General features: G+C 70.1%; 36 protein-coding genes and 1 tRNA gene. 22 read left to right on the top strand and 15 right to left on the bottom strand.

Going from position 1 to position 42,917, the window contains the following annotated elements; genetic code table 11:
- Positions 1-177 precede the first annotated feature (177 nt).
- Both serC and ABZU75_RS24540 read right to left on the bottom strand, forming a co-directional pair.
- Positions 178-1,287 carry a phosphoserine transaminase gene (serC, locus tag ABZU75_RS24535; RefSeq protein ID WP_355558445.1) on the bottom strand — a complete coding sequence of 370 codons (1,110 nt, stop codon included), beginning with the start codon at positions 1,285-1,287 and terminating at the stop codon, positions 178-180.
- A gap of 212 nt (positions 1,288-1,499) precedes the next feature.
- Positions 1,500-2,606 carry a citrate synthase 2 gene (locus ABZU75_RS24540; protein ID WP_350911291.1) on the bottom strand — a complete coding sequence of 369 codons (1,107 nt, stop codon included), beginning with the start codon at positions 2,604-2,606 and terminating at the stop codon, positions 1,500-1,502.
- A gap of 169 nt (positions 2,607-2,775) precedes the next feature.
- Between ABZU75_RS24540 and pdxH the strand changes: the two genes are divergently transcribed.
- The 5 genes from pdxH to ABZU75_RS24565 all read left to right on the top strand — a co-directional run bounded on the left by pdxH (position 2,776) and on the right by ABZU75_RS24565 (position 8,766).
- Complete coding sequence (gene pdxH, locus ABZU75_RS24545) at positions 2,776-3,429, top strand: pyridoxamine 5'-phosphate oxidase (RefSeq protein WP_355558449.1); 654 nt, start codon at positions 2,776-2,778, stop codon at positions 3,427-3,429.
- A 56-nt stretch (positions 3,430-3,485) separates the two neighbouring features.
- Positions 3,486-4,733, top strand: a complete 1,248-nt coding sequence (locus ABZU75_RS24550; protein ID WP_355558452.1) for an MFS transporter — start codon at positions 3,486-3,488, stop codon at positions 4,731-4,733.
- Between the two features lie 159 nt (positions 4,734-4,892).
- Positions 4,893-5,597 carry a metal-dependent transcriptional regulator gene (locus ABZU75_RS24555; RefSeq protein WP_355558455.1) on the top strand — a complete coding sequence of 235 codons (705 nt, stop codon included), beginning with the start codon at positions 4,893-4,895 and terminating at the stop codon, positions 5,595-5,597.
- Positions 5,598-5,714: 117 nt separating this feature from the next.
- Positions 5,715-7,940: a SpoIIE family protein phosphatase gene (locus ABZU75_RS24560; protein ID WP_355558458.1), complete on the top strand. Its 2,226-nt coding sequence runs from the start codon at positions 5,715-5,717 to the stop codon at positions 7,938-7,940.
- 52 nt (positions 7,941-7,992) lie between these two features.
- Positions 7,993-8,766 carry an alpha/beta fold hydrolase gene (locus ABZU75_RS24565; protein ID WP_355558461.1) on the top strand — a complete coding sequence of 258 codons (774 nt, stop codon included), beginning with the start codon at positions 7,993-7,995 and terminating at the stop codon, positions 8,764-8,766.
- Between the two features lie 20 nt (positions 8,767-8,786).
- On the opposite strand, the gene ABZU75_RS24570 is transcribed toward ABZU75_RS24565, so the two are convergent.
- Entirely contained in the window at positions 8,787-8,948 is a 162-nt protein-coding gene (locus ABZU75_RS24570) for a hypothetical protein (RefSeq protein WP_169750261.1), read from the bottom strand.
- Between the two features lie 100 nt (positions 8,949-9,048).
- Between ABZU75_RS24570 and ABZU75_RS24575 the strand changes: the two genes are divergently transcribed.
- Positions 9,049-9,567, top strand: coding sequence for a hypothetical protein (locus tag ABZU75_RS24575; RefSeq protein ID WP_355558465.1), 519 nt, complete (start codon positions 9,049-9,051; stop codon positions 9,565-9,567).
- 82 nt (positions 9,568-9,649) lie between these two features.
- On the opposite strand, the gene ABZU75_RS24580 is transcribed toward ABZU75_RS24575, so the two are convergent.
- Positions 9,650-10,795 (bottom strand): acyl-CoA dehydrogenase family protein, encoded by a 1,146-nt coding sequence (locus tag ABZU75_RS24580; RefSeq protein WP_355558468.1) that lies wholly within the window; start codon positions 10,793-10,795, stop codon positions 9,650-9,652.
- A gap of 308 nt (positions 10,796-11,103) precedes the next feature.
- On the opposite strand from ABZU75_RS24580, the gene ABZU75_RS24585 reads away from it, so the two are divergent.
- The 3 genes from ABZU75_RS24585 to ABZU75_RS24595 all read left to right on the top strand — a co-directional run bounded on the left by ABZU75_RS24585 (position 11,104) and on the right by ABZU75_RS24595 (position 16,044).
- Complete coding sequence (locus ABZU75_RS24585; RefSeq protein WP_355558470.1) at positions 11,104-12,465, top strand: hypothetical protein; 1,362 nt, start codon at positions 11,104-11,106, stop codon at positions 12,463-12,465.
- A 12-nt stretch (positions 12,466-12,477) separates the two neighbouring features.
- Positions 12,478-13,332: a class F sortase gene (locus ABZU75_RS24590; RefSeq protein ID WP_355558473.1), complete on the top strand. Its 855-nt coding sequence runs from the start codon at positions 12,478-12,480 to the stop codon at positions 13,330-13,332.
- A 1,485-nt stretch (positions 13,333-14,817) separates the two neighbouring features.
- Positions 14,818-16,044 carry a glycerophosphodiester phosphodiesterase family protein gene (locus tag ABZU75_RS24595; protein WP_355558476.1) on the top strand — a complete coding sequence of 409 codons (1,227 nt, stop codon included), beginning with the start codon at positions 14,818-14,820 and terminating at the stop codon, positions 16,042-16,044.
- 42 nt (positions 16,045-16,086) lie between these two features.
- On the opposite strand, the gene ABZU75_RS24600 is transcribed toward ABZU75_RS24595, so the two are convergent.
- From ABZU75_RS24600 to ABZU75_RS24630, 7 genes are all read right to left on the bottom strand, one after another.
- Positions 16,087-17,271: a PQQ-dependent sugar dehydrogenase gene (locus tag ABZU75_RS24600; RefSeq protein ID WP_355558478.1), complete on the bottom strand. Its 1,185-nt coding sequence runs from the start codon at positions 17,269-17,271 to the stop codon at positions 16,087-16,089.
- A gap of 153 nt (positions 17,272-17,424) precedes the next feature.
- Positions 17,425-19,527 (bottom strand): xanthine dehydrogenase family protein molybdopterin-binding subunit, encoded by a 2,103-nt coding sequence (locus ABZU75_RS24605; protein WP_355558481.1) that lies wholly within the window; start codon positions 19,525-19,527, stop codon positions 17,425-17,427.
- Positions 19,524-20,534, bottom strand: a complete 1,011-nt coding sequence (locus ABZU75_RS24610) for a xanthine dehydrogenase family protein subunit M (protein ID WP_355558484.1) — start codon at positions 20,532-20,534, stop codon at positions 19,524-19,526. Before ABZU75_RS24610 ends, ABZU75_RS24605 begins: the two co-directional genes overlap by 4 nt.
- Positions 20,531-21,091 carry a 2Fe-2S iron-sulfur cluster-binding protein gene (locus tag ABZU75_RS24615; RefSeq protein ID WP_355558487.1) on the bottom strand — a complete coding sequence of 187 codons (561 nt, stop codon included), beginning with the start codon at positions 21,089-21,091 and terminating at the stop codon, positions 20,531-20,533. The genes ABZU75_RS24610 and ABZU75_RS24615 overlap by 4 nt, the downstream gene beginning before the upstream one ends.
- 166 nt (positions 21,092-21,257) lie before the next feature.
- The gene (locus ABZU75_RS24620; RefSeq protein WP_355558490.1) at positions 21,258-22,370 is read right to left on the bottom strand and encodes an ABC transporter permease; all 1,113 of its coding nucleotides are present in this window, start codon (positions 22,368-22,370) and stop codon (positions 21,258-21,260) included.
- Positions 22,367-23,950, bottom strand: coding sequence for a sugar ABC transporter ATP-binding protein (locus tag ABZU75_RS24625; RefSeq protein ID WP_355558493.1), 1,584 nt, complete (start codon positions 23,948-23,950; stop codon positions 22,367-22,369). The genes ABZU75_RS24620 and ABZU75_RS24625 overlap by 4 nt, the downstream gene beginning before the upstream one ends.
- The gene (locus ABZU75_RS24630; RefSeq protein ID WP_355558496.1) at positions 23,947-24,615 is read right to left on the bottom strand and encodes a DUF2291 family protein; all 669 of its coding nucleotides are present in this window, start codon (positions 24,613-24,615) and stop codon (positions 23,947-23,949) included. Before ABZU75_RS24630 ends, ABZU75_RS24625 begins: the two co-directional genes overlap by 4 nt.
- Before the next feature lie 381 nt (positions 24,616-24,996).
- On the opposite strand from ABZU75_RS24630, the gene ABZU75_RS24635 reads away from it, so the two are divergent.
- From ABZU75_RS24635 to ABZU75_RS24645, 3 genes are all read left to right on the top strand, one after another.
- Entirely contained in the window at positions 24,997-25,911 is a 915-nt protein-coding gene (locus tag ABZU75_RS24635) for a hypothetical protein (protein ID WP_355558499.1), read from the top strand.
- Between the two features lie 13 nt (positions 25,912-25,924).
- Positions 25,925-26,797, top strand: a complete 873-nt coding sequence (locus tag ABZU75_RS24640; protein ID WP_355558501.1) for a class F sortase — start codon at positions 25,925-25,927, stop codon at positions 26,795-26,797.
- Positions 26,798-26,969: 172 nt separating this feature from the next.
- Entirely contained in the window at positions 26,970-28,115 is a 1,146-nt protein-coding gene (locus ABZU75_RS24645) for an acetyl-CoA C-acetyltransferase (RefSeq protein ID WP_355558504.1), read from the top strand.
- Positions 28,116-28,197: 82 nt separating this feature from the next.
- On the opposite strand, the gene ABZU75_RS24650 is transcribed toward ABZU75_RS24645, so the two are convergent.
- Together ABZU75_RS24650 and ABZU75_RS24655 are read right to left on the bottom strand one after the other, a co-directional pair.
- Complete coding sequence (locus ABZU75_RS24650) at positions 28,198-28,377, bottom strand: hypothetical protein (protein WP_355558507.1); 180 nt, start codon at positions 28,375-28,377, stop codon at positions 28,198-28,200.
- A gap of 277 nt (positions 28,378-28,654) precedes the next feature.
- Positions 28,655-29,386, bottom strand: a complete 732-nt coding sequence (locus ABZU75_RS24655) for a methyltransferase (protein WP_355558510.1) — start codon at positions 29,384-29,386, stop codon at positions 28,655-28,657.
- Between the two features lie 361 nt (positions 29,387-29,747).
- On the opposite strand from ABZU75_RS24655, the gene ABZU75_RS24660 reads away from it, so the two are divergent.
- Genes ABZU75_RS24660 through ABZU75_RS24670 form a run of 3 tightly spaced genes read left to right on the top strand, consistent with a single transcriptional unit; the run spans position 29,748 to position 33,158 of the window.
- Positions 29,748-31,784, top strand: coding sequence for an NB-ARC domain-containing protein (locus tag ABZU75_RS24660; protein WP_355558513.1), 2,037 nt, complete (start codon positions 29,748-29,750; stop codon positions 31,782-31,784).
- A gap of 41 nt (positions 31,785-31,825) precedes the next feature.
- A complete protein-coding gene (locus ABZU75_RS24665) occupies positions 31,826-32,398 on the top strand; it encodes a sigma-70 family RNA polymerase sigma factor (protein WP_355558516.1) in 573 nt (190 codons plus the stop codon).
- Positions 32,385-33,158: a hypothetical protein gene (locus ABZU75_RS24670; RefSeq protein WP_355558519.1), complete on the top strand. Its 774-nt coding sequence runs from the start codon at positions 32,385-32,387 to the stop codon at positions 33,156-33,158. Before ABZU75_RS24665 ends, ABZU75_RS24670 begins: the two co-directional genes overlap by 14 nt.
- On the opposite strand, the gene ABZU75_RS24675 is transcribed toward ABZU75_RS24670, so the two are convergent.
- Entirely contained in the window at positions 33,147-34,166 is a 1,020-nt protein-coding gene (locus ABZU75_RS24675; RefSeq protein ID WP_355558522.1) for an adenosine deaminase, read from the bottom strand. The two genes, ABZU75_RS24670 and ABZU75_RS24675, sit on opposite strands and share 12 nt — an antisense overlap.
- A 266-nt stretch (positions 34,167-34,432) precedes the next feature.
- Between ABZU75_RS24675 and ABZU75_RS24680 the strand changes: the two genes are divergently transcribed.
- Positions 34,433-36,538 (top strand): AAA family ATPase, encoded by a 2,106-nt coding sequence (locus ABZU75_RS24680; RefSeq protein ID WP_355558525.1) that lies wholly within the window; start codon positions 34,433-34,435, stop codon positions 36,536-36,538.
- Positions 36,535-38,577 (top strand): NB-ARC domain-containing protein, encoded by a 2,043-nt coding sequence (locus ABZU75_RS24685; protein WP_355558528.1) that lies wholly within the window; start codon positions 36,535-36,537, stop codon positions 38,575-38,577. Before ABZU75_RS24680 ends, ABZU75_RS24685 begins: the two co-directional genes overlap by 4 nt.
- 106 nt (positions 38,578-38,683) lie before the next feature.
- On the opposite strand, the gene ABZU75_RS24690 is transcribed toward ABZU75_RS24685, so the two are convergent.
- Positions 38,684-39,889, bottom strand: coding sequence for a pyridoxal phosphate-dependent aminotransferase (locus ABZU75_RS24690; protein WP_355558531.1), 1,206 nt, complete (start codon positions 39,887-39,889; stop codon positions 38,684-38,686).
- A gap of 245 nt (positions 39,890-40,134) precedes the next feature.
- Here ABZU75_RS24690 and ABZU75_RS24695 point away from each other — a divergent pair.
- The 5 genes from ABZU75_RS24695 to rplA all read left to right on the top strand — a co-directional run bounded on the left by ABZU75_RS24695 (position 40,135) and on the right by rplA (position 42,861).
- Positions 40,135-40,207, top strand: a tRNA-Trp gene (locus ABZU75_RS24695).
- 75 nt (positions 40,208-40,282) lie between these two features.
- Positions 40,283-40,531: a preprotein translocase subunit SecE gene (gene secE / locus ABZU75_RS24700; protein WP_037972396.1), complete on the top strand. Its 249-nt coding sequence runs from the start codon at positions 40,283-40,285 to the stop codon at positions 40,529-40,531.
- A 72-nt stretch (positions 40,532-40,603) separates the two neighbouring features.
- Complete coding sequence (gene nusG, locus ABZU75_RS24705; RefSeq protein ID WP_350911351.1) at positions 40,604-41,392, top strand: transcription termination/antitermination protein NusG; 789 nt, start codon at positions 40,604-40,606, stop codon at positions 41,390-41,392.
- 146 nt (positions 41,393-41,538) lie between these two features.
- Positions 41,539-41,970 carry a 50S ribosomal protein L11 gene (gene rplK, locus ABZU75_RS24710; RefSeq protein ID WP_030923985.1) on the top strand — a complete coding sequence of 144 codons (432 nt, stop codon included), beginning with the start codon at positions 41,539-41,541 and terminating at the stop codon, positions 41,968-41,970.
- A gap of 177 nt (positions 41,971-42,147) precedes the next feature.
- Positions 42,148-42,861, top strand: coding sequence for a 50S ribosomal protein L1 (gene rplA / locus ABZU75_RS24715; RefSeq protein WP_030923988.1), 714 nt, complete (start codon positions 42,148-42,150; stop codon positions 42,859-42,861).
- Positions 42,862-42,917: the final 56 nt, after the last annotated feature.

A 42,917-nucleotide genomic window follows, 5' to 3' on the forward strand; every position in this document is an offset into this window, starting at 1 on the left:
GAGGGAGCCGCAGCGTGCTGCGGTGACCGACGACAACGCGGCGAGGCGCCGCCTGACCGACCGCAGTAGGCAAAAGATCCGCAGGACAGGGCCTAGGTTCCCGCGCGGGAACGGAGGTCTCACCGGACGAATCCTGGCGGTGCCTGCTACCAGGCCCGGCACCGCCAGGGAGCGGGACTACAGGCGCTCGACCACGTAGTCGACGCAGGTGGTCAGGGCCTCGACGTCGTCGGGGTCGATGGCCGGGAACATCGCGACGCGCAACTGGTTGCGGCCGAGCTTGCGGTAGGGCTCGGTGTCGACGATGCCGTTGGCGCGCAGGACCTTGGCGATCGCGGAGGCGTCGACGTCATCGGAGAAGTCGATCGTGCCGACCACGTTGGAGCGGAACTCCGGACCCGCGAACGGGGTGGTGTAGGAGGTCTTCTCCGCCCAGGTGTAGAGGCGCCGGGCCGACTCGGCGCTGCGAGCGGTCGTCCAGGCCAGGCCACCGTTGCCGTTCATCCACTCGATCTGCTCGGCGAGCAGGAAGAGCGTGGCGACCGCCGGGGTGTTGTACGTCTGGTCCTTGGCGGAGTTGTCGACGGCCACCGGCAGGCTGAAAAAGTCGGGGACGTAGCGCCCGCTTGAGGCGATCTCGTCGACCCTGGCCAGCGCGGCCGGGGACATCAGGGCGATCCAGAGGCCGCCGTCGGAGGCGAAGCTCTTCTGCGGGGCGAAGTAGTAGACGTCGAACTCGCTCGCCTCGACCGGCAGGCCGCCGGCGCCGGAGGTGGCGTCGACGAGCACGAGCGAGCCATCCTCGCCCACCCGCCTGATCGGCATCGCGACGCCGGTCGAGGTCTCGTTGTGGGTGAGCGCGTAGACGTCGACGCCCTCCTCCAGCCTGGCCTCGGGGTGGCTGCCGACCTCCGACTTGATCACGGTCGGGTCGCCCAGCCACGGGGCCTTGGCCGCCACGGAGGCGAACTTGGAGGAGAACTCGCCGAAGTTCAGGTGCTGCGACCTGTCGCGGATCAGCCCGAAGGCGGCGATGTCCCAGAACGCGGTGGTGCCGCCGTTGCCCAGGACGACCTCGTACCCCTCGGGGAGGGAGAACAGCTCGGACAGCCCCGCGCGGACACGCCCGACGAGCGACTTCACCGGCTTCTGGCGGTGAGAGGTGCCCAGGAGGCTGGAGCCGGAGGCGGCGAGAGCCGAGAGCTGCTCGGGGCGCACCTTCGAGGGCCCGCAGCCGAAACGGCCGTCGGCGGGCTTGATGTCAGAGGGAATCACGATGTCAGCCACGTGACCAGCCTACTGAGCCCGCGGATCGATCCAGGACGAGGTCCGGATTTTGAGACGAGACGTGGGATGGTTTTGAGCCGGGCGAGGTGATCGCGGGGGCGGGAAACCGGATGACGGCCGGTGGGAGAGCGGGGTGCGAGGGTTTCGAAGAGCCGGGAACGGCAACGGCTGTCGCGCGAGACGTCCACGCGACAGCCGTACAAGACGGGAATTCAGAAGGAGCTGACGGCCTCGGCGGCGCCGGGGACGTCGTGGACCGAGCGCTGCGGGGGACCCACGTAGTCGGCGCTGGGGCGGACAAGCCTGCCCGTGCGCTTCTGCTCCAGGATGTGCGCGGCCCAGCCCGCGGTGCGGGCGCAGGTGAACATGGAGGTGAACATGGATGAGGGGACCTGGGCGAAGTCCAGGATGACCGCCGCCCAGTACTCGACGTTGGTGGCGAGCACCCGGTCGGGCTTGCGGGCGTGCAACTCCTCCAGCGCGGCCTTCTCCAGCGCCGCGGCGACCTCGTAACGCGGTGCGTCGAGCTCCTTGGCGGTGCGGCGGAGCACTCGTGCCCGGGGGTCCTCGGCACGGTAGACGCGATGACCGAAGCCCATGAGACGCTGGCCCTTGTCGAGCTCCGACTGCACGTACTTCTTGGCGTCGCCGACCTGCTCGACACCCTCGATCATGTGCAGCACGCGCGCGGGCGCACCGCCGTGGAGCGGGCCGGACATGGCGCCGACCGCACCGCTCAGCGCCGCGGCGACATCGGCTCCGGTGGAGGCGATGACCCGGGCGGTGAAGGTGGAGGCGTTCATGCCGTGCTCGGCGGCGGACGTCCAGTAGGCGTCGATGGCCTTGACGTGCCTGGGGTCGGGGTCGCCCTGCCAGCGGATCATGAACCGCTCGACGATGCTCCTGCCCTTGTCGACCTCGCTCTGGGGGACCATCGGCTTCCCGAGACCGCGCGAGGACTGGGCGACGAAGCTCAGGGCCGTGACGCTAGCCTGCGCCAGGTTGGCGCGGGCCTCCTTGTCGTCGATGTCGAGCAGCGGCTTGAAACCGTACGCGGGGGCCAGCATGGCCAGCGCGCTCTGCACGTCGACGCGGATGTCACCGGAGTGGACAGGAATGGGGTAGGGCTCGGCCGGGGACAGACCCGGCTGGAACTCGTTGTCGACAAGCAGGCCCCACACGTTCCCGAAGGAGACGCGACCGACCAGCTCTTCGATGTCAACGCCCCGATAGCGGAGGGCGCCCCCTTCTTTGTCCGGTTCCGCGATCTCAGTCTCGAAAGCTACTACGCCTTCGAGCCCGGGTTTGAAGTCGGACATTTTCGGCCGCCTCCCTTTCTTGAAGTCAAAGCCTTGATGTCGAGATACCGGCGGGTCATATTCAACCCCCTGAGCCGGGGCAGCCTGCCGCCGGACCCACCAAAGCGGGATCGCCGCAGGTGGGGGGCGCTGAGCGGGCTTCCGGCTCGGCACGGGAGAATACCTTCCCGTGGATGCCGCATCGCGACCGCCCTCGATGGCGGGACTTCGTCGCACGTACCAGGGACTGCCTCTCCTCGAGGAGGACCTCGCACCCGACCCCGTGTCGCAGTTCGCCGCCTGGTTCGGCGACGCCGTCGACGCCGGGCTTCCCGAGCCGAACGCGACAGTGCTGGCGACCGCCTCGGCGGGTGGCCGGCCGACGGCCAGGACCGTACTGCTCAAGGGGTACGACGAGAACGGGTTCGTCTTCTACACCAACTACGAGTCGCGCAAGGGGCGTGACATGGCGGAGAACCCGAGGGCCGCCCTGCTGTTCCCCTGGCACTCCATCCGCCGCCAGGTACGGGTGGAGGGGGCGGTGGTACGGCTGCCGCGGGAGGAGTCGGCCGCCTACTTCAGGTCCAGGCCCTACGGGTCGCGGATCGGCGCCTGGGCCTCGCGGCAGTCCGCGGTCGTGCACTCCAGGGACGAGTTGGACGCCCGCTACGAGGAGTTGTCGGAGCGTTGGCCGGAGGATCCGCCGATCCCGGACTTCTGGGGTGGACTGCGCGTGGTGCCGGCCGAGATGGAGTTCTGGCAGGGCCGCACAGACCGTATGCATGACCGCCTCCGTTACCGGCGCTCCGGCGCCGGTTGGATCATCGAACGCCTGGCCCCATGACACCCTGCCCCCTCTTTGCTGATATATCCACATATGTCCGGTAGAGAGGGAGCGGTGTGGGGTTCGGAAATTTCGTCCGCAGGCACGCGGCCGACACACGCCCGCTCGGCATCCCCGCCTACCGGCGACTCTGGGCCGGTCAGGGTGTGTCGTTCATCGGCTTCCAGCTCACCTCGGTGGCCGTCAGCGCCCAGATCTACGACATCACGGAGTCGTCCTTCTGGGTCGGCATGCTCGGCCCCGCCAACCTGATCCCCCTGGTCGTCTTCGGGCTCTGGGGCGGCGCGATCGCCGATGCCGTCGACCGGCGCAGGCTCCTCATCATCGGTGCACTGATCGCCTGGTCGGGGACGCTCGCGCTCCTGGTCCAGGCGACCCTCGGGTCGACGAGCGTCGGCCTGTTGCTGGCCACCGTGGCCCTGCACGCCACAGGTTTCGCCATCACGGGCCCGACCAGGGGGGCCATCATCCCCAGGCTGGTCCCGGCCGACCTGATCCCGGCGGCCAACACCCTCAACTTCCTGGTGAGCGGCCTCGGCACCGTCGTCGGGCCGTTGATCGGCGGGGTCGTGCTCGCCCAGAGCGGTTTCGCCACCGCCTACCTGATCGACGCGCTGCTGTTCGGCGCGGGCTTCTACGCCGCGGTGAGACTGCCGAGACTCGAACCGGTCGGCGAGGTGACGCGCCCAGGCCTGCGGTCGGTCCTGGACGGCCTGCGTTACGTCTGCGGGCACCCAGTGGTGCTGATGTCGTTTGTCGTCGATCTCATCGCCATGGCGTTCGCACTGCCCAGGGCGCTGTTTCCGGAGGTCGTGGCCGAGAGGTTCGGTGGTTCGCTGGTCGCGTTCGGCTGGCTGTCGGCCAGCATCGCCATCGGCTCGGTGCTCGGCGGGGTGCTGTCGGGCTGGGTGGGGCGGGTCCGGCGTCAGGGAATGGCGCTCACGTACGTGATCGCCGCCTGGGGGCTCACCGTCGCCGCGGCCGGACTCGCGGACCAGTTGTGGCTGATGGTCGCGCTGCTCGCGTTCGGCGGGGCCGCCGACCTGGTCTCCGCGGTGTGGCGGCAGACGATCCTGCAGACCCACGCGCCCGACGACATGCGCGGGAGGATGCAGGGCGTCTTCATGGTGGTGGTCGCGGGAGGCCCCAGACTGGGGGATCTCCGGGCCGGGGCCACCGCCTCGTGGTTCGGGGCCACGGGGGCCTGGGTGGGCGGTGGGATCGCCTGTGCGGTGGCCGTGGTCGCGGTGGGGCTGGCCGTCCCGGCCTTCAGAAAATATCAACCGGTCGCGAGTAGTGTTTGAGCAGCTAGGGAAGGATTCGGCGGCCCCCGGTGTTGCTGTCCTTTGCCATCACGAGCCGTTCTCCCAATAGGGTCGTGTCTTCGAACTTCCAAGGTCCCGCGCCGCCCTCCCGGGAACACCGCGCGATGGACGTAGCATCGAGAGAGGACGGGAGGAACCTTGACCGCACACGGCTTGATCGACACAACGGAGATGTACCTTCGTACGATCTTCGAGCTGGAGGAGGAGGGCATCGTCCCCCTGCGCGCGCGTATCGCGGAGCGGCTCCAGCAGAGTGGTCCCACAGTCAGTCAGACGGTCGCCAGGATGGAGCGCGACGGTCTGGTTCGCGTCGAGGGCGACCGGCACCTGACCATGACCGATCTGGGGCGTACTCTCGCGACCCGCGTCATGCGCAAGCACCGTCTCGCCGAGTGTCTGCTCACCCAGGTCATCGGCCTGCCCTGGGAGGATGTGCACATCGAGGCGTGCCGCTGGGAGCATGTCATGTCCGAATCGGTGGAGGCGAGGCTGGTCAGCCTGCTCAACAACCCCACGGAGGACCCGCACGGCAATCCGATCCCCGGCCTGGAGGAACTTGGCGTCTCGGGCCTTCCCGACGGGCGGTCGGAGTCGCTGCCGTCGATGGCCGCGATGGCCGGACCCAGAGATATACCCGTTGTCGTGCGGCGAATTAGCGAACAAGTGCAAAGCGATCCGGCTGTGATGCTTAAACTCAAGCAAGTTGGGATACAACCCGGACGCGAGGTAACGCTCGCGGTGAGCGACGACGGTGTGCGGGTGACAGGTGACGACGAGGCGGACAATTTTCTTGCGGATCTCCCGCGAGAGATTGCCGCGCACGTTTTCGTCTCCACACGCTGACCGAGGCCCCTTAGCTCGGTTGGATCCCGTTCGGGAGTCCCTCCGCTCCCAGGCCGAGACTGCAGGAGCAACCGTGGTTCGCTTTGCACACACCCGCCCACGAAGGGCGGTCACCGGATGAAGCGGTGGGGGGATGTTTCCCAGGATGCCGCTGATCACCTTACGGCTGGTTCCGTCCTAGATCATGCTGAGATGGCGGTGGTGGTCACCGACAGGTTCAGCAACCTGCTCTACTGGAACCCTTTCGCGGAAAGGCTTTTCGGGCGCCCGGGCACATCGGGACCACGTGACCAGTCCCTCTCCCTGGGCATCATGGAGAAGGACCATCCGCTGGCCGTCGAGCTCTCCAAGCACGTCCTCAAGGGCGGTGTCTGGGAGGGCACGTTCGACGTCAGGCGCGGCGACGGGACGATCATCTACGTACGGGCCCAGGCCGTGCCGCTGCGTCACCCCTCGGGAGCGGTGACGGGCATCGTCATCACCGCTCGTGAGGCGATGCGCAGCAACGAGCGGGAGAAGGACCGGTTCGGCCTGCTGGAGCGGATCGGCGAGCGTCTCGCCGGATCGCTCTACGTCGAGGAGACGCTCAAGCGCGTCGCCGAGATGCTCGTCCCGCAGTTCGCCGACCACTGCTTCATCGAGCTGATGGAGGAGGGACGGCTGACCCGCAGGGTCTCCACACACGTCCAGGGTTGGAGCCCGCCGCCCAACACCTGGGCGCCGATCGGGGCGGAGATCCGCTATCCGGCGGGACACTACGCCGACATCGCGCTGCGCCGCCAGGAGACGATCCTGGTCGAGGACTTCTCCCAGACCAACTACCCCAGCCCCGGCGAGGCCAACACCCGCCTGGCCGCTGAGATCGGCATGACCTCGGCCATCGTGGCGCCGCTCTGCGTGCGAGGTGAGACCCTCGGGCTGATGTACCTGGGGCTGTCCAACCTGACCGACCGGCGTAGCCCGCACTACGACGCCTTCGACCGTGACTTCGTGGGGGCGATCGCCACCAGGGTCGCCCTCGCCGTCGACAACGCGCTGCTGTTCGAGGAGGAACGGCACACGGCGGAGTCCTTCCAGAAGCACCTTCTTCCCCGCGCGCTGCCGCAGCTCGACGGGCTGGAGATCGCGGTCCGCTACTTTCCCGCCGCACCCCTGGCCAGCCACGGGCAGGGCATCCAGACCCAGGTCGGCGGCGACTGGTACGACGTCATCCCGCTCTCGGCGGGCCGGGTCGGCATCGTCATCGGCGACGTCGAGGGCCGGGGCGCCAAGGCAGCGGCGGTCATGGGGCAGCTGCGGGCGGCGCTGCGGGCCTTCGCCCAGGACGACAAACCGCCCGCGGAGATCCTCGCCAGGCTCGACGAGTGGACGCGCATCATCGCCACCCCCGAGCAGGACGAGAGCGGCGCCGACATCAGCATCCCGCCCATCGTCACCTGCCAGTATCTGGTGTACGACGCCTGGTCGCGGCAGCTGTCGTTCGCCAACGCCGGTCACGCCCCCCCGCTGCTGCTCATCGGCGACACCTGCACCGAACTCGACATCCGCGAGGTCGGCCAGCCGCTGGGAGTCCGGGCCAAGGGCATGCACGCGGACCTGGTCTACAAGGAGGAGACGCGGACGCTGCCCCCCGGGGCCGCGCTGCTCCTCTACACCGACGGGCTCGTCGACCGCCGCCCCATCCGCGACGCGGACGGCAGGCCGCCCAGCGTCGAGGAGACGCTGGGGCAGCTCTGCGAGAGGCTCATCGAGATCAGCGACACCTCCGTCGAGCGCATCGCCGACGCCGCCACCATCGCGGTGCCCGGCGAGATCGACGATGACATGGCCATTCTCGTGCTCAGGTCCGCCCCCGAGGACCTGGCCGTCGAGGAGCGCACCTTCCCGGCCCAGCCGATCATGGTGGGTGAGGCGCGCCGGATGGCCTCGGAGGCGTTCATCGGCTGGAACGTCCCCGAGGAGCGCGCCGAGCTCGCCTGCCTGCTGGTCTCCGAGGTCGTCACCAACGTCGTGCTGCACGCCGCCAGCGCCAGCGTCCCGCGCAGGGAGCTGACGATGGACGGCCCTCCGCTGTCGTTCGACGAGTCCTGGGACATCCCCGGCTTCGAAGACGAGATCGTCAATGAGAAGGAGTTCACCCTCCGGCTGCGCCGGGGCGGAGAGTCCGTCTGGGTCGAGGTCTTCGACCAGGACCTCCGGCTGCCGCGCATCCGCAGCGCGGGGGAGAACGACGAGGGCGGCCGGGGCCTCTATCTCGTCGACCAGCTCGCCAAGCGCTGGGGCTCCCGCCCCACCAAGGAAGGCAAGGCCGTCTGGTTCGAGATCCCCACCAGGTCGCGCTGAACAACACGTGACAGAGCTGGAACAACTGTCTGATCGGTGGTTGACTCGGAACATGGAGCTGGCGTTCGAACGGCGTGGGACGGGCTCGCCCCTGGTCCTGCTGCACGGCATCGGGCATCACTGGCAGGCATGGCTGCCGGTGCTCGACCGGCTCGCCGCCGAGCGAGACGTGATCGCCGTCGACTTTCCCGGCTTCGGGGTCTCACCGCCGCTGCCGTCCGGCACGCCGTACACGGCCGAAAGCCTGGCGGACGCGATCGAGTCCTTCTTCGGGGTGCTCGGCCTGCGCGACCCGCATGTGGCGGGAAACTCCCTGGGCGGTTACGTCGCCCTCGAACTGGCCGCGCGCGCCGCGGTCCGCTCGGCCACCGCGCTCTCTCCCGCCGGGTTCTGGAACCGTAGCGAGCTCGCGTACGCGCGAGCCATCCTGCGGATCACCAGGGCCGCCGCCCGTGACCTTTCTCCCGAACGGGCGCTGGCCCACGCGGAAGACCCGCTGATCCGCGGCCTCTCCCTGAGTCTTCTGGTCGCCCACCCCGCCAGGCTCTCCCCTGAGGCGCAACTCGCCGCTCTCCAGGCGCTCAAGGACGCCTCGGGGTTCGACGAGACCCTCGCCTCGTTCGCGGGACTGATGCCTCCCGCGCCGCCGAAGGTGCCGGTCACGATCGCCTGGGGCGAGCACGACAGGCTGCTTTTGCGCCGGCAGGCGGTAAGGGCCGCCAAATGGTCGGGGCAGCGGGTGAAACTGCTCAAGGGGTGCGGGCATGTGCCGATGACCGACGATCCCGAGCTGGTCGCGAGGGTGCTGCTGGAGGCGTCCGCCTAGGGCGGGATGCCGGCCTGCGCCTAGCGGAACGACTGTCCCCAGATGGCCAGCATCGCGATGACGAACACCACCATGACACCGGCGTACGCGACAGGGCCGAGCCGGAATGCGCGCCGTACCCGATTCAGGCCCCAGGCGAACAGGAACGCCAGGAAGATCAGCAGAATCAGCCCGCTGTCCATCGTCACCCCCTCGGGAAGTCTCCGTTGACCAGTATGCGTCGACGGAGCCGCTTCCGTGGCGGGTAACCGCGATCCGGAACCCGTGAGATCGTTACGTTTCGTGAACAGGACATCGAAGGTAACGCGTGCCCTGCTGATGGCAGCCCTGGCCATAGGTCTCTCCGCATGTTCGGACGCGGGCGGTACGTCCGGCGCTTCGGTGACCGCGACCGTCACCGTGACCGCCTCCGTCACCCCATCCCCCGAGGTCTCCGCGGTTCCGTCGCCTCCCGCCTCCGCCTCACCGACGGAGCTTTCCACGCCGCCTCCCACGTCGTCGCCGTCGGTGAGCGTGCCGGGAGGCCGGGGCGTCGATGACACGGTACGGGGGCGGATAGCCCTGCGGGGAGCGGACTCGATCACGGTGACCCCCGCCAGTGACCAGGGGATGAAAGCCCTCCTGCTGCCCTACACGATCGTGCTCGACGCACAGGGGCTGATCTGCACGGAAGGGAAGGCCCCACACAACTGCTCCGTGGAGCAACTGCGGAAGGCTCTCGGCAAGGGTGACGTCCTCCTCGCCGAAGTGACGATCAAGGACGGGGTGGCCGTCCAGATCCAGGAGATCACCCAGGGGTGACGGCGCCGGCCGGCCGATCACGGGGGTCCGCTGTCCCGTCGTCGCGAGGGCGGCGGTTCTCCCGTGTGGTGGCCGGGGCGGGTCAGAAGCCGAAGGAGCGGCCGATGATCTCTTTCATGATCTCGGTGGTGCCGCCGTAGATGGTCTGGACACGGCTGTCGATCCAGGCCTTGGCCACGGGGTACTCCATCATGTAGCCGTAGCCGCCGTGCAGCTGCAGGCAGCGGTCGATGACCTTGGTCTGCAGCTCCGTGGTCCACCACTTCGCCTTGGCCGCGTCCACCGCGGTGAGTTCCCCGGCGTTGAGTGCCCGGATGCATTTGTCCACGTAGTGGCGGGCGATCTCCACCTCGGTGTCCAGCTCCGCCAGGACGAATCTGGTGTTCTGGAAGCTGCCGATGTTGCGGCCGAAGGCCGTGCGGCTCTTGCAGTACTCGATGGTCGCCCGCAGGACCGTCTCCGCCGCCGCCACCGCCATCACCGCGATCGACAGGCGCTCCTGCGGCAGGTTGGCCATGAGCTGGAAGAAGCCCTGTCCCTCCTGCGGACCCAGCAGGTTGGCCGCGGGGACCCGGACGTTGTCGAAGAACAGCTCCGCCGTGTCCTGGGCGTGCATGCCGATCTTCTCCAGGTTGCGGCCCCGGGTGAAGCCCTCCATACCCCGTTCGACGACCAGCAGCGAGATCCCCCGGGCGCCCGCCTCCGGGTCGGTCTTCGCGACCGCGACGACCAGGTCGGAGTTGATGCCGTTGGTGATGAAGGTCTTCTGGCCGTTGACCACGTAGTGGTCGCCCTCGCGCACGGCGGTCGTCCTGATGCCCTGCAGGTCGCTACCCGCGCCGGGCTCGCTCATCGCGACCGCCGTGATGAGCTCGCCACTGGTGAACCCGGGCAGCCAGCGCGCCTTCTGCTCGTCGTCGGTGAGGTCCACGAAGTACGGCGCCATGACGTCGTTGTGCAGCGAGAACCCCAGGCCGGACGCGCCTGTCGAGATGACCTCCTCGGAGATCACGGCGTTGTAGCGGAAGTCGGTGATCCCCGCCCCGCCGAACTCCTCGGGTACCCCGAAGCCGAACATGCCGATCTCTCCGGCCTTCTTCCACACCTCGCGGGGGACGATGCCGTCCTTCTCCCACTGGGCATGATGGGGCGCCACCTCGCGGGCCAGGAACTCGCGTACTGTCTCCCGGAAGAGCTGGTGCTCCTCTTCGAAGAGGTCTCGCTGCATTGTGTGCCTCCTAGGGGTCCGTGACACAGAATACGATTCTGTTACTCCGGGGTACACCCGGCCTGGGGGGCGCTAGTGCGGCTTGCGGTGGTTTGTGGACTTACATCCAGATCACAAGTGCGCCACGGTCTCCGTACGTACCCGATTTCTCGCTGCGCCGAAGATGGTTCAAACCGTACTATCTACCCTCGGTGTGCTATGGCTATGCCCGTTGACGGCAGCCTTTGTGATCGGAGTATGTAGTGGTTCGGTGGCGATCTGGGCTCCGTAGATCTCTCGGGGTTTCGGCCCTGTGCCTTGTCGGCGGCGTGTTGGTCGCGCTGCCCTCCGAAGCGGCCGATGCCGGCATCGCCGAACTCGTGGTCGACTACGCGTGCACCGGAGGGGTCGCGCTGAACGGCAGCACGGTCAATCTCCGGACGAAGGTGTCGATCCCCACCACGATCAAGGTCGGCGAGCCGCTCAACATCGGCTGGAAGCTCGGCTACAAGCAGGATCCGACCCGGTTCGGCTCACCCGACTTCTTCGCCCCCGGGAGCAAGGTCCTGGTCACCGGGAACGCCCAGCTCTCCGGCAGCTGGGTCGGTGTTCTGCAGCCGAAGGGAAGTCTGGACCAGACCAATCAGCTCCAGCCGGGCAGCATTCTGAGGCTTCCCGAGGGGATCTCCGATTCCGCCCACATCGACAGGGTCGGGACGCTCAAGGTCAGCCCCAGGAAGTTGTTCGTGGACTTCATACCGCCGGCCGGCGAGGTCATGGTCAACAACGACGATCCTCGGGTGAGCTACCATGCGGCGGCCGACTGGGCGTACCTGGGCTCCGAGCCTCTGAGCATCGGCGACTACGGCCGCGACCTCCACCGTACGAACAAGGTGAACTCCTGGGCCTCCTTCACGTTCACCGGCACCGGGATCGAGTATGTCGCCCGGCGTAGCAACGAAGCGGGGAAGGTCGGGTTCAGGATCGACGGCCAGGACGCCACGCCGTCCTTCGTCGACGCCTCGAAGAATCCCGACGGCACGCCGACGAACGCCGCCCACGAGGGTGGGCTCACGCTGTGGAGGTTCAACGGCCTCAAGTACGGCGAGCACACCATCGAGGTCAAGAACCTGGAGGACGGCAAGTGGGCACAGCTTGACGCCTTCCGGGTGATCACCAGGGAGCTGCAGAACCCGCCGAACGAGTACCGGGCCACGTGCTCGCTCGTCAGCGATCCGGTCTCGGTGGACGTCACGATCTCCGAGGCGGGCGGGTCACAGTCGCCTAACCCGACGGGCACGGGGACCGGATCGCCGAGCCCCACGGTCACGCCGACGACTCCGACCCCCACTCCCACCAACACCCACACCGGCACATCGACCCCCACCCACACCGGCACGACGACTCCTCCGGCGAACGGGGTCAACAGCACGAGCACCAACACGACCACCTCGACGCCCAGGCCGACCCTGACCGTGACCGCCACCGTCACCCCCACCCGGCCCACGCCGACCGCGCCGCAGGTGATCATCACGCCCAGCGGTGGGGCCCAGACCGGTGAGGCGCCGCAGGGGAGCTCCGGCCTGGGGCTTCTCGGCGCGGGAACGGTGATGGTGACCGGTAGCGCGCTGGGCGGCGTGGCCTTGATGAGGCGGCGGGCGGCACACGCGCGCGGCCAGAGGGACAGCTGAAGGAGGCGCCGGATGTACCAAGGACCTGTGCAGGGCGGTCCCGGCCCCTATCCCGGCGGCGGCCCGGCGGCCAAGCCCAAGGGGAACATGCTGATGGCCGGGCTCCTGGTGGCCGGGTCGCTCGGCGGGGTGGCCGCGATCATGGCGGGGCTGCTCGCGTACCTCTCACCGGCGCCGGAGGATCCGGGCTATGGGCTGTCCGAGCCGCAGGCGGCGGTCAGCACCCTTCAGGAACAGCCGGGCGCGCAGCCGGGCACCGGGGAGCAGGTCGCCGAGCAGCAGCCCGCGGGGGTGTTGCCGTCAGCGGTGGGACCGGGCGGGCTGGACGTCCCGCTGACGGCCGCCGCGCCCACGGCGCCGCCGCCGCTGCCGGTGGTCCAGCCTCCGGCGCCGTTGAAGAGTAACGGGGTGAAGCCCCGGCGGCTGGCCATCCCGAAGATCGGCGTGCTGGCCCCGCTGATGGCGCTCGGCGTCGACTCCAAGCGGGAGATCCAGACTCCTCCGCTGAGCAAGCCCAACCAGGCGGGTTGGTACAAGTACGGTCCCATCCCCGGGCAGCAGGGACCTTCGGTGGTTCTCGGGCACGTGAACACCCGGAGCGGGGCCGCCGTCTTCAGCCGGCTGAAGGAGATCAAGCGCGGGGACAAGATCAAGGTCTCCCGGACGGACGGGACCGTCGTGGAGTTCACGGTCGACGGTGTGGAGCAGGTCAGCAAGGCGGCCTTCCCGTCGAAGCGGGTCTACGGCAACACCGGTGAGGCGACCCTGCGCCTGATCACCTGTGGCGGTGTCTACAACAGGAAGACCGGTCACTACACCGACAACATCATCGTCTATGCGACCCTGTCGAAGACCCGTCGTACCTGAGCGCCGGGTCCGGCCGCCGTACTCGCTGAATCGGCGGGTCGCGGCCGCTCCGACGACCGCCTCCGATCGTTAGCCTCCCCGGCAATCCGGGTAGGGAGTTGTTTGTACGAAGTGGCCCCCCGAATGATCAGAAGGCGGGGGTGTGCCCAGGTGAGCATCGTGCGGGCCGGTGTCGTGGCCGTACTCATAGGGGTGGCCGCTCTCGGCGCCGCCCAGCATTCGAAGCCGTCGCACGAGCGCTCCACGAGTTGGGGCGCGCACAAGTCCGCGAGCTCGGGGGGCAAGCACGCCGGAGGATGGACGATCAAACGGCTGCGTTCGGGGAACGGGCACACGGCCACACGCTCCGAGTCGAGCATCGAACGCGGAGGGAACTGGGGGTTCGGGCGACCGAGGCGTTCGGATACCGGACGGCACAGGGCGCGGGAGTTCGGGCGGCGGGGTCATGAGGCGAGGCGTCACGGGGGTCGCTGGTTCGGGTGGCGGGGCAGGGGCGGCGAGCGCGGCGGGGGGCGGGGGTTCGGGCGGTCAGACGATTCGGACCCTGGGCGATATGGGGTTGGCCGGCCGGATTCAGATGCCGAGCGCGGTGAGGGTTGGGGGTTCGGGCGCTCGGGGGATTCGAGGCCTGGGCGGTATGAGGACCGGGAGTTCGGGCGGCGGGGTCCGGAGGCCGGTGAGTATGGCGATCGCGGGTTCGGGCGGCCGGGGGATCTGGGGTCCGGGCGGTATGAGGACCGGGGGTTCGGGCAGCGGGGTCCGGAGACCCGGGGATATGGCGACCGGGGGTTCGGGCGGCGGGGTTTCGAGGCGGGACGGTACGGCGACCGCGGGTTCGGGCGGCGCGGTTCGGATGCGCGGCGACACAGGGATCGCTGGTACGGACGGCATGGGCGGGCGAGGCACGGCGGGCACCACCGGCACGGGCACCACCGGCACGGGCAGCGGCCGGGCCGGGCGGGTTGGTAGCGGCCTGGCCTGCAGTTTGAAACCGGGGCGGCAACGGTCTGTGGTGCGCGGCCGGTGCGACGCCGGTCCGCCGCCTGGGATCGGCAAGGGGACCGGAGGCCGGCGAGGGGCCTGAGGCCGGTATGGGGTCCGGGGCCGACGCGGTGGGCGGTCGCGCGCTGAATCGACAGGCCGGCGGTGACGTCCCAGGAGACGTCGAGACGCGAACCGGGCAGTCAGTCACTTCGTCTTTCTCCGTCGGACAACGGACCTGCGGGGTCACGTCACAGCGGGCACCGCACTCGCGCACGTCCTATAGAGGCCGTCGTCAGCCCGGTCGTGGCGATGATGTCGGCTGCTCCGAGGGAACGCGATGTCGGCGTGGCCGCCGGGGGACATTTCAGATTATTTCCGGAGACAGTCGCGCAACGTGCTCCCGAGGGGATCGCTTCTGATCGTTAATCACCTGTCCGGTCCGGGTATAGGCGTTTATGCGAATGTGTCCCCCCTCTGACCCAGAGTGAGGGGTGTACGCAGGTGAGCAAGGCGCGGGCCGGTCTGCTGGCCGTATTCATAGGAATGGCCGCGATCGGCGCCCTCCATCACGGGGGTTCGACGGGTGCGCGATCCGCGAGCCCCGCGGCCGGGCAGTCCGGCGACTCGGTGTCCAAAGGGCTCACGGGTTCCACCGCCGAACGGTCCGTGCACTCCACGGCCGAGCGTCAGGTGAGTCCGGCGGCCAAGCGGCTCGGACGCCGCGGGGCCGAGCCGATCATCATCGCGCACCGCGGGGCCAGCGCCTTCCGGCCCGAACACACGCTGCTCGCCTACACGGTCGCCATCTCGATGGGCGCCGACTACATCGAGCCCGATCTCGTCTCGACCAAGGACCACGTGCTGGTCGCCCGGCACGAGAACGAGCTCTCGGCGACCACCGACGTCGCGAGGCATCCGGAGTTCGCCGACCGCAGGACCTCCAAGACCATAAACGGCATCCGGCACACGGGCTGGTTCACCGAGGACTTCACCCTCGCGGAGCTGCGCACCCTCCGTGCCAGGGAACGCTTCCCCACGCAGCGTCGAGGCAACACCGCCTACGACGGGATGGAGAGAATCCCGACGCTCGACGAGATAGTCCAGCTCGCGCAGAAGCACGGCGTGGGCGTCTACGCCGAGACCAAGTTCCCCACCTATTTCGCCTCGATCGGGCTGCCGCTGGAGGAACCGCTGCTGGAGACCTTCCGGAAGTACGGCTGGGACGACGAGCGGGACCCGGTCTTCATCCAGTCCTTCGAGACCGGGAACCTCAAACGATTGCATCCCCTCACCCGGCTCCGGCTCATCCAGTTCATCGGAGCGAACGGCGCCCCGTACGACCATGTGCGGGCCGGCGATCCGGCTACCTACGACGACATGGTCACTCCGGAGGGCCTGCGGGAGATCGCCGGGTACGCCGACGGCATCGGCGTGGTCACGAAGCGGATCGGCCCCCGTGATCCCGGCGGTTTCGAGAGCAGGCCGGTGTCACCCGCCGCGCTCGTCAGGAACGCCCAGCGAGAAGGGCTCCTGGTACACGCCACGACGGTTCGCAAACTCGCCGTGCGGCTCCGGGCGGACCTCAGGGGCGACAGCTCGGGCGGGCGCGCCAACGAGGAGGTGCGGAAGTGGCTGAGGCGTCTGTACCGGCTCAACCTGGACGGGGTGATCGCCGACGACCCCGGCATGGCGCGCGACGTACGGGACCGGCTCCAGGCCGAGGGCTGACCGTGTCCGCCGGCGCCGCGTCGGCCGCGGCCGAGGGGCACGTCACTCCGTCTCGGCCCTGGCCGGGTAGCGCAGGATCCGGTCGTCGCCCTCGCGCACCTCACCGCGCCCGTCGGTGTTGGACGTGGTCAGCCAGAGCGCCCCGTCCGGTGCCACGGCGACCGTGCGCAGGCGGCCGTACCGGCCGACCAGTTCGGCCCGGGGTTCGCCGGTTTTCCCGTCGTGCAGGGGCACCGTCCACAACCGCTCCCCGCGTAGCGCCGCCACATACAGCGTGTTCCCGGCGATGGCGGCACCGGAGGGGGAGGCCTCGCTCGTGGGCCACGTCACCAGCGGGTTGGTGAACTTACCGCCGCGCGTGTCGCCCTTGCCCTCCACCTCCGGCCAGCCGTAGTTGTGGCCGGGCTCGATCAGGTTGACCTCGTCCAGCGCGTTCTGCCCGAACTCGGTGGCGAAAAGGCGTCCCCGCTCGTCCCAGGCCAGCCCCTGGACGTTGCGATGGCCGAGGCTGTAGACCGGCGAGCCCGGCGTCGGGTTGCCGGGGGCGGGCCTGCCCTCCGGTGTCAGCCGGAGGATCTTCCCGTTCGGCAGGCGCGGATCCTGCGACGACTCCCGCTGCCCCGCGTCTCCGGTGCCGGCGTACAGCATGCCGTCCGGTCCGAACGCGATGCGGCCGCCGTTGTGGAAGGAGGCCTTGGCGATGCCGTCGAACAGCACCTCGGGTGTGGCGTCGCCGAGGCGGAAGCGCACGATCCGGTTGTCGGATTCGGCGGTGAGGTAGGCGTACACGTAACGGTCCCTGGCATAGCCGGGTGACACGGCCAGCCCGAGCAGGCCGCCCTCGCCGCTCGCGACCACGCCGGGCACCCGGTAGACCTCGCGTGGCCGCCCGCCGCGCCCCGGGACCTGGAGCACCCGGCCGCTGTCGCGCTCGGAGACGAGCGCGTCGCCATCAGGCAGGAACGCCAGCCCCCAGGGCACCTCGATGTCGCGGGCCATCTCCTTTCCCGCCTGGAGGTCCGGCACCCCGTCCGGCACCCTGCTCGGAGCCGGGCTGGGAGTCCCGCTCTCCCCGGGAGTGCCGCTCGCGCTCCCCGAGGTCGCCGGCGCCGCATTCGGGGGAGCCACCCCCTCGGCGGCCGGGTCGCCGGCGCAGGCGGCCAGCGTCGCCACCAGCATCGCCACCAGGCCGGCGGTCGGCACGATCCGGCTCGCGGTCTTCCTCATGGTCACCCCTTCTGCGGCCGAGCGCGCCGGCGACGGGCAGTCCTGGGCCGGTCAGTCCCGGCCTACTCGACCACTCTGCCCCATGCTCACGGTAGATCCCGCCCGACCGCACCTGTCGCGGCGATCTCCCCGAGATCGGCGGGGAAGGTCCCGTCAGCCGGTGTGCATGGCGGCCCGCACCCGATCGAGGGTGATCGGCAGGTCGCGCTGCCGGGAGCCGGTCGCGTGGAAGACGGCATTGGCGATCGCGGCGGCGGTGCCGACGATCCCCACCTCGCCGATGCCCTTGACACCGACGGGATTGAGCTCGTCGTCGTGCTCGTCGATCCAGTGGGCCTCGATCCCGCGGACGTCGGCGCTCGACGCGATGTGGTAAGTGGCCAGGTCGTGGTTGGTGAAGTCACCGAAGCGGGGGTCCATCTGCAGGGCCTCGTGCAGGGCCATGGAGATCCCCATCGTCATACCGCCGAGGAACTGCGAGCGCGCCGTCCTGACGTTGACGATCCGGCCGGCCGCGAAGACCCCGAGCAGCCGCTCGATACGGACCTGCCCGCTGTCGACGTCGACCCTGACCTCGGCGAACTGCGCTCCGAACGAGTGGCGGGAGAACCGCCCCTGGGCGGCGAGGTCCTCGGTGGTGTCCGCCCGCGCCTGCAGCCCTTCGGCGGGGACCACCCCGGACCGCTCGTCGAGCTCCCTGACCAGGGTCCGGCACACCTTGCTCACCGCCCAGCTCCACGAGGCGGTGCCCATGGACCCGCCGGCGAACGGCGCGGGTCCGAAGACGCTGCGGCCCACCAGGATGGTGATCCGGTCCATCGGCACGCCGAGCTCGTCGGCCGCCACCTGGGCCAGCGCGGTGCGAGCCCCGGTACCGATGTCGGCCGCGGCGATCTCGACCACGAACCTGCCCGTGGGCTCGGCGCGGGCGGTCGCGGTGGACGCCATGGTGAAAACCGGGTAGGTCGAGGACGCGACGCCGGTGCCGACGAGCCACCGGCCCTGTCTGCGGACGCCCGGCGCCGGGTCGCGTCCGGCCCAGCCGAAGCGCGCCGCCCCCTCCCGCAGGCAGGCGATCAGGTTGCGGCTGCTGAACGGGAGGCCCGATTCGGGGTCCAGCGCGGGCTCGTTGACGATTCGCAGCTCGACGGGATCCATCCCAAGGGCGTACGCCAGCTCGTCCATCGCCGATTCGAGGGCGAACATCCCCGGAGCCTCGCCGGGCGCGCGCATCCACGATGGGGTCGGCACGTCCAGCTGTAGCAACCGGTGGGTGGTGTGGCTGTTGGGCGTCGCGTACATCATGCGGCTGGCCGCGACCGTCGGCTCGGTGTATTCGACGCGCTTCGAACTCTGCTGGAGCGCGTCGTGCCACACCGCGGTCAGCCGGCCGTCCAGCTCGGCCCCCAGACGCACGCGTTGCACGGTGGGCGTCCGGTAGCTGACGAGCGGGAACATCTGCTGCCTGGTCATCGCCACCTTGACCGGCCGCCCGACGGCGCGGGCGGCCAGCGCCGCCAGCACGGTCGGCGGGCGCGGTAGCGCCTTCGACCCGAAACCGCCGCCGATGTGGTCGGCGACGATGCTCACCGCGCCGTCGGCGAGGCCGAACAGCGCGGCGATCGCGGTCGCCGACATCCAGGGCGCCTGGTCGGCGTTGTAGAGGGTCAGGGTCTCGCCCTCCCAGAACGCGATCGTGGCGTGCGGTTCCATCGGGCTGGCATGCTCGGCCGGGGTCGTGTAGGTGGCGTCGATGCCGGCCGGTGCCGCGGCCAGGGCGCTCTCGGCGTCGCCCCAGTGGACGGTCCCGGGGAAACCCGCGTTGGCCTTCCGGGGCGAGAAGATCCGCGGGTTGCCCGGGCTCAGCACGACGTCGTGTTCCTGCTCGTCGTAGTCCACTCGCACCGCCGACGCCGCCTCGCGGGCGCCTTCCAGGGTGCTCGCGACCACGGCCGCGACGATCTGCCCGCGGTAGGCGACGTCGGCCGACTGCAGGACGGCCAGCTCGGCGTCGTCGGCGGGGTGCAGCCGGGAGACGTTGCCGCTGTCCAGTACGGCGATCACCCCCGGCAGGGCCAGTGCGGCGCCGCCGTGGACGGCGCGCACCCGGCCGCGGGCGATGGTGGCCTGCACGGGCCAGACATAGACGGCGTTCGGCACCGGGTACTCGTAGGCGTAGCGGGCCGCGCCGGTGACCTTCTCGCGTCCGTCGATCCTGGCCGGTGCCCCGCCCACCACCTTGTCGAGCGTGGTCATCGCCGTTCCCCTCCCACGGGATTCCCCGTGAGATCGCGTACGCTCGCCGCGATCAGGTCGGCGGCGAGCCCGATCTTGAACTCGTTTCCCGGCAGGGGGCGCGCCGACGCGAACTCCGCCTCCGCCGCCGCCAGCAGCAGTTCCCTGTTCGGCCGGTGACCGGCCAGCATCCGCTCGGCCTGGTGCGCCCGCCACGGCCGCGGGGCCACCCCGCCCAGCGCCAGCCGGATCTCCCGCAGTGACCCGCCGCCCTCCGTCGTGACCAGGGCCGCGACCGAGACCACCGCGAACGCGTAGGACCAGCGGTCGCGGACCTTGCGGTATCGCATGGCCGCGCCGTCCGGGGGCGGCGGCAGCTCGACACCGGTGATCAGGTCGCCGGGCTCCAGGACCGTCTCGCGATCGGGGGTGTCGCCGGGCAGCAGGTAGAGGTCGTGGAGCGGCACCGCCCGCTCCTTTCCGCCCGCGAGCCTGATGTGCACCACGGCGTCGAGAGCGGCCATCGCCACCGCCATGTCGGACGGGTGGGTGGCCACGCAGCTGTCGGAGGTGCCGATCACACCCAGGTCGCGGTGACTGCCGCCGATCGCGGAACAGCCCGTACCCGGGTCGCGCTTGTTGCACGGCTTGGTGACGTCCTGGAAGTACGGGCAGCGCGTGCGCTGCAGCAGGTTGCCGCCGGTGGTGGCCATCGACCTGAGCTGTCCGGAGGCTCCGGACAGCACGGCCCTGGCGAGCATCGGGAAGCGCTCCCTGATGCCCCGGTCGCCGGCCAGGTCGCTGTTGCGCACCGTCGCGCCGATGAGCACGCTTCCGTCGGCCCGGTGCTCGATCCGGTCGTACGGCAGCCGGGTGACGTCCACCAGCCTCGCCGGCCGGGCCACGCCGAGTTTCATCAGGTCCACCAGATTGGTTCCGCCGGCCAGGAACATCGCGTCGGTGCCGTCCACGACGGCGGTGGCGGCGGCGCCGGGGTCGGTGGCGCGCTCGTAGGCGAAGGGTCTCATCGGTTGCCTCCGGGACTCGACCCGGCGACGTCGAGGACCGCCTCGACAACCCCGGCGTACGCCCCGCAGCGGCAGAGGTTGCCGCTCATCCGTTCGCGGACCTCTTCGGCGTCCAGGGCGGCGCAGGAGGCGACACCGGCCGCGACGTCCTCGGTGACATGACTGGGCCAGCCCGCATCCGCCTCGGCGAGCGCGCCGATCGCCGAGCAGATCTGGCCCGGCGTGCAGTAGCCGCACTGGAAGCCCTCGTGGTCGAGGAACGCCCGCTGAACGGGGTGCAGGTCGTTCGCGTGAGCCAGGCCGGCGACCCCCTCGATGGTGACGATCTCCTGTCCGGTGGCGGTGACCGCGAGCGTCAGGCAGCTGTTCACCCGCCGGCCGTCCAGCAGGACCGTGCACGTCCCGCACTGCCCGTGGTCACACCCTTTCTTCGCCCCGGTCAGGCCGAGATGCTCGCGCAGCGCGTCCAGCAGGGTCACCCGGTTGTCCAGGGAGACGGAGTGGTCGGCACCGTTGATGCGCAGCGTGATATCGCTGCTGAACGCTTCGACTGCCATGCCGTTTATCCTGCCAATTACCCAATGAGAGTTGGATCACCTATTAATCTGAAAATCCAAAAGAAGCGGCAACCGTACTGCCGTGAAAATCACCGGCGGCTCGGGGAGATACCGGGATCGGCAGATGTGCCGCGGACGGGTGTCGAGAGGCGGCCGCCGGAGCCCGTCAGTCCGGTCGCCCGTCGGTGACCAGCGCAGAGACGGAGGCCCGGTGCCGCTGGAGCCGTTGCTGCCCCTGGTCCAGCATCACCACGAAGATGATCAAGGATCCCTTGATGAGGATCTGCCAGAACAGCGACACGTCCAGGATCATCAGGCCGTTGACGAGGAGACCGAGGACGACGGCTCCGACGAGGGTGCCCCGTACGGTGCCGCGTCCCCCGTTCAGCGTGGCGCCGCCGAGGACGACCGCGGCGATCGCGTTGAGCTCGAACGTCTCACCGACCTGAGGTGCCGCCACGGTCAGCTCCGAGGCGATGAGGAGACCCGCGAGCGCGGCGCAGCCGCCGGAGATCACGTAGACGACCGTCTTGACGCGGCTGATCGGGACCCCCGAGAGCTCCGCGGCCCGCTCGTTGCCGCCCGCGGCGTACAACCATCGGCCGAACGGTGTCCTGGTGAGCACCAGCATGACGGCGACGGACAGGACGATCATGATCCAGATCGGGGCCGGGATGCCGAGCGGGCGTGCGTTGCCGAGGAGGCCGAAGCCGGTGTTGCCGAGTTGGGGGCTGCCGTCCAGGTTGGTGTAGGTCAAGCCGCCGGAGATCAGCAGTGCGAGTCCCCGCGCCACGTACAGCATGCCGAATGTCGCGATGAACGGCGCCACCTCGAACCGGGTGATGAGGACACCGTTCACCAGGCCGACGAGCATGCCGACCACGACGCAGAGCACGATCACGCCCCACACGGGCGGGAAGGCGATCACGTCGACGAACCTGAGATCGAGACCTTCGAGCAACTCGCCGGCGACGACCCCGGAGAGCCCGATGACCGAGCCGACGGACAGGTCGATGCCGCCCTTGAGGATGACCAGCAGCATGCCGAGCGCGACCACCCCGTTGACCGCGATCTGCTCGGCCATCGTGATGAGGTTCGGCACGGTGAGGAACGAATCCGTCAGCATGCCGAAGAGCACGATCAGGGCCGCCAGCGCGATGAGCGCCCGGAACTCGAACAGGCCGTTCAGCAGGGACAGGTGGCGCGCCCGGGTCGCGATCCGCTCCGGCGGGGGGCGGCCCGGAGGCGCCGGTGCGGGGGGTGTTCCCTGAGGTGTCAATTCGCACCGCCCTCGGCCCTGTCGACGGTGACGCCGTCCAGCGCGCTCATCAGCTCCTCCCGGGTTATCGCGCCACGCCGGAAGTCGCCGGTGACGACCCCGCGGGCGAGCACCAGCAGCCGGTCGGGGATGTGCAGGGCCTCCTCGGCGTCGGACGTGGTGAAGAGGACGGCCAGGCCGTGTCGTGCTCGTGCCGCCAGAAGCTCGAAGATGTCGGCCTTGGCGCCGACGTCGACGCCGCGCGAGGGCTCGTCCAGCAGCAGTACCAGGGGATCGGTCAGCAGCGCCCTGCCGATGACCACCTTCTGCTGGTCGCCGCCGCTCAACGATTCGACGGGCGCTCCGGCGTCGTCCGTCCTGAGGGTGACGTCGGAGATCATCCGATCGACGGCGTCCAGTTCGCGCTCCCGGGAGACGAACAGCCGTCGGACGAACCTGTCCAGTCCGGCCAGGGAGAGGTTCTCCCCGACCGACATCGTCTGGATGAGGCCGTCGCGCCGCCGGTCCCGAGGGACAAGGATCAGGCCCCGGTCGATGCGGTCGCGGATGCTCGCGCTCTCCAACGGGACGCCCGAGAGCAGGACGTCACCCGACTGCGAGGGGATCCGGCCGGCGAGCGCCTCCAGCAGTTCGGTCAGGCCCGAGTCCACCAGGCCGTAGATCCCCACGATCTCGCCCTCCCCGACGGTCAGGGAGAGGTCGTCGATCACGAGATGACCGGGATTGGCCGGAGCGGCCACCGAGAGCCCGCGCAGGGTCAGCAGTTCCTCCTCTCGTGGCTCCGCTCGTGACGGCGGTGGCTCCGCCTCGATGACCTGGGTGAGGCGTGCGAACAGGGCCTCCCGGTCGGGGCCGACCATCTGCTCCACGACCCACCGGATATCGACGGTCTTGGCGTTCGCGGTGGCGGCCAGCCGCCCGTCGCGCAGTATGACGACGTCATCGGCGATCTTCAGCACCCGGTCCGGTTGATGGGAGACGTAGACGACCGCGCCTCCGCTCGCGGTCAGCTCCCCGATGGCCCGGAACAGCGCCTCGACCTCCGGAGGAGTGAGCGCCGAGGTGGGCTCGTCCATGATCAGCACCCGGGCCTCCTGGAGGAGCGCCCGCGCGATCTCGACGATCTGCTGCCGGGCCGGGCTCAGGTCACCGACCAGCCGATCGGGATCCAGGTCCTCTCCCAGACTGTGCAGGATCGCCGCGCTGGTGGCCCGCTGGGAGGAGCGGTCGATCACCCAGGGGCCCCCGCAGATCTCGCGGGCCAGGAACAGATTGTCCTGGATGCTCAGATTGGGGAAGAGATTGAGTTCCTGAGGGATGATCGAGATGCCCCGGTAGGCGGCGTCGCGGGGAGACCGGAGCCTGACGGGCTCCCCGTCGAGTTCGACGTGGCCGGTGGTGGGCTGCTCGATCCCGGAGAGGATCTTCAGCAGGGTCGACGTGCCGGCTCCGTTCTTGCCGAACAGCGCGGTCACCCGACCGGCGGCGATGTCGAAGTCGACACCCCTGAGCACGTGCGTGTTCCCGTACACCTTGGTGACGTCGCGGGCGCTCAGGATTTTGGTCGCCGCGGTCTTCACGGCATCTCCTTGATCGAGACCGGGGTGATGGTCACGACGGAGGGGGTGAGGAAGTTGAAGGCACCGACGAAGGAGATCTCCTTGCCGTTCAGGTGCTCCGGGTCCAGGTTCTTGAGCAGATTCCTCCACAACTGGTTGTTCAGCGCGGTGGCGGCGGCGGCGTACTCCGCCTGGTTGCGGAACCGCCTGAATCCGATGCCGGCCGCGTCCCGCAGCGCCGTGCCGTTGACGGCAGGACCCACCTGCAACGAGACCCGGGTGCCCGGTGGCAGGCCCGGCACGGTCACGGGCATCAGCCCGGACTCCGCCACTCCGGCCCTGCCGGTGCCCTTGACCGCGAAGTTGTAGGGGCCGTTGCCCTGCCGGACGCCGTAGCGCCTGTCGGCCGCTCTCTTGTCGGTGGTCACGGCCTTCACCAGCACGGGCAGCTCGACCGCCCTCCTCCTGATCGCGGGCACGACCTCGCTCTCGTACGTCCGCGCTCCGAAGGCGGCCGGGTCGAACCGGGCGCCCGACGCCGCGACCGACTCCGCGGAGCGGTAATGGGTGCTGAGCCCGATGGCGGCCAAGAGGGCCGCCGTCAGGGCGGCGGTCACCCATCTCGCCGGGATCCGCCGGCGGGGCACCTGCCCGCCGCGCGCGTGTGCCGCAACCGGGGTGCTCATCACAAACCTCCAGCTCGGGAGGATGTCAAGACCCGTATACCCGTTCGCGCGGCTTCCACTGAATCCTCCCTGAACGGGAGCCGATCGAGCCGCCGGAAACCCTCGCGTGTTCTGTCCTGCGGCGGTCACGACACCGTGCGGATCCCGGCGGCGGTCGGCTACTCACCGTGACTCCCATGCGCCATACCCTGTCTGTTGCTTGAAACTTCACCGATGTACGGTGTCGTTTGCTGTGGGATAGATGGGAATTTGTGTCCGTTTCGCCGACTCGCTCGCGCACCATGGTCTCTGTTCGTAGGATCTATGCCGAACCTTGACCAAGGCGTGTAAGCCTTAAGGGCCGGTGCGAGCCGGTCGATGGATCTGGAATGGGGAGAGACTGTGCTGAAGTCCAAGACGCGGCGGCGCGTCGCGGTCAAGACAGCCGCGATCGCCGCGGCGGGCGCGGGCGTTCTTTTCGGCGCGGTCCCTGCGGTCGCCTCCATGTACGCCGACCCCAACCCGGTCAGCTACGCCTGCACGCTCGGCGGCGTGTCGTCACCGTCGGCGACGTACATCTTCCAGATGGACCTCAGCGGCCCGACGGCGGCGGCGACCAACTCGCCCCTGGTGGCGACTTGGAAGATCGCTCAGCCCGCCACGGGACTCACCGTCACCCCGACCGCGCCGGCCCCGGCGGGCGCGCGTGTCGTCATCGACGCGGAGGTGCAGATCGACGCCTCTCCCTCGCCGGTCCTGGCGCTTCCCTCCGAACTCCGCTCGCTCGCGGCCACCGCCGCTCCCCCGGCCGCCGGGCAGCCGATCACCGCACCTCCCCTGCTCGTCACGGTGACCCCCAGCGCGACCGGCGTGGTGGCCTTCCAGCCGGGTCCGTTCACCCTGTACCTGGACCCCGGTACGGGGACCAACGAGGCCGAGCTGCTCGACTGCGGTGTTCCGCTCAACTCGGCCGAGGCCAGCGCCGCCGCGCTGCGGGTGACCGTGGTAACGGGTTCCCCGAGTACGAGTACGAGCCCGAGCCCGAGTGCGACTACGAGTCCCAGCCCGAGTGCGACCACGAGTCCGAGCGCCACTCCCAAGCCGACGGTCACCGTCACCCAGACCAAGACCTCCGAACCGGAAAAGCCCCCCTCCGATGGGCAGATCGACGAGACCCCCAACGGAGGGGCTGCCACGGGCGGTGGCGGGGACGCCGGCCCCGATGCCCGAATGATCATGCTCAGCGGTGTGCTGATGGTGGCGTTCGCCGGGATCGGCGGCATGGTGCTGCGGCGTCGCACCGCAGGCCGAGGCTGATCGGGGTGGCCGGATGAGCACCCCCCCGCCGGGCGGTCAACACCCCGGGCACGTGCCCCACTACCGGCCGGTCCCGGTCCAGCCGCAGTACCCGCACCCGTTCCAGCAGCAGCACGGCCCGCCCTACGGGGAGCCGTACGAGGAGTGGCCGCGAGGGGGACACCCCGACGGGCATCTCGACGGGCATCTCGACGGTGGGCGGGTGATGCGGTCGGTGCTCATCCTGGCCGGGATCGCCGGGGTGGTCACGGTGCTGGTGGGCATGCTCTACGTGCTGGCCGCGCCGGAGGAGTACGGCATGGGCGAGCGCACCACGCTGCCCCCCAGAAATCAGGCCGCGGCGGCGCCGGTGAACCCGTACTTCCAGGCGCCCCCGACCGTGCCGCCGCCCCAGCCGAGCCTGCCGGCGGCCCCGGCCATGCAGCCCTCCAGCCCGGTCCGCCTGGTCATCCCGCGGCTCGGCGTCAACGCGCCGGTCAGATCCGTCGGGCTCGACGGCAAGGGTGCGATCGAGGTGCCGCCGGTCAGCAACCCGAACCTGGTCGGCTGGTACCGCTCGGGACCCACGCCCGGCGAGGCCGGTCCCGCGATCATGCTCGGGCACAAGGACACGCGCATGGGAAGCGCGGTCTTCAGCCGCCTCGACGAGATCCGCAACGGCGACGTCATCGAGGTGCACAGAAAGGACGGCGTCATCGCCGTCTACACCGTCGGCGGGCTGGAGCAGGCGGACAAGTCGGTGTTCCCGACACAGCGGGTGTACGGCGAGTCGCCGAACCCGCAGCTGCACCTGATCACCTGTGGCGGCACCTATGACCGCACGACCGGTCATTACACGGACAACGTCATCGCCTACGCGACCATGACGAGCACCAGGATGGCCTGAGCGATACCGCCCAGGTCAGCGCAGAGCTCCTGATATTTCGCAAAAGGGTGGGGGGTCCTCTCAGTGAAGAGGACACCCCGGATAGGGCGTGGATAAAAGTTCTGTTGTAACCTCCTACTGACCGAATGATGCTCGGTTTCGCAGGCAGCTCGGTTCACACGCAGGAGGCACTGTGGCAGAGGCGTACATCGTCGGGGCGGTCCGCACCCCGGTCGGCAAGAAGAAGGGCGGTCTGTCCACCGTCCACCCCACCGATCTGGCCGCGCACACCCTCGGAGCGCTCATCGAGCGTACGGGTGTCGACCCGTCGGCGGTCGAAGACGTGATCATGGGCTGTGTCATGCAGTTCGGCCCGCAGAGCATGGACATCGCGCGCAACGCGTGGCTGTCCGCAGGTCTCCCGGAGAGCGTCGCCGGTGTGACCATCGACCGCCAGTGCGGCTCCTCCCAGCAGTCGATCCACTTCGCGGCCCAGGGCGTGCTCTCCGGCACCCAGGACCTCGTCGTGGCCGCCGGGGTGGAGTCCATGAGCATCGTGCCCATGGGGTCGAGCATCAGCGCGGCGCTGGAGAAGGGCATGCCCTTCCCCTTCGGCGAAAAATGGGTCGAGCGGTACGGCAAGCAGGAGATCTCCCAGTTCCGCGGCGCGGAGCTGATGTGCGAGAAGTGGAACCTCAAGCGCGAGCAGCTGGAGCAGTTCGCGTACGAGAGCCACCAGCGGGCGGCCAAGGCCGTCGCGAACGGCTACTTCAAGGACCAGATCGCCCCGCTCAACGGTGTCGAGGACGACGAGGGCCCGCGCCCGGACACCACGCTGGAGAAGATGGCGTCGCTGAAGACGCTGCGGGACGGCGGGCAGATCACGGCCGCCACCTCCTCGCAGATCTCCGACGGCTCCGGAGCGATCCTGATCGCCTCCGAGCAGGCGGTCCGCGACCACAACCTGACCCCCAGGGCGCGCGTCGTCACCCTGGCGCTCACCGGCGACGACCCGGTCTACATGCTGACCGCGCCGATCCCGGCGACGCAGAAGGCGCTGAAGAAGGCGGGCCTGTCCATCGAGGACATCGACGTCACCGAGATCAACGAGGCGTTCGCCCCGGTCCCGCTGGCCTGGATCAACGACCTCGGCGCCGACCCGGCCAAGGTCAACCCGAACGGCGGCGCGATCGCCCTGGGCCACCCGCTGGGCGGCACCGGCGCGATCCTGATGACCAAGCTCCTGCACGAGCTTGAGCGGACCGGTGGCCGGTACGGGCTGCAGACGATGTGCGAGGGCGGTGGCCAGGCCAACGTCACGATCATCGAGCGTCTGTGACACCGGTGCCCGCGGCCTCGAACCGCGAGGCACCGTGCGAGACGGGAAAGCCCCGGTCGGTGGACCGGGGCTTTTCGGTAGGTCAGCGACCACCCTTGCCGGGGATCCGGCGCGGCTGCCGGGTGGGCCTCATCGGCGTGGGCGGCATCGGCATCCGCTGGGGCGCCGCGGGCACGACGTGCTCGGGCAGCGGGGTGTGGGTCTTGGTGGTCTTGGCGGACTTGGACTTGCCACTGCGCTTGCGGGCGGCATGAATTCGCATATGGACTCCTTGAGGAAAGTGACGACGCGGCGAGATCCCGGGTCGGACAACTCAGCTGCCGCGTCAGACGAACGGGGCTGAAACGCTGAGTGCGGGCGGATCAGCGAAGGCTGATCGACGCCGGCTCTTAGGAGTTGATCCACATGTGAATGACCTTACGGCGCCCCTGGCGAGGCGTGCAACCGATTTGTTTGCGCCCCCGGCCGCCCCCGGCCGCCCCCGGCCGTCACGCCGGGCACCGCGATGGCCGCGGGGGAGGGGACGGCGCGGGCGGAGATCACTTCGGCACGCGGGCGACGCAGAAGACGGTCTGTCCGAACGGCGGGCGGACGAAGCGCTCGATGAGGCGGGTGAGGGGTACCACGGTGCGGTCGTAGATCTTGACCAGGCGGGGGTCGGGGTAGCCGACACCGCCGCGGCGGACCGCGGCCCACCAGGCGATGCCGCCCAGGAAGTTGATCGGCTTGAGCACGTCGATGTCCAGGCCCGCACGAGAGACCGTGCTGCGCAGGGTGGCCGGGGTGTAGCGGGTGACGTGGCCGACCTTGCGGTCGAAGTCCCCGTAAAGCTGCATGTAGCCCGGAACCCAGATGATGATCCGGCCGCCGGGGAGGGTGACCTTGGCGAGCGACCGCAGGGCCTCGACGTCCTCCTCGATGTGCTCCAGGACGTTCATCATCACGACGGTGTCGACCTTCTCGCCGATGGGGATCTCGGTCGGCAGGCCGAACTGGAGCACGTCGATGTCGTCGCGGCCCTCGAAGCGCTTCTGGAGCTGCTCCACGCAGTAGGGGTCGAAGTCGCTGACCACCAGCCGGTCGAGGCGGGGCAGGAACTGCTCGGCGAAGTGGCCAAGCCCGGAACCGATCTCCAGCATGGACCGGCCCACGTGTGGGGCGACCATGTCGAGCTCGTACTGCCGGTAATTCCTGGCCTCGTCCCCACCAAGGTGGTTCTCCAGGGCCTCGTCACCGGCCGCGGGTTGCACTACGCGGTCATACCCAGACATGCGGTTCCGTTCAGCTCGGTTAAGGAAAGGCCGCGGCGACAGGCCGCGGCCAGGGACAGCCAGAGTCTAATGGCGCTTCCCTCAAGGCGGCCCCTCAAACGATCCACAGGCAGTGCCGCCGGGAGCCGCGCCCGGGGGATCGGCCTCCGGGTGGGCTCGCCCCCCGATTACCGGCTCCGCCGAATCAGTTATAAAGCACCTGCATTTCCGCGTTTCACGCCGTACGGGGGAAGTTCGACCTCGATACGGCGGTGAGATTTGCACCGGGGGACAAGGAAATCCCCCTGGGGAATCACCGGCCGACCGGTCCGTGATTTGAGAGGAGTGCTATTCCCGGTAAGTGGAGAAGGAGCGCGAACCGATGGAACAGGTCCAATGGTGGCGGGGGAACCTGCCCGCGGAGACGGATGGCTTCATCGGCCGGGAAGGCGAGGTGCGGCGGCTGCTGAAGCTGCTGGCCGACACACCGCTGACCACGGTCACCGGTGTCGGCGGCATCGGCAAGTCACGGATCGCGATCAGGGCCGCACGCCGGTGGCACGAACACCACCCGGACGGCACGTGGCTGGTGGAACTGTCCGGCGAGCGCGACGGTGACCTGCTCGCCCACACGGTCGCGGCGGTCCTCGGCATCCCCGAGCGGTCCGCGCGGACGCAGGACGAGACGATCGTCGAGTTTCTCGCGGGCAGGAGGCTCCTGCTGCTCCTCGACAACTGCGAGCACCTTCTGCCCGCCTGCCGCGACCTCGTCGCCCAGATCCTGGCGGCGGCGCCGGGGGTGCGGATCATCGCGACCTCCCGCCGGCCGCTCGGACTGCCGCAGGAGGCGCTGCTGCCCGTCGGACCCTTCGACGCGCCGTGGCCGCAGGAGGAGGGGATGGCGGGGAACGACGCGCTCCGCCTCCTTCTCGACCGGGCCGCCGCCGCGGCGCCCGGCCTGGAGACGACCGAGACCGGCCTGGCGGCCGCGGCCAGGATCTGCCGGCGGCTGGACGGTGTCCCGCTCGCCGTCGAGCTGGCCGCCGGATGGCTGGGGGACATGCCGGTGGAGCGGCTCGCCGACCACCTGGAGAGCCGGTTCGAGACCCCGCCCGACAGCCGGGCGCCGGTGCCCCGCCACCAGACCGTACGCGCCGCGATCAGGTGGAGCCACGAGCTCTGCGGCCCCGGGGAACGCCTGCTCTGGGCCAGGCTCTCGGTCTTCGCGGGAAACTTCGGCACGGCCGACGCCGAGTGGGTGTGCGGCGACGAGCGCCTGAGGGACGTACCGGACCTGCTGGAAAGCCTGGTGCGGAGGTTCCTCCTGGTCCGGGTTCCCGGCGGCTACCGTCAGCCGGTCACGGTCAGGGAGTACGGCAGGGAGCGGCTCGCCCTGCTCGGGGACGAGGCCAGGCTGGCGCGGCGGCACCGCCACCACTACCTCGACCTGGCGCGCAGGGCCGAGACCGGCTGGTACGGCCCCGGACAGGAGGAGTGGGCCGCCCGCCTCGCCTTCGCCATGACCGACCTGCGTCTCGCCCTCGACCCCGCCTCCCCGGTGTCCGTCGAGCTCGCCGGCACGCTCTGGATCCTCTGGTTCTGCCTGGGCCGGTTGAACGAGGGCCGCCACCACATGGCACGCGCGCTCGAATCGGCTTCCGTCACCGACCCCCACCTGCCCAGACTCCTGTGGGCCGACGGCTGCGTGGCCATCGCCAGGGGTGAGCTGGAGCGGGGTCGCCGCCGGGCAGAGGCGGCGTTGTCCGCGGCCCTCGACTGGGGCGACTACGCGGCGGCCGGGCACGCCCAGCTCCGGCTGGCCAGCCGTGCCCTGTGCGCCGGCGCCCTCGACGAGGTCGAGCCGTGCGTCGAGCGCGTGCGCGAGTACTTCCGCAGGGCGGAGGCCGACACGGTCGGCGAACCCCTCGCCCTGGTGACCATGGCCATGGCGGTCACCTGGCGCGGCGAGTTCGACAGGGCCGTCTCGGTGCTCAAGGAGGTGCAGCGGCTCTGTGACGCGCACGGCGAGCGCTGGGCCCGCGCCTGCGGCGACTACGTCCTGTCCATCGCCCAGCTGGGGCTCGGCAGGGTGAGCGAGGCGGCGGAGGCCGCCCGGCAGTCGCTCGACGTCAAGTGGCGCCTGCGCGACGCCGCCGGCGTGGCGCTGGCCGTCGACCAGCTCGCGGTGATCGCCGCGGTCGAGGGCGACGGCCGCCGCACGGCCAGGCTCCAGGGGGCGGTGGTACGGCTGCGGGCCACCTTCGGGCTGCGGGGCCTCGGCTCGGCGGGCATGTCCGAGCCGAGAACCGTCGCCGAGCGGACGGCCAGGCAACTGCTCGGCGACGAGACCTACGACGCGATCTTCGCCGAGGGCTACGAGACCGACCCGGACGCGGCGGTCGCCTACGCCCTCCACTGAGCGCACTCGCCCGAGGGCTTTCGCGGGAGGGCCCGCATGCGGTGAAATCTCTCAGACATCCGCAAAGGAGCCCCCCGACGGACGACGACGAGGCGATCGCCCGATCGCTGGCAGGTGACCTGGACGCCTACGAGGTCCTGGTCGCCCGCTACAGCGTGCTCGCGCACCGCACCGCGGCCATGCTCGGAGCCGCCGACGAGGCCGAGGACGTGGTCCAGGAGGCGTTCGTCAAGGCGTACCGCAACCTGACGTCCTTCCGCTGCGGCGCGCCGTTCCGGCCCTGGTTGCTGCGGATCGTGGCGAACGAGACGCACAACCTGACCCGCTCCCGAGGTCGCAGGGACAAGCTGGCCGCGCGGCTCACCGAGGCCGTTCCGCCGGTGGGTGAGGGCCCCGAGGAGGCGGCCGTCACCACCGACCGGCGGGCGCGGCTCCTCGACGCGGTGCGTACGCTGCCCGAGCGGGAACGCGAGACCGTCGTCTGTCGGTATCTCCTTCAGCTGTCGGAGGCCGAGACCGCCCAGGTGCTCGATCTTCCCGTCGGCACCGTCAAGTCGCGGACCTCCCGTGGCCTGGCCCGTCTGCGCGAGGAGGTGGCACGTGACCTCATCTGACGACCTCGAAGCCAGGCTCCTCGACCTCGGCGAGTCCCTCGACGTCCCCTCCCCGCACCCCGCCGAGGTCGCGCGGGCCGTACGGGCCCGCCTGGAAGTGCCCGCCCCCGAGGCGCCCGCGGTCACGGGTGGCCGGGGAGTGCTCCGGCGGGGGTGGGGGGCGCTGCGGGCCGGCGGGCGGGCGCGGAGGCGGGCGGCGGTCGCCGCCGTCGCGATCCTCGTCGCGCTGCTGCTGGGGGCGACGCCCGCGGGAAGGGCGGCGGTCGCGGAGATCCTGCGCTTCGCGGGCGTCGAGCTCAGGATCGGCGACCCCGGGCCCCTGCCCTCCTGGGCGCCCCAGCCACTGCCGGGCGAGCGGCGGGTCACCCTGGAGCAGGCCAGGGAGCAGGTGGCGTTCCCGATCGCCGTCCCCGCCACGCTCGGCGAGCCCGCCGAGGTCAGGGTGGGCGACGGCGGCCGGGTGGTCTCGCTGCTCTGGCCCGGCCTCAGGCTGGACGAGTACGACGGTAGCCTCCTGCTCGTCTTCCGTAAGGAGCTGGGACCCCCCTGGCCGCTGGAGACCCGGGTGGGCGACGCGGAGGCGCAGTGGATCCCGGCCCCACACGGCCTGACCTACCTGCCCCGGCGCGGCGGCGAGGCCGAGGCCCGCCCCCGCGCGGCCGGGCCCACCCTCATCTGGCAGCGCGGGCAGGTCGGCCTGCGCCTGGAGGGGGCCGGGGACATCGGCCGCGCCGAGGAGATCGCCCGCTCAGTCCGCTGAGGCCAGCCAGTCGTCGACCCCCTGGAGGAGCTTCTTGCGCACCGTCTCCGGTGCCGCCGACGCCCGTATCGACTGGCGGGCCAGCTCGGCCAGCTCCGGGTCGGAGAAGCCGTACACCTGCCTGGCGAGCTCGTACTGGGGCAGCAGTCTGGCGCCGAACAGCAGCGGGTCGTCGGCGCCCAGTGCGATCGGCACCCCCGCCTCGAACAGGCGCCGCAGCGGCACGTCCTCGGCCCGCTCGGCCACCCCGAGACCGACGTTGGAGGTCGGGCAGACCTCGCACGTGATCCCCCGGGCGGCGAGGCGCTCCATGAGCTGTGGCGACTCGGCCGCCCGCACCCCGTGCCCGACCCGGTCGGCGTCCAGCACGTCGACGCACTCGGCCACGCTGGCGGCGCCCAGCAGCTCCCCGCCGTGCGGCACGGCCAGCAGCCCCGCCCGCTTGGCCAGCCGGAAGGCCCCGTCGAAGTCACGGGCCCGGCCGCGCCGCTCGTCGTTGGAGAGCCCGAACCCGATCACGCCCTGGTCCATGTAGTGCGCGGCGAGGCGGGCGAGGGTCTTGGCGTCGAGGGGGTGGCGGGTGCGGTTGGCGGCCACCACGACCGCGATCCCTATTCCCGCGTGGTCGGCGGCCCTGCGCGTCGCGTCGAGCATCAGCTCCATGGCCGAGGTGAGCCCGCCGAACCTCGACGCGTACCCGGACGGGTCGATCTGGATCTCCAGCCAGGCCGACCCCTCGGCCGCCTCGTCCTCGGCCGCCTCGCGCAGCAGCCGGTAGACGTCGCTCTCCCGCTGCAGGACGGAGCGCGCGATGTCGTACAGCCGCTGGAAACGGAACCAGCCCCGCTCGTCGGTGGCGCGCAGCCGAGGCGGCCAGTCCTCCTCAAGCGCGTCGGGAAGGTGTAAGCCGTGTTCGCGGGCCAGCTCGACGAGGGTCGAGTGCCGCATGGAGCCGGTGAAGTGCAGGTGCAGGTGTGCCTTGGGCAGTTCGCTGAGGGGACGTGGCATTTCAATAGAGTGCCGTACCTTCGGTGACCCCCGGTGTTCTTTGGTCCCGGCCTGACGGTCCGCTCGCGCGCCGCGGAGGGCGAAAGGGGACCTGTGTGGCGGAAGGCGACGAGGAGGTTATTTCGGGGCGGGTGTGGCCGCCTTCCGGAAGTGCCCACCCTTGTCGCATCCCCCGCTATATCGAGGAAATCTAGGAAACGGGCTTTCAGTGGACCATGTCTCCGTGCGACGGTAGATGCACACGTTGTCAGGACGCTGGGGCTGCCATGAAAGCGGACGTCTTCGTCGGCAGGGAGACCGAACTCGCCGACGTCTCCGCACTGCTCGAAAGGGTGCGGCACGTCACGCTGACCGGTCCGGCCGGAGCCGGGAAGACCTGCGTCGCCCTGCGGCTGGCCCGCACCCTCGAACCCCGGTTCCCGGACGGCGTCCACATCGTGGAGCTGTCGGAGGCACCCGGCGACCTCGACTCCCTGGCCGAGACGTTCGCCGACGCGATCGGCGTCCGCCGCAGGCCGGGCGTTCCCGCGCTGCGGGCGCTGGTCGACGAGCTCGTCACGCGCCGGACCCTGCTCGTCCTCGACACCTGCGACCGCGTCGTCGGCGTCACGGGCATCCTGGTCGGCCTGCTGTTGCGCTCAGTCGAGGGACTACGTGTCCTGGCCACCAGCAGGCAGCGGCTGGGCCTGCCCGGCGAGCACCTCTACCCGGTCGGCGGTCTGCCCGACGCCGACGCCGTCAGCCTGATCGACACCCTCACCGCCGGTCTGATCGGCGGCCCCGACGCGGCCGAGCTCTGCGGGCGCCTCGACAACCTGCCGCTGGCGATCAGGCTCGCCGTGGCCGGAGGCGGCCCCGGGATCCTCGACGGGCTGGTCACCCTCGACGGCCGCCCGCTCTCCACGGCCGGGCTCGCCGCCTTCGACGGCCGCATGGCCTCACCCGACGAACTCGCCGCGGCCTTCGAGAGCCGTACGGCCCCCTCAGCCGGTCGCGGGACCCACGGCGAAGGGCCCGACGCGGAACCGCACCGGCTCCCCTCCGCTCCCCGGCGGCACAGCTCCATGCGCGTCGCCCTCGGCTGGAGCCACGAACTCTGCACCCCGCCGGAACGCCTGCTGTGGGCACGGGCCTCGGTCTTCGCCGGCACCTTCGACATCGAGGCCGCCGAGGAGGTCTGCGCCGGCGGCGTCCTCGCCGCCAAGGACATCCTCGACGGCCTGCTGGGTCTGCTCGACAAGTCCGTCCTGGTCCGCGAGGAGGGCGAGAACGGGGTCCGCTACCGCCTGCTCAACACGGTCCGCGAGTTCGGCCTGGTCTGGCTCGACCGGCTCGGCGAGACCGAGGAGATCCAGCGCCGCCACCGTGACCACTTCCTCGCCCTGTCCGCCCGCGCCGAGATGAGCTGGCAGGGCCGCCAGCTCGAGTGGTACCGCAGGCTGGTCCTCGAATGCGGCAACATGCGCGGTGCCATCGAGTACTGCTACTCCCGGCCGCAGGAGTACCGCCGCGGTCTCGACCTGGTCGGCAACCTGTGGTTCCTGTGGGCGTGCTGCGGCATGCAGGCACCCGGCGACGACCTCCTCCAGCGCGGCCTCGACCTCGACCGCACGGCCAGCCCCGAGCGGGTCAAGGCGCTCTGGGTGCACGCCTGGGTCTCGATCCAGCGCGGCGACCTCGAACGCGCCGAGCGCATCCTCACCGAGTGCGCGGCCGAGGACGCCAACGGCTACGCCACGGCCTACGTCAGCCAGTTCCAGGCCCACCTGGCCGTCGTCAGGGGCGACGTGGGCGAGGCCCTGCGGCTCATCAAGCACGCCCGGGTGCGCCACCGCTCCACCGGCAACGTCTTCCCCGGCTTCCTGCCCACCTACACGGTGGTCGCCACCGCCATGATGCTCGCCGGCCACCACGAACAGGCCGTGTCCATCCTGCGGGAGGGACGTGAGCTCTGCGAGTCCTGCGGCGACTACTGGACCCTCATCCGCCTCGACCTCCTCCTGGGCCAGGCCGAGCACCTCCTCGGCAACCCCGCGTCCGCCGCGGAGTCCGCCCGCGGCTCCCTGCGCGGAGGCCGCCTGTTCGGCGACACCATCTCGCTGATGGAGGCGCTGGAGGTGTTCGTCGTGATCGCCGAGTCATCCCCCGACGACACCTTCGCCGCCATCATGTTCGGGGCCTCCCGCGCCGCCTGGAAGAACGCCGGGGTCCCGCCCAGCCGCTCACCCATGATCGCGAGCCTGATCCGTACGTCCGAGCTGAGGCTGCGCGGGCGCCTGGGCCGGGCGGAGTTCGACCGGCTGGAGGAACAGGGAGGTTCGATCAGCCTGCGCGACGCGGTGGAACACGCGATCCAGGGGAATCTTTCTTGACGCCGCGCGGCAACCTGCCGGTCGCGATGAACAGTTTCTTCGGACGCGCCGCCGAGCTTGACGAGATCACGAAACTCCTCACCGGAACGCGCCTGCTCACCCTGCACGGCGCCGGGGGCGTCGGCAAGACGCGCCTCGCCCTCCAGGCGGCGCGGAGCGTCCGCGACGACTACCCCGACGGCGTCTGGGTGGCCGAACTCTCCTCGGAGACGGACGGCGACCTGCTCGCCGGCAGCGTCGCCGGGATGTTCGGCCTGCGCGCGAGGGCCGGACGCCCGGCCCTCGCGTCCCTCGTCGACTTCCTCGCCGACCGGCGGCTCCTGCTCGTCCTGGACACCTGCGAGCACCTCGTCGGTCCCTGTGCCGCCATGGTCACGGCCATCCTGACCGGCGCGCCCGACGTCCAGATCATCGTGACCAGCCGCCAGGAGCTCTGCCTGCCGTACGAGGTCGTCATGGGCGTCGATCCCTTTCCCGTCCCTCCGCCCGAGGCCGCCGACCTCGCGGGGTACGACGTGATGAGCCTCTTTCTGGACCGCGCGACGGCCGTCGCCCCCGGGCTGCGCACGGACGAGCGGGCCATGATGGCCGTCGCCAGGCTCTGCCGGAGGCTCGACGGCGTCCCGCTCGCCATCGAGCTGGCGGCCGGCCACGCGCGTGGCCTGTCGGCGATCCAGCTCGCCGACCAGCCCGAAGACCGCTTCAAGCTGCCGGCCGACGGCGAGGGAGTCCTCGTACGCCACCACACGCTGCGCACCGCGGCCGGCTGGAGCCACGAGCTCTGCACGCCCGCGGAACGCCTGCTCTGGGCCCGCCTGTCGGTCTTCGCGGGCACCTTCGACGAGGAGTCGGCACGCGGCGTCTGCGCGGACGAGTGCCTGCCCGACGTGGCCGGCGTGCTCGCCGTACTCGTGACCAAGTCCGTCGTCACCCGCGTGGGTGATCGCTACCGCCTGCTCGACACCATCAGGGACTACGGGCGCGACTGGCTCGACGAGCTGGGCGAGGGCGCCCTGATGCGCCGCCGCCACCGTGATCACTACCTGGCCGCCGCCCACCGCATGGACGCCCAGTGGTGCGGCCCCCGCCAGCTCGAATGGGCACGCTGGGCGCGCGGGGAACTGTCCAACATCCGCGCGGCACTCGACCGCTGCCTCGCGGGCGGCGACCACCGCACCGCCCTGGAACTGGCCGGAGCCCTGTGGGTTCTCTGGTGTCACCTGGGCCTCGTCCGGGAGGGCCGCCACTACCTCGACCGCGCACTGGCCGCCGTCCCGGCCCCGGACCGAGCCAGGTCAAGACCACTCTGGGTCGCCGCCCACCTCGCGCTCCTCGCGGGCGACATACCCCTGGCGCGCAGGCGGGCCAGGGAGAGCGCCGAGAGCGCCCGGCGCCACGGCGACGGCGAGACCGAGGCCCACGCCCACCTCCGCCTCGCCGGAGCCTGCCTGCTCACCGGCGACCTGGAGGGCGCGCGGGGGTACGCGCTGCGCGGAGCCGCCGGGTTACGGCAGGCCGAGCCCGGCTCGTCAGGCCTGTTCTCCGTTCCCCTCCTCCTGGCCATGGCCGCCACGTTCGGTGGCGACTTCGACAGGGCGGTGGAGATCCTGCGCGAGACGCGCCGGCACTGCGAGGCGCGTGGAGAGCTCTCCCAGCGAGCCCTGAGCGACTACATCCGCTCTCTGGCCCTTCTGGGCCGGGGGGAGGTCGCCGAGGCCTCAGCCGCGGCCAGGGCGGCGCTGGAGGTCAACTGGCGGCTGCGAGACGTGGTCGGCGGCGTGCTCGCCATCGACCAGCTCGCCCGGATCGCCGTGGCCGCGGGTGACGGCTCCCGCGCCGCCTGGCTCCTCGGCGCCGCGCAGCGCATCTGGATCACCGTCGGGCTGCCCGGCCTGGGGGCCGACACCATGACCCGGCTTCGCGAGGCCGCCGCGGCCCGCGCCGAGGGGCTGATCGGAGAGACCGCCTACGCGCTGGCCTTCGCCGAGGGGGCGGCCTCCCACTTCGAGTCCGCGGTGACCTACGCCCTGCGCGACTGAGCCGGACTCATCCGGCGGGCACGGAGGCCGTCCGCTCGCCACCCCGCCGGCCGGAGCCCGACCCGGCGGGGTGCGGCGGCCACTCGTCTCCCGCCGCGGGAGGCGTTCAGCGGGCCTGGCTGAGGAACTTGACGATGCGGCCCACGCCCTCGACCAGGTCGTCGTCGCCGAGCGCGTAGGACAGGCGGAAGTAGCCCGGGGTGCCGAACGCCTCCCCGGGGACGACCGCCACCTCGGCCTCCTCCAGGATGAGCTCGGCCAGCTCGGCGGAGGTCGCCGGACGGCGGCCGTCGAAGTCCTTGCCCAGCAGTTCCTTGACCGACGGGTAGGCGTAGAAGGCGCCCTTCGGCTCGGGGCAGAACACGCCCGGGATCTCGTTGAGCATCCGGACCATGGTCTGGCGGCGGCGGTCGAAGGCCTCGCGCATCTGGGCCACGGCCGACAGGTCGCCGCCGACGGCGGCCAGCGCGGCGATCTGGGCGACGTTGGAGACGTTGGAGGTGGCGTGCGACTGCAGGTTGGTCGCGGCCTTGACGACGTCCTTGGGGCCGATCAGCCAGCCCACCCGCCAGCCGGTCATCGCGTAGGTCTTGGCGACGCCGTTGAGGATCACCACCTTGTCGCCCAGCTCGGGGGCCACCGTGGCGATGCTCGCGAACGTCGCGTCGCCGTAGGTCAGGTGCTCGTAGATCTCGTCCGTGACGACCCACAGGTCGTGCTCGGCGGCCCAGCGGCCGATCTGGGCGACCTGCTCGGGGGAGTACACCGCGCCGGTCGGGTTGGACGGGGAGACGAACAGCAGGACCTTGGTCCGGTCGGTGCGCGCCGCCTCCAGCTGCTCCACGCTCGCCAGGTAGCCGGTGGTCTCGTCGGTCACCACGTCGACCTGGACGCCGCCGGCCAGCTTGATCGCCTCGGGGTAGGTGGTCCAGTAGGGGGCGACGACCAGCACCTCGTCGCCCGGGTCGAGCAGCGTGGCGAACGCCTCGTAGACGGCCTGCTTGCCACCGTTGGTGACCAGGACCTGGGCCGCGTCGACCTGGTAGCCGGAGTCGCGGAGCGTCTTGTCGGCGATGGCCTGCTTCAGCTCGGGAAGGCCACCGGCCGGCGTGTACTTGTGGAACCTGGGGTTACGGCACGCCTCGACGGCCGCCTCGACGATGTAGCCGGGAGTGGCGAAGTCCGGCTCGCCGGCGCCGAAGCCGATGACCGGGCGGCCTGCCGCCTTCATCGCCTTGGCCTTGGCGTCCACGGCCAGCGTGGCGGACTCTGAGATCGCGGAGATGCGTGCTGAGATGCGGGGACGGGTCATACCTCCATGGTTACAGAACTGTGCCGCTGTTCCCGCCGGGTATCCACTATCCGGACGGCTCGCTCCGGCAGGCCCGAGCCCCCGGGGGAGATTCGCTGAGCTGGGCGATCGCCCTCCGGTTCGACGAAGTGAGCAATCACACGTAGACTCCGGCATGTTCTTTCCGCCGCATGCGTGAACCGGCGGTCAAGACCGTGAGCCGCGGACAAACTTCGGTCCAACCGATGTATGGTGGTTCATGTCTTAGGGCACTAGCGCAATTGGTAGCGCACCGGTCTCCAAAACCGGCGGTTGGGGGTTCGAGTCCCTCGTGCCCTGCGAGGAGCGGTCCGCGCATCTGGCGTCTAGCGCGCCGCTGATATGCGTTGGACTCGATGGATTCAGGTGAGGACTGTGGCGATCGACACGCGCGGCGAAACCGCAGACAAGCCGAGCGGTGAGAAGAAGGCGAAGCGCACTTCTCCCGCCCTTTTCTATCGGCAGGTTGTCGCCGAGCTGCGTAAGGTCATCTGGCCTACGCGCAAAGACCTCATTTCGTACACCATCATCGTCCTGGTCTTCGTTCTGATCATGGTCGGGATCGTGTCGGCTTTGGATGCGCTGTTCACCGAGGGCGTGCTGAGAATCTTCGGCGGAGCCTGAGCCGCGGTCTCCGGCGGGCGGGCCGCCCTGCGGACGAGTCCATCAGCCATCGACGAAAAGAGAAAGAGCACCGTGTCCGAGTCTGCACAGTCGGCCGGCGAGCCCCGCGAAGAGCGCGAGGATGAGCTGGAGAAGGCCGTAGACGTCACCGAGGAGTCGCTTGGCGAGTCCGACGGGCAGGATGTCGACGCCGAAACCGACGCCGACGCCGAAAACGAGGCCGAGCAGGCCCCGGCCGGCGCCGTCGACGAAGACGGTGACGTCCTTCCCGACGTCGACCCGGTCGAGGAGTTCAAGCGGCACCTGCGGGGTCTGTTCGGCGAGTGGTACGTCATCCACTCCTACGCCGGCTACGAGAACCGCGTGAAGTCCAACATCGAGACCCGCACGCAGTCCCTCAACATGGAGGACTACATCTTCCAGGTCGAGGTGCCCACCCACCACGTGACCGAGATCAAGAGCGGCAAGCGCCAGCTGGTCAAGGAGCGGGTGCTGCCCGGCTACGTGCTGGTCCGGATGGAGCTCACCGACGAGTCCTGGTCCGCGGTGCGTAACACGCCCGGCGTGACCGGCTTTGTCGGTCTGTCCAACAAGCCGAGCCCGCTGAGCCTCGAAGAGGTCGCCAAGCTGCTCGCGCCCGAGCCTTCGGAAGAGGTCAAGAAGTCGACCGCGAAGGCCTCCGCCGCGACCGTCGACTTCGAGATCGGTGAGTCCGTCACCGTCATGGACGGCCCGTTCGCCACGCTGCCCGCCACGGTCAGCGAGATCAGCGCCGAGTCGCAGAAGCTCAAGGTGCTCGTGTCGATCTTCGGTCGCGAGACCCCGGTCGAGCTCTCGTTCAACCAGGTCTCGAAGATCTAGGCCGGTCGCGTAGACTTCGCCAGTCTGCCCCGCGGTCGCGGGGATGGTTCCAAGCTCGCCGCGTTGGTCAACGTACAGCCGCGGTGGGCCCCGCGTCCGCGGGGATCAGGAACCCCGTTCAGAGAAGAAGGACCCGGAGAGAAGACATGCCTCCTAAGAAGAAATTTGCGGCGCTCGTCAAGGTCCAGCTTCCCGCTGGCCAGGCCACGCCCGCGCCGCCGGTCGGTACCGCCCTCGGTCCGCACGGCGTCAACATCATGGACTTCGTGAAGCAGTACAACGCTGCCACCGAGGCCCAGCGCGGCAACATCATCCCCGTTGAGATCACCATCTACGAGGACCGCACCTTCACCTTCGTCACGAAGACGCCTCCGGCGCCTGAGCTGATCAAGAAGGCCGCCGGTGTCGCGAAGGGTTCGGCCGTCCCGCAGAAGGACAAGGTCGGCAAGCTCACCAAGGAGCAGCTGCGCCAGATCGCCGAGACCAAGATGCAGGACCTCAACGCCAACGACATCGAGGCGGCCGAGAAGATCATCGCCGGCACCGCCCGGTCGATGGGCATCACGATCGCCGACTAGCAACACCCGCCGTACGGACCCGGCGGCGACCTCGCGGCGATGAACCTCGTCCGCGAGATCGAACAGGGGCCGGCGGCTAACGCGATCTCGATCGCGTCAGACCACCAAACGTCGAAGTAAGTGGAGGGGCCGGCGCAGGCCCACACCACGGACACTCGGATTCACAGGAGTGAGCAAGTGAAGCGCAGCAAGGGATTCCGCGCCGCAGCGGCGCAGGTCGACCGAGACACCCTGTACAGCCCGGCCCAGGCGGCCAAGCTGGCCAAGGAGACCAACGTCGCCAAGTTCGACGCCACCGTCGAGGTGGCCCTGCGGCTGGGTGTCGACCCCCGCAAGGCCGACCAGATGGTCCGTGGCACCGTCAACCTCCCGCACGGCACCGGCAAGACCGCCCGGGTCCTGGTCTTCGCGACCGGCGACCGTGCCGAGGAGGCCCGCGCCGCGGGTGCCGACATCGTCGGTGCCGACGAGCTGATCGACGAGGTCGCCAAGGGCCGCCTCGACTTCGACGCCGTCGTCGCCACCCCGGACCTCATGGGCAAGGTCGGCCGCCTGGGCCGCGTGCTCGGCCCCCGTGGCCTGATGCCGAACCCCAAGACCGGCACCGTGACCCCGGCCGTCGGCAAGGCCGTCACCGACATCAAGGGCGGCAAGATCGAGTTCCGTGTCGACCGGCACGCGAACCTGCACTTCATCATCGGCAAGGTGTCCTTCGGCGAGCGTCAGCTCATCGAGAACTACGCCGCCGCCCTCGAAGAGGTGATCCGTCTCAAGCCGTCCGCGGCCAAGGGACGCTACGTCAAGAAGGTCGTCTTCTCCACGTCCATGGGCCCCGGCATCCAGGTCGACCCCAACCAGACGCGGGCGCTGACCGCCGAGCTCGACGCCTGATACCAGACGTCTTTCGCAGCGGGGGGGCAACGCAGAGGGGTTGGGGGGTGTGGGGT

The sequence above is a fragment of the Streptosporangium sp. NPDC005286 genome, assembly GCF_040607515.1.
Classification (GTDB): domain Bacteria; phylum Actinomycetota; class Actinomycetes; order Streptosporangiales; family Streptosporangiaceae; genus Streptosporangium.

Coding starts and splice junctions, on each gene's coding strand:
- ABZU75_RS24540 (WP_350911291.1), bottom strand. CDS start 2,606: ATGTCCGACTTCAAACCCGGGCTCGAAGGCGTAGTAGCTTTCGAGACT.
- ABZU75_RS24560 (WP_355558458.1), top strand. CDS start 5,715: ATGAAGCGGTGGGGGGATGTTTCCCAGGATGCCGCTGATCACCTTACG.
- ABZU75_RS24565 (WP_355558461.1), top strand. CDS start 7,993: ATGGAGCTGGCGTTCGAACGGCGTGGGACGGGCTCGCCCCTGGTCCTG.
- ABZU75_RS24570 (WP_169750261.1), bottom strand. CDS start 8,948: ATGGACAGCGGGCTGATTCTGCTGATCTTCCTGGCGTTCCTGTTCGCC.
- ABZU75_RS24580 (WP_355558468.1), bottom strand. CDS start 10,795: ATGCAGCGAGACCTCTTCGAAGAGGAGCACCAGCTCTTCCGGGAGACA.
- ABZU75_RS24590 (WP_355558473.1), top strand. CDS start 12,478: ATGTACCAAGGACCTGTGCAGGGCGGTCCCGGCCCCTATCCCGGCGGC.
- ABZU75_RS24600 (WP_355558478.1), bottom strand. CDS start 17,271: ATGAGGAAGACCGCGAGCCGGATCGTGCCGACCGCCGGCCTGGTGGCG.
- ABZU75_RS24605 (WP_355558481.1), bottom strand. CDS start 19,527: ATGACCACGCTCGACAAGGTGGTGGGCGGGGCACCGGCCAGGATCGAC.
- ABZU75_RS24610 (WP_355558484.1), bottom strand. CDS start 20,534: ATGAGACCCTTCGCCTACGAGCGCGCCACCGACCCCGGCGCCGCCGCC.
- ABZU75_RS24615 (WP_355558487.1), bottom strand. CDS start 21,091: ATGGCAGTCGAAGCGTTCAGCAGCGATATCACGCTGCGCATCAACGGT.
- ABZU75_RS24630 (WP_355558496.1), bottom strand. CDS start 24,615: ATGAGCACCCCGGTTGCGGCACACGCGCGCGGCGGGCAGGTGCCCCGC.
- ABZU75_RS24640 (WP_355558501.1), top strand. CDS start 25,925: ATGAGCACCCCCCCGCCGGGCGGTCAACACCCCGGGCACGTGCCCCAC.
- ABZU75_RS24650 (WP_355558507.1), bottom strand. CDS start 28,377: ATGCGAATTCATGCCGCCCGCAAGCGCAGTGGCAAGTCCAAGTCCGCC.
- ABZU75_RS24655 (WP_355558510.1), bottom strand. CDS start 29,386: ATGTCTGGGTATGACCGCGTAGTGCAACCCGCGGCCGGTGACGAGGCC.
- ABZU75_RS24660 (WP_355558513.1), top strand. CDS start 29,748: ATGGAACAGGTCCAATGGTGGCGGGGGAACCTGCCCGCGGAGACGGAT.
- ABZU75_RS24675 (WP_355558522.1), bottom strand. CDS start 34,166: ATGCCACGTCCCCTCAGCGAACTGCCCAAGGCACACCTGCACCTGCAC.
- ABZU75_RS24680 (WP_355558525.1), top strand. CDS start 34,433: ATGAAAGCGGACGTCTTCGTCGGCAGGGAGACCGAACTCGCCGACGTC.
- ABZU75_RS24690 (WP_355558531.1), bottom strand. CDS start 39,889: ATGACCCGTCCCCGCATCTCAGCACGCATCTCCGCGATCTCAGAGTCC.
- rplK (WP_030923985.1), top strand. CDS start 41,539: ATGCCTCCTAAGAAGAAATTTGCGGCGCTCGTCAAGGTCCAGCTTCCC.